This is a genomic window from Sagittula sp., from assembly GCF_052825245.1.
Map to the genome: position 1 here is coordinate 1 of NZ_JBRBWD010000057.1, position 45,780 is coordinate 45,780.

Here is a 45,780-nt window from a genome sequence, read left to right on the forward strand (position 1 = left end):
GGGGGGCTTTGCCCCCCGCACCCCCCAAGGTATTTGCGCCAAGATGAAGGGGAAAGCGCGCCATGTCCTTCATCTTGGTCCAAATACCTGCTTTCCGGCCCCGGGCCGGGTCCGGCAGGCTGAATGACAGGACAGCGGGTATCGACTCCAAAAAGAACAAAACATGAACTAATCTGGCCGGCATGTTCGCCGAGCTCTGCATCACGTCCAACTTCAGCTTCCTCACCGGTGCCTCGCATCCGGAGGAGTACGTGGAACGTGCCGCCTTTCTCGGCATCGAGGCGATTGCCATATGCGACGAGAACTCCGTCGCGGGGATCGTGCGGGCCCACAGCGAGGCGAAGGAGATCGCTTACCAGATCCGCGAGCGGGAGGAGATCGTCGCCCGCGACGGGCTGATCGGTCCGCCCGCGCCGCCGGGGGTCCCAGCGCCGCCCCGGGCGCCGGTCGACACGGTGCCGCGGGTGATTCCCGGCGCGCGGCTGGTGTTCCGCGAGGGGATCGAGATGACGGTGCTGGTCACTTCCCGGCAGGGCTGGGCGGATCTCTGCCGGGTGATCTCCGTCGGGCGGCAGCGGGCCGAAAAGGGCCGTTGCGACCTTTCCCTGGCCGACCTGCCCGAGGACATGGGCGGGTGGGAGGCCATTCTCCATCCGCCACGCGTCCCCGTGGTGACGGGCGGCGCGGGCGGGTGGCAGTCACAAGCGGAACAGCTGTCGCGCCGCCTTGCCCGGGCTTCCTCCGCCCCCTCCGGCGGTATGGACGTGGCCGCCGCGCCGCATGGCCCGGTCGCCCCGCCGGACGGCGCAGCCCTGTCGCCCGGGGGCCTGCACCTCGCGCTGGCGCCCCGCTACGACGGGCAGGATGCCCGGCGGTTCGATGCGCTGGCCCGGCTGGCGGCGCGGCTGGGCATCGACACCGTCGCCACCGCACAGCCGATGATGCACCATGGCCGCCGCCGCCGCCTGGCCGACGTGCTGACCGCCATCCGCACCCGCCAGCGGGTCGACCGGCTGGGCCGTCACGCCCTGGCCAACGCGGAGCAGCGCCTGCGCTCCGGCGAGGAGATGCGCCGCCTGCTCGGCCCCCACGCCGATGCCGTCACCCGCGCGGCAGAGCTGGCGCGGCGCTGCACCTTCGACATCGCCTCCCTGCGCTACGAATACCCCTCCGAGATCACCGGGAGCGAGACCGCCAGCCAGCGGCTCTCCCGCCTCGCGCACGAGGGGCTGGCCTGGCGTTACCCGCAGGGCGCCCCCGACAAGGCCCGCGCCCAGCTCGACCACGAACTCGCCCTCATCGCGAAGCTGAAGTACGAGCCCTATTTCCTCACCGTCCGCGACATCGTGGCCTTCGCCCGCGAGCGCGGCATCCTCTGCCAGGGGCGCGGCTCGGCGGCCAATTCGATCACCTGCTACTGCCTCGGCGTGACCTCCGTCAGCCCCGAGATCGGCACCATGGTCTTCGAGCGATTCGTGTCGGAGGCCCGGGACGAGCCGCCCGACATCGACGTCGACTTCGAGCACGAGCGCCGCGAGGAGGTGATCCAGCACATCTACGAACGCTACGGCCGCCACCGCGCGGGCCTCTGCGCCACGGTCATCCATTACCGCGGCAAGCGCGCCATCCGCGAGGTCGGGCGCGCCATGGGCCTCAGCGAGGACACGCTGGGCGCGCTCTCCTCCCAGCTCTGGGGGTTCTTCTCCACCTCCGGGATGGAGGAGAAGCGGATGCGCGAGATCGGCCTCGATCCGACCGACCGCCGCCTGCAGCTGACGATGGAGCTGATCCACGAGATCATCGGCTTCCCGCGGCACCTCTCCCAGCACGTCGGCGGCTTCATCGTGACGGAGGGGCGGCTGGACGAACTGGTGCCGATCGAGAACGCCACGATGGAGGGGCGCACGGTGATCTGCTGGGACAAGGACGACATCGACGCGCTCGGCATCCTGAAGATCGACGTGCTCAGCCTCGGGATGCTGACCTGCATCCGCAAGGCCTTCGACCTGCTCAAGGCGCACCACGGCACCACGCATACGCTGGCCACCCTGCCGCCCGAGGACCCGGAGGTCTACGACATGCTCTGCAAGGCCGACAGCCTCGGCGTCTTCCAGGTGGAAAGCCGGGCGCAGATGAATTTCCTGCCCCGGATGCGGCCGCGCAACTTCTACGACCTCGTGATCGAGGTGGCGATCATCCGGCCCGGCCCGATACAGGGCGACATGGTCCACCCCTACATCCGCCGCCGCAACGGCGAGGAGCGGGTGAGCTTCCCCTCCGACGCGCTGGGGGAGGTGCTGGGCAAGACGCTGGGGGTGCCGCTGTTCCAGGAACAGGCGATGCAGATCGCGATCACCGGCGCGAACTTCACCCCGACAGAGGCCGACCGCCTGCGCCGGTCCCTCGCCACCTTCAAGAAGCACGGCTCGGTCAGCGAATTCCGCACGCGGTTCCTGAAGGGGATGCGCGACAACGGCTACGACGAGGAATTCGCCGAGCGCTGCTTCTCGCAGATCGAGGGGTTCGGGTCGTACGGCTTCCCCGAAAGCCACGCCGCCAGCTTCGCGCTGCTGGTCTATGCCTCGGCGTGGCTGAAGTGCCACCACCCCGCGGTCTTCGCCTGCGCGCTGCTGAACTCCCAGCCGATGGGCTTCTACGCCCCCGCCCAGATCGTGCGCGACGCCCGCGAACACGGCGTCACCGTGCGGCCCATCGACATCAACGCCAGCTACTGGGACAACGCGCTGGAACCCGACGGGCGCGGCGGGCTGGCGCTGCGGCTGGGCTTCCGCCAGATCAAGGGGCTGGGCGAGGACGACGCCCAGTGGATCGCCCGCGCCCGCGGCAACGGCTACCGCACCGTGCGCGACGTCTGGCGGCGGGCGGGGCTGTCGCCCAAGGTGCTGGGCCGCCTCGCGGAGGCCGACGCCTTTGCCAGCATCGGGCTCAACCGCCGCGAGGCGCTGTGGGAGGCCCAGGCGCTGCACCGCGGCCCCGACCTGCCGCTCTTCGCCCGCGACATGGAGGGCGAGGCGATCCGCGAGGTCATGGCCGACCTGCCCCGCATGACCGAGGGCGAGGAGGTGGTGGAGGATTACGTCGCCATGCGCCTGTCGCTGCGCGCGCATCCCGTGGCGTTGCTCAGGCACATCCTGACGCCGCCCGACGGGCGCCCGCCCGGCCCGATCACCGGCCCCCTTTCCGGCCCCATCACCGGCCCGGCCAAACCCGCTCCCGAACACTCCCGCGACGCGCGGGAACAACTGGCGGCGGCGCGCGGACGGCACCCGCGGGACCTGCCCTCTCCGGTCACGCGCACCTGGGAAAGCCGCAAGGGCCGCACCGAGGACCGCTAGCCCCGTTGACGCCACGGCCCCGGCGCGCTTGGCTGGGCGGGCCCCCGGCAAAGGACGGACCCACGTGACAGATGCCCTGAAGACATTCCTGACCGACCTCGACCTCGACATCCGCGCGCAGGGCGACTGGGGACAGGTGGCCGACTACATCCCGGAGCTCGGGCGCATCGACCCCGCGCAGTTCGGCATCGCCGTGGCGCTCCCGGGGGGCGGGATGGTCTCTGCCGGGCAGGCGCGCCAGCGGTTCTCCATCCAGTCGGTGTCGAAGGTCTTCTCGCTCGCCTGCGTGCTCGGGCGGATCGGCGAACAGATCTGGACGCGGGTCGGGCGCGAACCCTCCGGCCAGCGCTTCGACTCGATCCTCGCGCTCGAGCACGAGAACGGCCGCCCGCGCAATCCCTTCATCAACGCCGGCGCGCTGGTCACCACGGACGAGCTGCTGACCGGCCGCGCGCCGAAAGAGACGCTGGCCGAGATCCTGGGCTTCCTGCGCGCCGCCGCCGAGGACGACGACATCCACATCGACAAGGCCGTCGCCCGGTCCGAGGCCGCCACCGGACACCGCAACGCCGCCCTCGCGCACTACCTGAAATCCTGCGACAACCTGCGCAACCCGCCCGAGATCACGCTGGGCACCTACGTCCACCAGTGCGCGATCGAGATGACCTGCGAACAGCTCGCCCGCGCGGGCCGCGTCATCGCGCAGCTGCCCGGCGCGCCGCGGATGCTGACCCCGCTCAAGGCGCGGCGGATCAGCGCCCTGATGATGATGTGCGGCCACTACGACGGATCGGGCGACTTCGCCTTCCGCGTGGGCCTGCCCGCCAAGTCCGGCGTCGGCGGGGGCATCCTGCTGATCGCACCGGGCCAGGCCTCCATCGCGATCTGGTCGCCCGGCCTCGACGGCTACGGCAATTCGAGGATGGGCAGCCACGCCGCCGAACGGCTGGCGCACCACATGGGCTGGTCGGTCTTCGGCTGACCCTCGGCCCTCCGGGCGGCTGGCCTGTCTTCGGCAGGGCCGCCCGCCCCGCCGTTTCGCACAGCCCCGCAAGTTCACCTTGCGCGCAGAGCGAACCTTCCTGACACTGGGCGCGACATCGCACGGGACAGACCAATGATCGCCATCATCTTCGAAGTGACCCCCGCCGAGGGCAAGAAGGACGCCTACCTCGACATCGCCGCCTCGATGCGGCCGCTCGTCGAACAGGTCGAAGGCTTCATCTCGGTCGAACGCTTCCAGTCACTGACCAACCCCGAAAAGCTCCTGTCGATCAGCTTCTTCGAGGACGAGGCCGCGGTCGAACGCTGGCGCCAGCTGGAAAAGCACCGCGCCGCGCAATCCGCCGGGCGCAAGGGCATCTTTGCCGACTACCGCCTGCGCGTGGCGCATGTGCTGCGCGACTACGGCATGACCGAACGCGCCGAGGCGCCCGTGGACAGCAAGGCCGCGCACGACCACACGGCTGCGTGATCGCGCATGAAATGTGTGGCGGGCGGCAGGGAGCCGTGTGAACTGGAGATGCATTTTCGCATTTCAAAGGACTTTTCACATGACCACGTTTGACCGCCGTGCCGTGCTCCGCATCGGGGCCGGCCTCACCCTTCTACCCGTCTCCGCGCTGACTGCGAGCGCCGCCAGCCACAGCGGCGCCGCCGTCACCATGTCGGGCATGGCCTTCGCGCCCGCCGCCCTGACGGTCAAGGCCGGGACCACCGTCACCTTCATGAACGAGGACGGCGCCCCGCACACCGCCACCGGCGACGGCTGGGACACCGGCCGCCTGAACCGGGGCGACAGCAAGGACGTCACCTTCGACACCGCCGGCACCTTCGCCTACGTCTGCGCGATCCATCCCTCGATGAAGGGCACGATCACCGTCGAATGACGGGCCGGGCCCTGCGCCGAAAACGACACGGGGGGCGCGGCATATGCCGGCCCCCCGCTTTCCTTCGCCAATGAAGGCCCGTCAGACCCCGGCGGCCACCATCGCCTCGGCGAGGACCGGCACGGTCTTTGCGTTCAGGCCCGCCACGTTGATCCGCGAATCGCCGACCATGTAGACGCCGTGCGACTGGCGCATCGCCTCCACCTGCTCCGGCGTGGCGCCGAGCCGCGAGAACATGCCGCGGTGCTGCGCGATGAAGCCGAAGCGGTCCGACCCGGTCAGCCGCTGCAGTTCGGCGGCCAGCTGTTCGCGCAGGCCCAGGACGCCCTCGCGGATCTCGCGCACTTCCTCTTCCCAGTCGGCCCGCAGCGCCGGATCGTCCAGCACCATCGTCACCAGCCGCGCCCCGTGGTCCGGCGGGAACGAGAAGTTCTGCCGGTTGAGGTGGTTCAGCATCCCCTGGTTGGCCTTCTGCCGCACAGGGTCCTGCGCAACGGCCATCAACAGGCCGGTGCGTTCGCGGTACACCCCGAAGTTCTTGGAGCACGAGGCCGCCACCAGCACCTCGGGCATCTGCGACACGACCATGCGCAGACCGGCCGCGTCCTCGTCCAGACCGTCACCGAAGCCCTGGTAGGCGATGTCGATCATCGGGGTCGCGCCGTTCTTCAGCAGCAGGTCGATGACCTCCTGCCACTGGGTCGCGTTCAGGTTCGCGCCGGTCGGGTTGTGGCAGCAGCCATGCAGCAGCACCACGTCGCCCACCCGTGCATCGGCGAGGTCTTCCATCATGCCGGCGAAATCCACCGCCCGGGTCTCGGAATCGAAATACCGGTAGGGCTGCATGTGCATCTCGAGATGCTTCAGCATGGTGATGTGGTTCGGCCAGGACGGATCGCTGACGAACACACGCGCCTCGCGGTCCGCCATGCGGATCATGTCGAAGCCCTGACGCACCGCGCCCGTGCCGCCCGGCGTCGCCGCCGCCGCCACGCAGTTGCGCGGCACCGCGTCGCCCATCAGCAGGCCGAACATCGCGTCGGCAAAGCCCACGTCACCGGCCAGCCCGGTGTAGGACTTCGTGGTCTCGGTCTCCCAAAGCTGCTTCTCGGCGGTCTTGATCGCGCGCATGATCGGCGTGCGGCCCTCGGCGTCCTTGTAGACACCGACGCCCAGGTCGATCTTCTGCTCGCGCGGGTCCTCGCGGAACGCCTGCATCAGCATCAGGATCTTGTCTGCGGGTTGCTCTTTCAGCAGTTCGAACATCACTTCTCTCCGGTCGCGACGGGCAGCGTCGGAAAGGCACCCCATTCCGCCCACGACCCGTCATAAAGCGCATGGTCGCTCTTCCCGAGCACCTCCAGCGCAAGGTTCACAATCGCCGCCGTCACGCCCGATCCGCAGGAGGTGATGACCGGCTTCGACAGGTCGACGCCTGCCGCCTCGAACACCGCGCGCAGCGCGTCGGGGTCCTTCATCGTGCCGTCGGACGTCAGCAGGGTGGCATAATGCACGTTCTTCGAGCCCGGAATATGGCCGGACCGCAGACCGGCGCGCGGCTCTGCCGCCTCGCCGCGGAAACGGGCCGGGCCGCGGGCATCGACGATCTCGTGGTCCTTCAGCTTTGCCGCCGCGCTGACCTGCGTCACGTCGCGCACCAGATGGGCCTGGCGGCGCACCGTCATGTGGCGGTCGCGGATCACCGGCGGCAGGTCCTCGACCTCGCGGCCCTCGGCCTGCCACTTCGGGAAACCGCCGTCCAGCACAGCGATGTCGTCCTTGCCCATCAGCTTGAACAGCCACCAGACCCGCGCCGCGGAAAACAGCCCGGCGCCGTCGTAGACCACCACCTGGTGCCCGTCGCCAACGCCCATGGCCCGCATCCGCGACATGAACTTCTCCGGCTCCGGCGCCATGTGCGGCAGCTCCGAACGCGCATCCGAAACCTCGTCGATGTCGAAGTAGCGCGCGCCGGGGATATGCGCGGCGGCGTATTCGGCCTTACCGTCGCGGCCCATGTCCGGCAGATACCAGCTGGCGTCGAGGACCCTCAGGTCGGGATCGTTCAGATGCCGGGCCAGCCATTCCGTCGACACCAGCACTTTCGGATCGTCCATGGCTTGCGCGCCTCCTCGCCCCGCCGTTTTCGTCCACACGTGCTTAGGCAAGCCCGCGACGTCATGCAAGCGGCTGGGCGCCGCGGCGCGCATTACTTCTGGTTTTCCTTCTTCGCGGCATTGCGCACCGCCCCCGCAACGGCCACCAGCACCGCGCCCCCGGCCAGTCCGCCGGAACTCTGGCCCAGCACCATCGCAAGATCCACGCCGCCGCTGTCCTCCGGCGCGCCGATGCGGTTCAGGACAGAGCTGCCCAGCGCACCGCCGAGCAATCCGAACCATCCGTCCGGCCATCGCCCGAAACTGAGATGCCCGGCCCTGAGGCCAAGCAGAATCCCACCCAGAACCCCCGCAAACAAACCGATCAAGAGCGCCATACGATCCATCCTGACACGTTATGTTCAGGTTTACGTAAAGCGATCCCATGTCAGTTTAAGGAAAAAGCACAAAAGTTGACGCTTGGTCATCCGGCGTCAGGTCAGCCCTGCTTCAGCAGCCGCTGCTTCTGGCGGTTCCAGTCGCGTTTCGCCTCGGTCTCGCGCTTGTCGACGGTCTTCTTGCCCTTTGCGATGCCGATCTTGATCTTCGCGATACCCTTGTGGTTGAAATACAGGACCAGCGGCACAAGCGTCATGCCCTTGCGCTGGGTCTCGTTCCACAGGCGCGCCAGTTCCCGCTTCGACGCCAAGAGCTTGCGCCGCCGCCGCTCCTCGTGCCCGAACATCGCGCGCTCGTAGGGCGCGATGTAGGAGTTCACCAGCCACAGTTCGCCCTCCTCCACCGCGGCATAGCTCTCCGCGATGTTGGAGGTGTTCTCGCGCAGCGACTTCACCTCCGAGCCGGTCAGCATGATGCCGCACTCGAGGTCGTCCTCGATGGCATAATCGTACCGCGCCCGCCGGTTCTCGGCGATCACCTTGTAGTTCGGACTCTGGTCGGGTTTCTTGGCCATGGGCGTTGTAGATAGGCGTCCGCGGCGCCGCTGTCCAGTTGCGTGATGCGCGCCTCGCCATGGCCTCTCTGCCCCGGGCTGGCCGGTGCGCCCATGCGCCGTGGTACGGTCCCTGTCACGGCGTCCCGCGCCAGACCATCGGGCAGGAAAATCCGCGTCGTTAACCACACATCGCCGTGATCCGGGGCAAAAGGTTACCAACCGGCCGGTTCGGCACCCCGAAACGGCCGGTTCGTCGGTAACGGAACTTCATCTTGGTGAAGATCGGGTGAAATCCTTGCGGAACGCCCCCGCCGGGGCCCCAGATGTGGGAAGCGCGCGCTCCGTCAACCCGGGCGCGCGCTGCATGAACCTTAACGGATCTTCACACCCGACTCGGGGCCCTCAGCTCCCCCGGTAGGTCGAGAAGGCGAAGGGCGAGATCAGCAGCGGGACGTGGTAATGCGTGTCCTCCGACATGCCGAAACGGATCGGCACCTCGTCCAGAAACAGCGGTTCCGCCCCTGCCTGCCCGGTGGCGCGCAGATAGGCACCGGCTTCGAAAACCAGTTCGTAGGTGCCGGTGCGGAAATCCTCCTTGGGCAGGATGTGACTGTCGGTGCGCCCGTCGTCATTGGTCACGACACGGCAGATCTCGTGGCGCTCCTTGCCCTCGATACGATATAGGGTGATCGCGACGCCCTTGGCGGGCAGCCCGCGCGCCGTGTCCAGAACGTGGGTTGTCAGGAACCCTTCGGCCATATCTCGGGCCCTCCTCTTGCAAATCCCGCCGGTTTGGCGCTTCTGAGGGGGACTGCAAGACATTCCGAAGGTCCCGTCAAGATGACCCGCTACACCCGAGACATGATCGGTTACGGCCCCGACCGCCCCGACGCCCGCTGGCCGGGCGGTGCGAAGATCGCCGTGCAATTCGTCCTGAACTACGAAGAAGGCGGCGAAAACAACGTCTTGCATGGAGACGGAGGGTCCGAAGGCTTCCTCTCCGACATCCCCGGCGCGCAGCCCTGGCCGGGCATGCGGCACTGGAACATGGAGTCGATCTACGAATACGGAGCGCGCGCCGGCTTCTGGCGGCTGCACCGGCTTTTTACCCAGCGAAATCTGCCGCTTACCATCTACGGCGTGGCCTCTGCCCTCGCCCGCTCGCCCGAGCAGGTGGAGGCGATGAAGGACGCCGGATGGGAGATCGCCTCGCACGGGCTGAAGTGGATCGAACACCGCGACATGCCCCCCGAGGAAGAGCGCGCCCAGATCGCCGAGGCCATCCGCCTGCACACCGAAGTCACCGGCGAGGCGCCGCAGGGCTGGTACACCGGGCGCTGCTCCATGAACACCGTCGAGCTTGTCGCGGAGACCGGGCAATTCGCCTATATTTCAGACACCTACGATGACGATCTGCCCTACTGGAAACAGGTCCACGGGCGCGATCAGCTGATCATTCCCTACACGCTCGAAGCCAATGACATGCGGTTCGCGGGCGCGCCGGGCTGGGTCACCGGCCACGATTTCGAGGAATACCTGACCGACGCCTTCAACGTGCTGCGCGCCGAGGGCCACGCCGGCAAGCCCGCGATGATGAGCATCGGCCTGCACTGCCGCCTGATCGGGCGCCCGGGCAAGATCGCCGGTCTGATGCGCTTCCTCGACCACATCCAGCAGTTCGACGACGTTTGGGTCCCCCGCCGCATCGACATCGCGCGCCACTGGGCCGAGACCCATCCGCCGGTCCACCGTCCGCGCCCATCACAGATGGACCGCGCGACCTTCGTCGGCACCTTCGGTGGAATTTACGAGCATTCCCCGTGGGTTGCCGAACGCGCCTTCGACATGGAGCTGGGGGCCGCCCACGACCGTCCGGCGGGCCTGGCGAACGCGCTGGCCCGGGCCTTCCGCCGCGCCACGCCCGAGGAACGCCTGCAGGTGCTGCGCGCCCACCCCGACCTTGCGGGCAAGCTGGCACAGGCCCGCCGCCTGACCGCCGAAAGCTCGGAGGAGCAGGCCTCGGCCGGGCTCGACGCGCTGACCGACGAAGAGCGCAGCACCTTCGAGGCGCTGAACACCGCGTATACGGAAAAACAAGGGTTTCCGTTCATCATCGCGGTCAAGGACAACAGCAAGCAAAGCATCCTCGCCGCCTTCCAGCGCCGCATCGACAACACTCATGAACAGGAGTTTGACGAAGCGTGCCGCCAGGTCGAACGCATTGCCCGCCTCCGGCTGGAGAGCCTGATTTGACCACCTACGCCTTCCCTCCCGGCGGGTTGCCGGGGCAGAACATCAACCCGCAGGGCACCGCCGTCTTCACCGAAGCCTACGCGGTGATCCCCGCCGTCACGCAACGCGACATCACCACCAGCTTCCTGCCGGACTGGCTTCTGGCGAAGGTCTGGATCCTTGCCCGCCCGCTGACCGGCTTCGCCGAAACCTTCGCGCAGTATGCCGTGGAACTGGCGCCCGGCGGCGGCTCTGCCGATCCCGAACCCGACAGGGAGGCGCAGGCCGCGATCTTCGTCGCCTTCGGGACGCTGCGCATCTCCATCGGAGGGGCGCGGGAGGACCTGCAACCGGGTCACTTCGCCTACATTCCCGCAGGCGCGCATTGGGAGATCTGGAACACCTCGGACGCACCGGCGGGCTTCCACTGGATCCGCAAGCGCCACCAGAACGTGCCGAGTCTCAACCCGCTGACCCCCTTCGTCGTCCACGAGACGGAGATCAGCAAGGCGGCGATGCCCGATGCCGTGGGCGTGTGGGAAACGCAGCGCTTCTTCGATCCTTTCGACCTGCGCTACGACTTCCACGTCAACATCGTGAACTTCTGTCCCGGCGGGCGCATTCCCTTTGCCGAGACCCACGTGATGGAACACGGGCTTTACGTCCTTCAGGGCACCGCCCGCTACCTGCTGAACCGCGACTGGGTGGAGGTCGGGCCGGGCGATTTCATGTGGCTGCGCGCCTTCTGCCCGCAGGCCTGCGTCGCCACCGGGAAGGAGCCGTTCCGCTACCTGCTCTACAAGGACGTGAACCGCCACGTCAGCCTCACCCTGCCCGGAGCCCGGCCATGACCCTGCCGACCATCCACGCACACCCGCTGACCTCTCAGGCCTTCGCCCCTTTCGGCGACGTGCTGGAGGCGCAGGGCGCGCCGGACAAGGTCATCAATCAGGGCAAATGCGGCCGCTTCCACGACCGCGCCGCGCTGGACTTCGGCCCCGGGGGACGGGCGGGCGTCTCGGTCTTCGACGCCGAACCGCGCACCCTGCCCTACAAACTGGAGATGGTGGAACGTCACCCGGAAGGTTCGCAGGCCTTCCTGCCGATGCACAGCCATCCCTGGCTGGTGATCGTGGCAGAGGCCGGGGATGTGCCGGGACCGATCCACGCCTTCCTCGCCTCTGCCGGGCAGGGCGTGAACTTTCACCGCGGCACGTGGCATGGCGTCCTGACGCCGCTGCACGCGCCCGGCCTCTTCGCCGTGGTGGACCGCATCGGCGAGACGCCGAACCTTCAGGAACACTGGCTGGACCAGCCCGTCCTGATTGCTCCCGCCCCCATGTAACACCACGCGAAAAGGGCCCCGCCAAGGGCCCTTTTCCAGGGGGTGCGACCTGCGCGCCCCATGCCCCCCGGGACAGGATGGGGGGACTGCCCGACAACGGAGCCTCGCGGTCGAGAGGGGATCGCGCCCCGCGCGAAGCTCCGGCCATTCAGGATCAGTGACGGTGGTGGCGGCGGTCCCAGTACTGGCGACCACCGTTGCGTTGCTGGTAATAACGGTGATGGCGGCTCGGCCCACGGTCGTAGCGGCCGTCGCGATGTCCGCGATCGTAGCGCGGCGAGCGGTCGGTCTGGATGTAGGCGCGCGGCTTGTGGCCCTTGTTGTTCTGCTTGGCCAACTCGTTGAGGAGGAGCAGCGTCGCCGCCGTTCCGAACAGCACTTTGGCGCCGTCGTTGTTGCGCGCGGCAGCGGGGGTGGCGGTGGAGAGGGCGGCGATCAGCGCACCGACGGCGACGATGGAGGTCACGAATTTCAGACGCATTGGAAAATTCCTTTCTTCGCATGGCAAGGTGGGTGTGGCGCCCCCGGGGCGGGGAAACCTCGTACAGCCACGCTGCCCGCCCCCTGCCGGGCCGCGCAATAACGCCGCGCCGCTATCGGATAACCGCCCGCCCAGACCCTTGTGGTTATTGAATTTCCCCGGGACCGGGCGCAGGGTGACAGGCATGAAACGCATCCTCGCCCCGGCCCTTGCGGCCATAGCCCTCCTCACGCCCGCTCTGGCCTCTGCCGCCTGTTCGGTGGAATACAAGGCAAAGCAGGACGACCCCCTGCGGCTTGACCATGGTACGATCGTCATTGACGCCTGCGAGTCTGACGCGCAGGTCGAACGCGAGGTCCGCACCCGGCTTGCCGCACAGGGGTGGATCCTGCTCAAGATCCTTGGAACCACCTCCGGATAAAGCCACGATGCCGCCTCTTGCCGTCTCCGTTTCCGAAAGCCTGCGTTCCGGCAGCCGCCTCGTCTCACTCGGCATCGCGGCCATCGTCGCGATCCTGGCCGTGACGGGGGCGCTGCTGATCCTCACCCTGCCCGACGCCAACGCCTTCAACGCGCGGGTGGAGCGGATCTTCGTCGAGAACGACGCACTGACCGGCGAGGGCGAGATCAAGCTGCTGGAGATCCTGGCACAGTCGGGCACGGCCTTTTCCGACGTGCTGGCCAGCTACCGCACGATCATCTTCGTCCTCTTGATCTTCGCCACGGCGCTTCTGGTGGCGGCGCTCGTGTTCCTCGTGATGCTGGTCACGCTCAACCGCCGCATGGCCCAGATCGAACGGTCGGGGATCGAGGTCTCGTCGCTCATCATCTCGCGCGAGGAGCGGACGGTCTACCTCAACACCATGGGCTTCAAGCTGACCGACGCGATGATGGAGACGCTCGCTGTCCTGGCGGAGGCGCGGCTCGACGACGAGATGCTGACCGGCGCGCAGATCGAGGCGGTGATCTCCGGCAAGTCGGAGGCCGACTGCGAGGAAGCCGCCGGCGCCACCCGCATCAAGCGGCTGCGCGACGGGCTGGGCAACCAGATCGTGTCGGAACTGCTGGTCAAGAACATCGCACGCCGCGGTTACGTCCTCGCCATCGACAAGGGCGTGATCGAGATGGTCTGACCGGGCGCAACCCGATGTAGGGCGGGGCTTTGCGCCGCCCCCTTCGGGACAGTCAGAACAGCACGGCCTCGTCGGCCACCACCCCCAGCGTCTGCCGCGTCACCGCGCCGTCCTTAGCCTCTCCGCGCAGCACCCGCAGCGCGCGGCGGTGATCGGCCTTCACCTTCACGACCGCCATGTTCCGCGCCGCACTGTCGCGCAGGAACCCTTTCCAGCGTTTCTCGGACAGGGCGAAGGAACGGTTCAAGCGCGCCGCGCCCCAGCCGTTCTCGTAGACCCGCTTGCCCAGAAGCACCGCCTGGAAGGTGTTGTGATCGAAGAGGTTCGCCCGGCCGATATCCATCTCCACCGGCAGTTGCCGCTGCCAGAGGTCCAGCCAGCCCTCCAGCCGGTCCGAGATCTTCAGCCCGCGCGCATCGCGCCAGTAGTCCGTGTCCGTCCGGTTGCCGAGCCGGTAGTGCAGGCAGATGAAATCGCGCACCTCGTTGTACATCTCGTCAGCGCAGCGGTTGTAGGCGGCGCGCGTCGATTCCTCGTAATCCTGGCTGGGGAAGTACTGCAGCAGCCAGCGGATCCCCATGTCGATCATGTGGATCGCGGTCGATTCCAGCGGCTCGATAAAGCCGCCGGACAGACCGAGCGCGATGCAGTTCTTCACCCAGGCCCGCCGCATCCGCCCGATGCGCATGGGGATCACCCGCGGCTCCGACCCCTTCGGCGCGCGGTCGCCCAGGTGCGCCAGGAACTCGTCCCGTGCGGCATCGTCGGTCCGGTGCGCACTGGAATAGACATAGCCCGTCCCGATCCGGTGGTAGAGCGGCACGGCCCAGCTCCACCCGGCGCCAAGCGCGGTGGAGGACGTGGCCGCGGGCAGCCTTTCCGGATCCGGATGCGGGATCGGCAGCGCCATGGCCCGGTCGTTGGCGAGGTAATCGGAGTAGTTCTCGAACGGTTCCCCCAGCGCCTCGCGGATCACCAGCCCCTTGAAGCCGGTGCAGTCGATGACAAGCTGCACGGGCCGCCGCCCCGTTTCCCGCAGCTTCAGCGCCGCGACATGGCCCGTGTCATCCAGTTCGACCCCGTCCACGTCGTCCAGCACATGCTCCACCCCGCGCGCCACGCCGACCTCCGCCAGCATCTTCGCAAAGGCGCCCGCGTCGAGGTGATAGGCGTAGCCCGCCCGGGGCATCGGGTCGTTCGCCGCGTTGAAGGACAGCGGGCCCTTGCCCGCGTCGAGCAGGTCCATCAGCGGCGAAAACGACTGGATGTAATCCCGCCGGCCCGCGCCGAACGCCTGGAAGTAATGCCCGACCTCGACCCCATCGATCTTCGGCGGCGGCGCGAAGGGGTTCATGTAGTCGAAGGGCCGCCCCTTGTGATCGACGTTCCAGCCGCGGAACATCACGCCCATCTTGAAGGACGTGTTGCAGCACCGGAAGAACTCCTGGTCGTCGATCCCCATCTCGCGCAGCGTCACCGGCATGTGCGGCACCGTCGCCTCGCCCACGCCGACGGTCGGCACGTTGGGCGATTCGATCAGCGTGATCGCGATCTTCGGAGCGCACTTGCTGCGCAGGTAGGTTGCTGCCAGCCAACCGGCCGTGCCGCCCCCGACAACAGTGATCGATGTGACCGGCTCCGCCATGCTGTGCATCCCGCAGATGTTATGTGGAGCGACAGAATACAGCCGCCGGGGCCCCGCGCCAGCACGAGGGGGCACATCCGCAGCGCGCGTATCCCAAAGGCCACAAGACCTGATGCCGGGACCCGCGCCGCGCCCGTAGCCGATCACCCCTGTCGAAGGCCGTCCGGCAGCGGCAGCGTATCCGGCGCGGGGAGGCCCGCCAGTTTCAGCATGTGCCACGCAAGCACCTGGTTGGAGGCGAGTACCGGCAGACCCAGTTCCGCCGTCAACGGCCCCAGGAGGTCGGCCGTACGCAGGTTCGTGCAGGACAGGAAAAGCCCGTCGATGCCGCCGCCCCGCGCCACCTCGCGCGCCGCCGCCGCGATCGAGGCAGGCGCAATCCGCGCCACCCGCGCCTCCTCCTCTTCGCCGAAGGACAAGGTCCGCGTCACCGCCACGCCGCCCACGTCGAAGGCGGCGCATAGCGGCTCCGACACGTCCGCCACGTAGGGTGAGACCACGCCGATCCGCTTCAGCCCCAGCGCATGCATGGCCGCCAGCCCCGCCGTCAGCGGGTCGGTCACCGCGGCGGTCGTGGCGCCAGCCGCGACCTGTCCGTGCACCTCCTCCGCCCCCAACAGCGCCGTGCCGGAGGTGCAGGCATAGGCGATCACGTCGAAGTGCGCCGCGGGGGGCAGAAGCTGCGCCGCGGCGGTCAGCCCCACCTTCATGCCTGCGATGCTGCCCGGTGTCAGCGTGTCGCCGGATCGCAGCCGCGTGACGTGCAGCTTGGCCCCCGTCGCGGGCAGGTAGCAGCGCAGATCGGCCTCCACCGTCTCATCCACGTGCAGCGAGATCAGGCCCAGCACACCGCGCGGCGGCTCGTCCAGATCGTAGGGAAAGCCCCTCATGTCAGCACCGGCAGCTCTTCGGGCGCGCGAGGTGACAGCAGCTCCGGCCCGTCCGCGCGCAGCACGATGTTCTCCTCGTGCACCAGCATCCGACCCGGCGCGACCCATGCGCCCGGTTCCAGCGTCAGGACCATGTCTTCGCGCAATGGGGTGTCGTCCAGCGGCGTGAACGAAGGCCACTCCGTCAGCGTCACGCCCAGTCCGTGACCCAGACGCCCACCGCCCGGTGCCACCCCGCGCGCCGTCAGCCCGTCCGACAGGATCCGGTGCGCGTCGCTTGCCAGCATCCCCGGCCGCAGCCGGTCCAGCGCATCCTCCGTCGCCTGCCACAGCGCCTCATGCACCCGCCGCACTGCATCGGAGGGCGCGCCCACCGCATAATTCCTGTCGAAATCGCAGAAGTAGCCGTCACGCACCGCGCCCGTGTCCAGCATCAGCACGTCGCCCTGCACCATCGGCTCGGGCCCGGCAGGCGAGATCACGTCGGCATACCCGTCCGGCCCCGCCGCGCCCGCGACATAGCTCACCCAGTCGGCGCCCTCCTCCAGCAGCAGCCGCTGGAAGTCGCGGAACACCGCGTCGAGCGGCCGCCCCTGTCCGGAAATCTCCGGCACCCGGTCGAAGGCGCGTCCGGCAATGGCACAACTGGCACGGATCTTCTCGACCTCCGCCGCGCTCTTGACCTCCCGCACCCGCTGCACGACCTCCGTCCCGTCGACGAAGCGGCGCGGTGCGATGGCCGCCGACACCCGCGCGTAATCCGTGAGCGGCATCCGCAGGTGCGTTTCCAGCCCCATGGGCACGCCGATCCGTCCGGTTTCCGGCAGGAGGTCACACAGGGTCGCCGTCAAAAGCGAAACCCCGTCGTCTCCGGGACAGGGCGCGTCCCACGTCCGGATGTCCTCCATCCACGTGCGCGCCATCAGGTCCGCCCCGATGGAGGGGATCACCGCCACCGGATTGCCATCCGCGGGCACCACGACGAACCATGGCCGCGCCGGGCTCTCCCAGAAGCGGGTCAGGAAACCGGTGACATAGAAGATGTCCGCCTCAGCGGTCAGCAGCAGCGCGTCGATCCCCTGCGCGGCCATCGCCGTCTGCAAACGCGCAACGCGGCCCCGGTACTCCGCCGCGTCGAAGACCAGCGACCTGTCAGCCATCCTCCGGCCCTTCGCTGAGGATGGTCAGCACGCGCGCATCGGGTCCCAGGTCCAGCCCCGCGATCAGCGCCGCCAGCCCCGCACCGCCCGACGGCGTCGTCGCCAGGCCGAGGTCCGCCAGCACCGTGACTCCGGCATCCGCCTCCTCCTCGGTGATCGTCACGAAAGCGTCCGCATCGCGCGACAACCCGGCCAGCGCAATCATCGACGGTGTCTTGCAGTCGAGCCGCCCCATGGCAGAGACAGGCCCGTTCGCGGTGACCAATTTGCCTGCCCGGATGCTCTCCGTCAGGGCCGGGGCATAGGCCGGTTCCACGACGATGATCTGCGGTCCGTCGCCCCAGGCGTTGCGCGCATGGGCCGCCACGGCCGCCGCCAACCCGCCCACACCGGCCTGCAAGAGGATATGGGTCGGCGGCTCCGGCATCTGCGCCACGGCCTCCGCCGCAAGCTGGAGGTAGCCTTCCATGACCCGCAGCGGCAGCCCGGTGTAGCCTTCCCACGAACTGTCCGACAGCAGCGTCCAGCCCTTTTCCGCCGCGCTCTGCTCTGCCGCCATCATGCTGGCCTCGTAATCGATCCCGGCGCGCAGGACCTCGGCGCCGCGGTCACGCAGCCGTTCGGCAAAGGCCTCCGGCACGGTCTCGGCCAGCACGATCACCGCCCGCGCCCCGAACACCCTTGCACCGGCCGCGACAGAGAGACCATGATTCCCCGCGCTCGCCGCCACGTAGGTCCGGCCCATCAGCGCCTTCTGCAGATCCTCGGAGCCCGCGGTCACCGCCTCCCGCGCGATGGCATGGGCTGCCCCCAGCGCCTTGAAGCTGCCCAGCCCCATGCGCCCCCGCTCATCCTTGACCCAGACCCGCGCCACTCCGACACGGGCGGCCAGCTCGGTCACGTCGTGCAAGGGCGTCTCCGCATGCCGGGGACAGGAGGTCAGAAGCTGCGCAACACCGGCGGCATCGGCCAGCGGCAGGACATCCGCCGGGCCGAACCCGCTGCCGCGCCACGGGTTTGTCAGAACTTCAGGCAAAGGCAGGTCCCTTCCACGGTGACTTGCCCCCGATCATGGGCACCCCGCGCCAACAGCGCAACCGCAGCGATGGACAATGGCGAGTTCCTGACTTCAGCAAATCCGGCATACGGACCTTTCGGAGATGCCGGGTTCCGCTGCGATCTTCCGCTAGCTCAGGCCTTCCTTCAGGAGCTCCTGTGCACGCCCTGAGAGGCGCCGGGCGTTAGGCTGACGACCCTTGTATCGTCCGGCAGACCTGACCTTCCGGATGCCCTCACGCTGCCTCTCAAGCATCATTTTCCGTTCGAACTGGGCCACTGACCCAAGGACATTCAGCATGAGCTTCCCGGTGGCTGTGGTGGTGTCCAGTCCGAGGCTCAATATGCCGAACCCATCGCGGCTTACCCGAAGCCCAACAGACCAAGCCTACCGCATCGCCGCTCAGAAGATCCGCATTTGACGTGACAATCGCTTCCAGTCGCCCATGCGGCGGGCCAGATCGGTGCCCGACCCGCTGGCGGTGGCATGGATCAGAAGGCTTGTCGCGGCGGTGATGCCAAGTGTCGATTCGAGGAACAGCCCGGTCTTCGACGGCGTGTTGATCACCGCGTCGGTCACATCGTGCGCCCAGTGGCAATATTCGTCCGTTACCACTACCACGTCGCGGCCCTGATCGCGGGCAATGCGTGCCAGCGTCTCGCATTCGGAAGCATAGGGGATCACGTCGATGATCAGCAAACAGCTGCCCCCCTCAGGCAGCGGATCGAGCCATTCCGAAAGCATGCTGTCATGCCCCGACAGGAACCGCACCCGCGGCCGCGCCAGCGCCAAGCGGCGGGCAACGTCCTCGGCCAGCCCACGCACGGTCTGAAAGCCCGTCACGTGCACCTCGGCCGACTGGCGCAGATACCGCTCCGCCGCCGCGAATCCGGGGCTGTCGATCTTTCCGTAAACCGTGCTGACGGCCAGCAGTTCGGCATCCCTCTGGGCCTGCCAGTCGCTTGACAGTTCTGTGTCCCGAGGCAGGCTCTCGCCGATGATAGAGTAGCGGTGCCGCAGCATCGCCTTGAACTCCTTGAGCCCCGCGCAGCCGAAGCGGCGCAGCATCCGGCCCACGGTGATCTCGGCCACTCCGGCCTTCTGCGCGATCCCCTTGCCCGACTCGAAAGAGATCGATGCACGGTTAAGCAGAAAATACTGCGCCACCTTCGCCTCTTGCTTGGGCAGATCAGACAGGCCGGCCTCCATCTTGCTCATTAGTTCATCAATTGAGGCCTCGGCATACGAGGAAAAGCCGTTGGGCATGAGCATTCTCCACATGACAGAAAAATAACATTTGACGGAAATGACAGTAGCCAACCATTTTTCGACTGCAACAAGAATACTGCGAAAACTGCACAGGGAGCCTGAACATGAAACCGATCCACCTTGCCACGACTGCGCTGATACTGTCCCCGATGGCGGCGATGGCACAGGAGACTCTGTCGCTTTACAATTGGGGCGACTACATCAACCCGGCAGTGCTCGAAGCATTTACCGAGGAGACCGGCATCGAGGTGACGCTCGACACCTACGGCTCCAACGAGGAGATGCTGGCCAAGATCCAGGCCGGTGCAACGGGCTACGACATCGTTTTTCCGTCGGTGCATATGCACGACATCATGTTCCAGCTCGGGCTGCTGGCGAAGACCGACATCGGCGAAGCCCCCGGTTTCGAGAACATCGACCCGCAGTTTGTCCGCGCCGAGACCGATCCCGACGCGGAATACTGCCTGCCCTACGCTTGGGGCAACGTCGGCATCGTCTACAACAAGGAATTGGCCGGCGACATCAAAGGCTGGGAAGACTTCTTTGCCCTCGGTGCCGAAGGCAAGAAAATCACCCTGCTTGACGATCTGCGCGAAACCATCGGCATCGGCCTCATCATGACAGGCAATTCGGTCAACGCGACCGAACCGGACAAGATTGCCGGCGCCGCTGACTACATCATCGACAACATCGAGGGCGTTACCGCGTTCACTTATGACAGCGTGCCGCAGGTCATCTCCGGCGATGTAGCGGCGGCGCATTGGTATGTCGGCGCCAACATCTTTGTCGCCGAGAACCCCGATACCATCGACTACATCATCCCCGAGGAAGGCGCGACGCTCTATCAGGAAGACATGTGTCTGCTCGCCTCGGCACCGAACCCCGAGAACGCGAAAAAATTCATGGAGTTTTACCTGCGTCCGGAGATCGCCGCAATGAACGTGGAGCAGCAGATGAACGGCACGCCGAACATGCCCGCGCAAGAGCTCATCCCCGCCGAGATCGGTGCGAACGAGACGATCTATCCCCCGCAGGACGTGTTGGAAAAGCTGGAAATCTTCAAGGATCTCGGTCGCGATCTGCAACTCTACAATGCCGAGTGGACGCGGATCAAAACCTCCCAGTGACCCATTGTCCGGCGGGCAACGCCCGCCGGCGAACCTGATTGGACGACCATGCCCTCTGCCCTAGACATCATCGACGCCCGCAAGGCGTTCCGTACTCCGGAAGGCAGCACGCTGACCGCTCTCGACGGAATTTCACTGCGGCTTGCAAGCTCCGAGTTCGTCACGCTGCTCGGCCCCTCGGGCTGCGGCAAGACCACGCTACTGCGCACCATCAATGGCTTCGAGAGCCTCGACGCCGGCGATGTCGTGATCGACGGACAGGCGGTCACGCAGAAACCTGCGCACCGCCGGCCCGTGAACACCGTGTTTCAGCGCTATGCGCTCTTCGGCCATATGAGCGTCGGGCGCAACGTCGGCTACGCGCTCGAGATCGCCGGGAAGGACAAGCGCGAGATCCGGACCCGGGTCGGCGAGATGCTCGACCTCGTGGGTCTATCGGGACTGGACAAGCGGAGCATCTCGCAGCTGTCCGGCGGCCAGCAACAACGCGTCGCGCTGGCCCGGGCGTTGGCGGCAAAGCCGAAGCTGCTGCTGCTCGACGAGCCGCTTTCGGCGCTCGACAAGAACCTGCGCCAGAAGATGCAGCAGGAGCTGAAGGCGCTGCAGCGTGAACTGGGCATCGGCTTCATCTTCGTGACCCATGATCAGGAGGAAGCGCTGACCATGTCCGACCGCATTGCGGTTCTTGCGCATGGCCGCATTCAGCAGATCGGTGCACCGACCGAGCTTTACCAGCGCCCGGCGAACCTTTTCACCGCCGATTTCGTCGGCGAAAGCAATCTTTTGCCTGTACGATGTGACGGGCGGACCGCGCAACTTGCCGACGGCCAGACCTTCTCCGCTTCCAGCCCCCCGGGTTCGGCCACATTGCTGCTGCGTCCTGAGGCGCTGTCGCTGACCGCCCCCGCCGGGCCATCGCTTAGCCTGACCGGCACCCTGCGCGAGACCTTCTACACCGGCACCGACCATCAGGTAGTGCTGCACGCCCCCGCCTTCGGCGAGATCCGCGCCCTGCTGCGTACCGGCCAGAGCCTGCCCGCACCTGGCGCGCAGATGACGCTTTACGCCGCCGCCGAGGGTCTGCACATCATCGACGAGGTCGCACCATGACCCTCGCACGACGCAAACTGATGCAGCTCATTGGCCTGCTGGGTCTGCCGACGCTGTTCCTGCTCGTCTTCTTCATGTGTCCGCTGCTGATCATGCTGATTTACAGTTTCCTGACCCCCGGTCTTTACGGTGGGGTCGACTGGACCTTCAGCCATCTCAATTTCGGGCGCATTCTCGGCTGGGCTGACACCCGCTACGACCGCTTCGACCCGGTGTACATCGCGATCTTCCTGCGCTCGCTGAAACTCGCGGCGCTGACCGTGCTGGCGAGCCTTGTCATCAGCTATCCCGCCGCCTTCTGGATCAGCCGGATGCGCCCGGGTCTGCGCGATTTCGCGATCTTCCTCGTCACCCTGCCCTTCTTCGTCAGCCTCATCGTGCGGCTCTTTGCATGGGTGCTGATCCTGAGACCCACCGGATTCCTGAACCAGGGGCTGATGGGTGCAGGACTGACGTCCGAGCCGGTCGAGTTTCTCTATACCGATTTCGCGGTGATCCTCGGCATGACCTACGTCTTTATCCCCTTCATGTTCCTCCCGCTCTACGGCTCCATCGAAAAGCTCGACATGGCGCAGATCGAGGCGTCGGCAGATCTTGGGGCCACGCGGCTTCAAACCTTCTTCAAGGTGGTCTTGCCCGCGACCCTGCCCGGCATCGTGGGCGGATCGATCATCACCTTCATCCCGGCGCTCGGCAATTTCATCGTGCCTTCCGTGCTGGGCGGAGCAAAGGTGTTGATGATCGGCAACCTGATCGAGCAGCAGTTCCTGTCGGCCCGCAACTGGCCCTTCGGCTCGGCACTGGCGATGATGGTGATGGCGGCGGTGCTCTGCCTGCTGGTCGTCCAGCTGCGCCTGGCCCGCAACGGGGAGGCCGCACAATGAGCCTGCGCCGACTGCTCTCCCTCTACGGGATGTTGTTCTTTGCCTTCGTCTACGCACCGATCCTGCTGGTGGTGATCTACTCGTTCAATGCCAACACCGTGAACATGCTCATCTGGGACGGCTTCACCCTCGACTGGTATCGCCAGATCTTCGGGATGGAGACCACCGTCACCGATAGCGCCAGCTACATCGACAGCACCGCACAGCTCTACGCGTCGGTGAAGACCAGCCTCATCGTCGCGCTCTCGACCTCGGCGCTTTCGACGGTGTTCGGCACGGCGCTTGCCCTCGGCGTGGCGCGCTACCGCTTTCGGCTGGCGCGGTTCTACCGCACGCTGATGATGGTGCCGATGATTATGCCGGACATCGTGCTGGGCATTGCGCTGCTGATCTTCTTCATCACCATCGGCATGAACCTGTCGATGATGACGATCATCATCGGGCAGTCCACCTTCCTCATCTCCTATGTCTTCGTCACCGTCTCGGCCCGGCTCGCGGCATTCGACACCTCGGTCGAGGAAGCCTCGGCGGACCTCGGCGCCACCCCGGCGCAGACCTTCCGCAAGGTGACGCTGCCGGGCATCGCTCCCGGCATCCTCGGGGGGTGGCTGCTGGCCTTCATCATCTCGATGGATGATCTGGTGATCACCTATTTCATCGCCGGCACCGGCAACACCACGCTGCCGATCCACATCTGGGGGATGCTCCGCCGCGGCATCAAGCCAGAGATCAACGCCATTGCCACGCTGATGCTGCTGTTCACGCTCGCGATCGCGGCGGCGGGCCTCTACTTCCGATCGAGACGCCAGAAATGACCTGCAAGACCAAACCCCGCGCCCGCGCGCTGGGAGTGCCGCTGCCCGGAACGCCCGGGCCGCTCAACGCCATCACCGACGTGCCGGGGATCGAAGTCGGCGCGGCAGAGCTGCTCTCGTCGCGCGATCCAAGCTTGGCGACACGGGGCATTCAGGTGCAGACCGGCGTCACCGCGATCCTGCCGCGCGGACGCGATGCCGAGCCCAAACCCGTCTGGGCCGGGCAGTTCAGCCTCAACGGCAACGGCGAGATGACCGGGGCGCACTGGGTGCGTGACGGCGGCTGGCTGGCCGGGCCGATCTTGATCTCGAATTCCCATGCCATCGGGCCATGCCACACAGCGGCAGTCCGCTGGATGATCGAGACTTACGGCGCAACCTGGGAAGCGAACCACATCTGGGCAATGCCCGTCGTGGCCGAGACCTACGACGGCGTTCTGAACGACATCAACGGGCTGCACGTCACCGAAGCTCTCGCGCGGCAGGCCATAGACGCCGCCGCCACCGGCCCTGTGCGCGAGGGCAACTCGGGCGGCGGCGCGGGCATGATCTGCTACGAGTTCAAGGGCGGCACCGGCACGTCCTCGCGCCGGCTCGACATCGACGGCGCGGGTTTCACGGTCGGCGCGCTGGTCCAGGCGAACCACGGGATGCGCCCGTGGCTGACCGTTGCCGGCCATCGGATCGGCCCCGAGATGCCTGAAGACCGCATTCCCGGCATGATCACCGAACGCGGGTCGATCATCGTCGTGCTGGCGACCGACCTGCCGCTGTCTCCAGGGCAGCTAGAGCGGCTGTCGCGCCGGGCTGCCATCGGGATCGGGCGCGCTGGCACACCTGGAGGCAACAACTCGGGCGACATATTTCTCGCCTTCTCGACGGCCAACGAGATGCCCTTGCCGCAGCTTTCCGGCGCGTGGCGGCAGATGACCACGCTCAACGACGAGCGGCTCGACCCGGTCTACATGGCAGCGGTCGAGGCAGTGGACGAGGCCGTCCTCAATGCGCTCTGCGCCGCGGAAGACGTTCCCCTCGCCCGCCCTGCGAAGGGCATTTGCCGCGCCATCGATACCGCGCGGATGATGAAACTGATGCGCCAGCCCGCCTGACCCCGGGCCCGGCGCGCCGGTGGGTCAGATCATCTCTATCCCAAGGGGGGCGGTGTCCCTGGCCCTAAGGAATGAACTCGGAACATTTACGGCGATGGTCGCCGCGATATCCCATGCGCTTTTCTCAGGGGCTTCCCGGCGTGCAGCTCTGTTGTGCAAATCGAGGCGAGGAGTCATGTCGTGAAATCAGCATGGTAGCCGGGACTGCATGAGCGGACCTAGACCGCCGAGCTACAAGATCAGGAACTGGCCGGCCTGCAACGATGCGCTGAAGCAGCGTGGCTTCCTGACGATCTGGTTCGGCCCGGGCATGGTCTGGAAGCCGCCACCAACCGGCAAGCGGGGTCGGCAATCGTGCTACAGCGACGCTGCGCTGCGATCCAGACCTGCCTGACGGTGACCTTCCCTGCGAACTGCAGGCTGCGCGGACACTCAGCGCAGGCCGACAAGGATCAGGGTCCCTCCGGCGCCGATCATCACCCACGCGATCAGGCGGCCGAGGGCGGGCCGGGGCGATGCTAGCTTTTCGAAGAGGACAAATCCCGCCAAGGCGGCGATCCAGGCGATGTTCATGATGCCGCCCCAGAACAGCAAGAGCATGATCGCCCAGCAACAGCCCACGCAGTAGAGACCGTGGCGAAGTCCCATTTGCCATGCGCCGCCGGGGCCGGGGCGCCAGCCTTGGGTCAGGACCTGCGCAGGGGACCGGCATTTTTTCAAACAGACCGACTTGGCGGGCGTGAGTTGGTAGACTCCGGCCATCAAAAGAAGCCCGCCGGAGAGCGATACCGAGGTGCTGCGCATCTCCGCCAGCAGACCCTGCCGGACGAGGATCCACTGGATCAAAACTGCCATCAGGCTGAACCCGCACCAGACGAGCACATAGCCCGAGGCCAGCAGAAGCGTCGATCCTCGCCCGCCGGACCGGCGCGCAAGCGCGGCGTAGAGCAGGATCACCGGGGCTGCGCTCGGCAGCATCATGGCGGCCATCATGACGCACCACATCACGAACATGGTCGCCGCGAGGCCCGGCGTCCATGTCGCGGGTGACACGGGCATGGCCATGTCGGACATCGACGCCGGCATCTCCATGCCGGCGTCGATCAGGAGGTAGCCCCAGCTCGCAAGGATGACGGCTGTCAGTGCGGCGCTCACGACGAATTTGTCGCGCGCAACCAGCCGCTCAACCGGAGTCACGGCCTCGGTCATGTCAGGCAGCCGCCCTGATGTAACCGTGGTTGTTGAAGTGCAGCTCGTTGAACTGCGCGTAGGTGTTGGTGTTGTTGGGCAGGTCGATCAGCCCGTGAGTCCGCGTCGTGGCACTGCCCATCTCGGCGATTTCGTATCCGAACCCGCCGACCATATCGATGCGGACCCGGTGCGGCTGACCCGTGACGGGATTGATGATCGGGCCGGCGTCCAGATCGAGGACCCCGTCGATCCGCACCGCGCCGGTCCGGGCTTCGACGTCGCAGGAATACTCGAACTTCCGGAAGAGGGTCTCTTCCTTGTGGGGCGACATCATTGAATAGACCCACCACATCGTGGCCATCTCATCGGTATCCTCACCCCGCATGATCCGTTCCAGGGCCTTGCGCTGGTCCGGGGATGCCGCGTCGTCGATGACGATCTGCATGCGGCCCTCGCCGAGGTGGATCGCCCCGGGCCATTTGACGACGGCCGCGAAGTTCAGCCCGTCCAGGGACACCTCTCCGTGGTGGCCCTTGTCAACATGGAAGCAGATCGCCGCCTCGCATGTGCCGTGGGTGGGCAGCGCGTTGAACTGGCAGGGGCAGCCATAGGCGCAGTTGCAGTTGGTGAGTTCGGTTCCGTGGATTTCCCAGGGGGTCATCGGTTTTCTCCGGTCAGGGGTGAGAGGCGTGCAGCAGGATCCTTCGCTTGTGAAATTCCGGGGGCTAGAGAAGGTCGGACAGCATGTGTGCGGCCCGGCGGGCACCGTCGGCTTCGACCGGGCGCATGGCCCGCGGAGCGGCCAGTTCCTCGACCATCGCCTGCGCGATCCGCTCCGGGTCGCTCTGGTCGTAGATCATCCGCCGCCCAGCGTTGTAGCGATCAAGCCGCTGGGCGACATGGAAGTTCTGTTCGAAATGGTTCTTCAGCGGAAAGTAGAGGAAGGGCGTACCCGCAGCCGTCAGTTCCATCGTGGTGGTCAGCCCGCCCTGCACCAGCGCGAGATCGCAGGCGGCCAGATGCCGGTCGAGGTCGGGGACGAAGGCGCGCGCCTCGACCCCTTTCGGAAGCGCGAAGGCCGCGGGGTTCAGGCGCGGTCCGGTGACCAAGATCATCCGAAGCTCGGGAATGCGCGACCGGGCGATCGGATAGGCGTTCAGGATCCGGCGGATCAGGCTGGCCCCGACACCCGAGCCGCCAACGGTCACGATGCAGACCTTCTCACCCTCGCGATACCCGAACCTCTCGCGCAGCTCTGCGCGGCTGCCGAAGGACGTGGGATGCTGGCCGATGATGTACCCGGAGAAGTCGTAATGCGCGGGCACCCAGTCGCGCATCTGCGGCAGGCCCGGGCCGAAACTCATCGGAATGATATCCTCGGGTCCTCCGACGAAAATGGCGCGGTCGCGGATACCGGGGTTGGCTTCGACATGGCCGATCATCTCGGCATTGTAGTCGGCGGTCAGGAAGGCCTCGCGCGCGCCATTCTCCGGGATGGGCACCCAGCCGACGAAGTCGGTGAACCATGCGACCGGGGCGCGCTTCAGATCGGGATGTTCGTGCCAGTAGTGATCGACGTCCCAGGCCTCGTCCGCGATGACAAGATCATAGTCGCCGTCCTCGACCACCTCCTGAAAGACCATGAAGTTCTTGATCAGGATCTCGTCCATGTTGCGGATCGCCTGAAAGGCGTTCAGGTCGTGTTCGCCCGCTTCCGCCTCGATATGGGCGGATTCATTGGCCAGTCGCGCGCTGGCCGGGTGCAGGACCTCGTCATGGGCGGACAGGAAGCGGGTCACCGGATCCTGCGCCAGCCAATGCACCTCGAGGTCGGGATGCAGGACGCGCAGCTCTCGGGTGACGGCAAGGTCGCGGCGGGCGTGGCCCAGTCCGATCGGCGACGACAGGTAGAGCGCGCGCTTGGGGCGCTGGCTGCGCGTCCGTTTCACCGGCGGCGGCGTGCCCGTATGACGGTCGAGGAAGGCGCGCACCAGCGTGTTGAACCGCGCCGGATACCGCGCGTTCGCGCCATGCCCGACACCGGCCCAGAGCTGGAATTCACCCCCCGTGGCTTGTGCGGCGGCCTCGGACATCTGCCACGGGGTCACCTCATCCCTCTCGCCATGAACCCAGAGCGAGGGGCATCGGATCCTGCCATAGGCCTCTTCGGACGCGGGATAGGGGCCGCGGTCCTCGGCCAGCGACATGCGGGCCAGAACCTCGCCGCTGCCGTCGGCGGCCCAGCTCAACGCATCCTCGATCTGCTTGGTGGAATGCGGCTCGCAGAACATCCGGCTGAAGAAGAACGCGCAGAAGTCGGCATAGTCGGTCTGCCAGTAGTGGGCATTGAACTTGTCCCAACCCTCCGGGCCTCAGGCGTCGCGCGAACGACGTCGACGCTCTTGTGGGGGTGCGGGGGCACGAAGGGCACGACAGCGCCGCAGCCGACCAGCGCCTCGGCGCGTTCGGGCGCATGGGCCGCGATCAGGGCCGCGTAGAGACCGCCCAGCGACAGCCCGATCAGGCTGGCTTTCGCGGTGTCGGTCGCATCGAGGATGGCAAGGGCATCGGCCACGTTCTGCGAGGGCGCATAGGCGTCGGGATCCTCGGGCCGGTCCGACAGGCCGTTGCCGCGCGGATCGAACGAGATCACCCGGAAGTGGTCGGCGAAGTAAGGGATCTGCGCCTTGTAGACGCGCGAATGGACAATCGGCCACGCGGGCAGGAACATCAGCGTGCGCGGACCGTTGCCGTGGATGGCATAGTGCACCGTCACCCCGTCCCGAACGATCGTGCCTTCGCTGGTCGGGGTGGCGGCGCGCATGACCTATTCCTTCGCTGTATCTGGGGGTTCGTGCTGCGCGATCAGGTCACCGACCCGCCGCAAGGCCCGGCGCAGGGGAAGGGCATCGCTTTCCAGCCCCAGCAAGAGGTACGCCTCGGCGCCGATGAACGCGCTGCCCACGAGCGCCGCGACATCCTCGGGTTCGAAGGGACCAAGCCCGCCGATCCGGTCGGCAAGGTCCTTCGCAAGGGCGACATGCATATCCCGCAACTGGCCGAAGGAGGTGCGCACCGCGTCACCGACCATAGAATTCGACCATCCGACCGCGATCAGCTCCTGCAGCACCCTGACGTAGCCGCTGTCGAGATCCTGGTCGAGGAAGTCGCAGGACAGGGCCCATTTGCGTGACAGCGGGATCTCCGGATCCTCGAAGACCGTGCTCTGCCGGGAGATCAGGCGTTCCGTCATGTCGTCGAAAAGCGCGAGGATCAATCCGTCCTTCGACCCGAAGTGATAGCGGATCTGACTCATCTGCGTGTTTGCGGCCACTGCGACCGCCCGCGTCGAAAGGCCGGAATAGCCGTCGCTCATCAACACATTGCGTGCCGCGTCGATGATCGACTGTCGTGTGCTCGAGGTTTCGCGTGCTGAGAGGGTCATTCGACATCATTAGTTCGTTCGAACGAATTAGTCAATGGTTGGCTGGTGCGGACAGGGCCGGCATGACCGTGGTGCGATAACCGGCCGAGTCCCAGCGCGTGAACGGCGACGAACTTCAAGAGACCGTCGGGAGCGGCAGATTGAGACACACAGCCATTCTGCCGCAAGACCATCGTTCAGCGCCCGAAGGCTCAACGGAAACCAGCGCTTGAACGCGCGAACATGCTCTTGCTCGTCGCCAATCGGGGTCTGGCTGAGCAGACCGGGCAAGACCGGTGCATCACCAATGTGGCCCCCGGTGATCTCCCCTCTCGGCAGATTTGCTACCTAAGGCCGGAATTGCGTATCTCGTGCGTGCAGCAGTTTCATGCGGACTTGCCAAAGGTTTTTCCAATCCTCATACAGCCCAGATCCTTGTCGAAGCGAGCTGTGAACAGAAAACCAACCGACGCCATGCAGCCGCGAGTCAGTCTCCGATCTTACGTGCCCAACGAGCCGGACCACAGGCACGAGTTTCATCAGATTGTCCTGCCGTTCAGCGGCAAGATGGAGTTGCGCGCCTCCCGAAGGGGGCATGTTCACGACTCGTCGGCCGCCTTCGTGCGGGCGGGCGAGGTCCATTCCTTCTCTGCTGCGACGAAAAGCAGGTTCATCGTGCTGGACCTTCCACCCGATGAGCAAAGGCTCCATCCGTACAACATCCCGCCGTTTTTCCACATCGACCCGGTTCTGCGCAGCCTGCTGGACTATCTTCGCGCCATCGGCGACCACGGCGCAGACCGAGCATCCGCGTGGATGACGCTTCTGCTCGATCAGATGACCCGCGTGACTGCCCCGGTGGATATGCGAGACATGATACTCGACCGGGCCTGCAGCTACATGCGTATGCGCCTTGCGGACCCGACCACCGTCGCAGACGTCGCCCGGGAGGCAGGGACCAGTGTCAGCGGTCTCAAGCGGCTTCTGCGCGCGAAGCTGGACACGACTCCGGCAGCGTATCTCTCGACGCTGAGGATCGATGAAGCAGAACGTTTGCTGGCGGAAGGAAGACTGCCGATTGCCGAAATCGCGATGGTCACAGGCTACTCCGACCAGAGCGCGCTCAATCGTGCGGTTCGGCGCGAACGTGGCACGACACCGGCCAGAATCCGCAAGACGCCGATCGCCAAAGACTGATCGCCTCGGTCAATTCACTGACCGCCTCGGCCAAGAATATCCCCATGAAACCGTGTCTCTGAGGGCAAAAACCCCGGAGGTCCCATGGCGCACCATTCTCAAACAGCGGCGACACTTGTCGGCCTTGTCGCCATAGGCTTTTCCGCGTCGCTGGCCTTGCTCTCGACACTGGCCGCAGGCATTCCGCCGTTCCAGTTGCTTGCGACGAACGCGGCCATAGCCTTTCTTGCCGGTCTCCTTTTCCTGGGAGCGCGGGGAAAAGGTGCATGGCGCGTCCTGAAACAACCGTTGCGCCCCTGGATCATGGCTGTGCTGGCGATCTTCACCTATCATGCCGCCTATTTCTACGCCGTGGCGAGCATACCACCCGCGCGCGCCAGCCTGATCGCCTACCTCTGGCCGCTGCTGATCGTGGTCTTTGCCTCTCTTGCCTCGGGCGGCGGCGGGGTGCGGTGGGGCCACGGTCTCGGTGCGTTGCTGGGCCTTGCGGGTGTCGTCGTCATGTTCGCAGATAAATCCGCGACGGTGGAGGCCGTCGGCCCAGCCTCTGGATACGTGGCGGCGTTCGCCTGCGCCCTGATCTGGTCCGGCTACTCGGTGCTCAATCGCAGATATTCCGGGGTGCCCAGCGAGATGCTGATCGGCGTTTGCGGGGCCGTTGCGGTACTGTCCGCCCTGTCTCACCTGGTTTTCGAAACCAGCGTCAGCCCAACTCCCGGGCAATGGTGGGCAATTGTTCTCCTCGGTATTGGCCCCATCGGCTTGACCTTCCTGTCATGGGACCACGCGACCAAACATGGAAACATCGCCCTGCTCGGCGTGATTTCCTTCTCGACCCCAATTCTTTCGACCGCCCTTCTGGTCCTGGCGGGAGAAGCATCTGCCTCCATTTACCTGGGTCTTGCCGCCACGCTTGTCGTCACCGGTGCGATGGCCGCGAGCCGAGCGGGAAGAGACCGGCATTCACAAGGAAGGGCCAATTCTCGATATTCTTGATACGTGAGGTCTCGGTCGCTCCTGAACCTCGCCACTGCACTGTGAAGTTCGGAAAGCTACGGGTCTCAGCTGCTGGGCTGCAACATGATCATCTCAACTTCGCTGATGGAAAGTCCGGCCGCGTACTCCGCTTCGCCACCGAAGGACGGCAAGCGGCGGCATAAGGGTATGTCTTTCCAGCCCCTCATCTCTTCGCACGCAGATGCGAAGGCTGCAACGTTCAGCACGGAAGGGCTGGAAGGCGCGGAGCGTCGCTATCAATCCAAGCGGCAGCTTTCGGCTGCATGAGCCGAGTGGAGATAGGTTCGGTCACTGCGTTTAACCTATGTGAAAACCGCACAGCGCAAGAAGCTGTCGGCGGGTGGCATATCAAATATCCGCGCTGCGAAAGTGTCCAAGCTTTCAGACTGGCTGGACAAAATTCCCGCACAAGAGGTTGAAAATAAGAGGAGATAACGGAGTTTTGGCGATCCCGGCAGGATTCGAACCTGCAACCTGCCCCTTAGGAGGGGGCTGCTCTATCCAGTTGAGCCACGGGACCGCACGCCCCGCCTCTTAGCCTGTCCGGTACGCGTTGTCATGACCCTTTCCGCCCGCGAAAGGACAGGTTCCGCGCGCGGGTGTGCCGCACCGCAGCCCTCTCTTGCGCATGGCGGCGGGCGCGGCGTATCGTGAAGCAACTCGAAGAAAAGGAATTTCCCAAGTGCCAGCAGACGATCACCGCCCGCTTACCCTGCGCGACGTTTCCGAAGCCTCCGGCGTCTCCGAGATGACGGTCAGCCGCGTGCTCAGGAACCGGGGCGATGTCAGCCAGGCCACGCGGGAAAAGGTGCTCGAAGCGGCCAAGGCGCTGGGGTACGTGCCCAACAAAATCGCCGGGGCGCTGGCCTCCCAGCGGGTGAACCTCGTTGCGGTCATCATCCCCTCGTTGCGCAACATGGTCTTCCCCGAGGTGATGTCGGGCATCTCCCGCGTGCTGGAGAACACTGAACTTCAACCGGTGGTCGGCGTGACCGACTACCTGCCGGAAAAGGAAGAGCGCGTCCTCTACGAGATGCTCTCCTGGCGGCCCTCCGGCGTCATCATCGCGGGCCTCGAACATTCCGAGGCCTCCGAGGCCATGCTCAAGGCCTCCGGCATCCCGGTGGTCGAGATCATGGACACCGACGGCGACCCGATCGACTGCGCCGTGGGCATCAGCCACCGCCGCGCCGGTCGCGAGATGGCCCGCGCCATCCTCAAGCAAGGCTACCAGAAGATCGGGTTCATGGGCACGAAGATGCCGCTCGACCACCGCGCCCGGAAACGGTTCGAGGGCTTCACCACCGCGCTCGCCAAGGAAGGCGTGGAAATCGCGGAACACGAATTCTACTCGGGTGGCTCCGCGCTGAAGAAGGGCCGCGAAATGACCAAGGCCATGCTTGAGCGTGAGCCCGAACTCGATTTCCTCTACTACTCCAACGACATGATCGCGGCCGGCGGGCTGATGCACCTGCTCGACGCCGGGATCGACATTCCCGGCCGCGTGGGCCTTGCCGGCTTCAACGGGGTGGAACTGCTCGACGGGCTGCCGCGCCAGCTTGCCACGATGGACGCCTGCCGGACAGAGATCGGCACCCGCGCCGCCGAGATCATCGCCGAACGCGTCTCCAACCCCTCGGCCGAGGTGGAGCGTCTGATCGAACTGACGCCCACGATCAACTACGGCGACACGCTCAAACGGCGCTGACCGGCAGGGGCCTGAAACGGCCTCCTTCCTTCATCTTGGAAAAAATACCTGGAAAACCCGATCCGCGCCGACGCGCGGTCGGGCAAGGGCTCAGCGGCGGGCCTCGACCGCCGCGATGGCCGCCGCAACCGCATCCGCGATCGCCATTTCCGAGGTGTCGACCACCGTCGCATCTCCCGCCGCCACCAGCGGCGCCTCGGCGCGGCTCATGTCTCGCGCATCGCGCGCACGCACGTCCGCCAGCACCGTGTCGTAGTCCACCTCCAGCCCCTTCTCCGCAAGCTCGCGGAAACGGCGCTGCGCCCGGACCTCGGCGCTGGCGGTGACGAACAGCTTGGCCTCCGCCGCCGGGCAGATCACCGTACCGATGTCGCGCCCGTCAAGGACCGCGCCGCCCTCGCGCCGGGCAAAGCCGCGCTGGAAATCGACCAGCGCCGCGCGCACCTCCGGCAGCACCGCCACCTGGGAGGCCGCCTGCGCCACCTCCGGCGTGCGCAACGCGCCCTCGTCCAGCTCTGCTGGGTCCAGTGCCCGGGCCGCGGCGACCGGGTCCTCGCCGTTCAGCAGGTGCCGTCCGACCGCGCGATACAGCAGCCCGGTGTCGAGATGCGCAAAGCCGAAGTGCGCCGCCACCGCCCGCGCGATGGTGCCCTTGCCCGCCGCAGCAGGCCCGTCGATGGCGATGGTAAAGATCATGGCAGCCTCCGTGTCGCGCCCGGCGCATACCAACGTGCAACCCGAAAGGAAAGGCTCAGCGCCCGAGATCGCGCAGCAGCAGACCCCCGGTCACCAGCGGGTAGAGCAACAGCTTGGCCCGGGTGAAGGGCACGGCCTGCGCATCTTCGATCAGCGGCGGGTACAGCACCCAGCCGGTCGGCAGGCTCCGCCCCATGGCCCAGTCGAGCGCCTGTTGCAGCAGGACGTTCTCCGCAAGGTCGCAGACCAGCACCACACCCGCCAGCGCCATGCCGACCGCGCGCCGGTCGGGAAAGGCCAGGACCACCCAAAGGCCCCAGAGCCCCATGAACAGGAGGTCGAGCCGCAGGATGTTCCGGTAAAGCCCGCCTTCGCCGGAGCGCAGCAGTTCGGTTCCGAACGCCTGCAGGTCCAGGGACGAGTAGCCGCGGAAGGCCAGTTGCGGAAGAAAACCGCTGTCGGTGAGCGGCGCGATCTTCCAGTGCAGCAGCGCCGCCATCAGCGCCAGAACCGCCAGCGCGCCCAGTCCGGCGGTCGGACGCGGGTGGAGGCGCAGGTTCACGTGCGCTCGATCCGCGCGCCGAGCCCGGCCATCAGCCCCTCGAAGATCGGGAAGGACGTGGCGATCGGCTGGCCGTCGTCGACCGACATCGGCGCGTTGGTCGCGAGACCCATCACCAGGAAGGACATGGCGACGCGGTGGTCGAGGAAGGTCTCTGCCGTCACGCCGCCCGCGACGTCGCCGAAGCCGCGCCCGTGCACCGTCCACCAGTCGTCGCCTTCGTCGACCTGCACACCAGCGGCGCGCAGCCCGCGTGCCATGGCGTCGATCCGGTCGCTCTCCTTGACCCGCAGCTCCTTCACCCCCGGCATGTGGGTCCTGCCCTGCGCAAAGGCCGCCACGACCGACAGCACCGGGTATTCGTCGATCATCGAGGCCGCGCGCTCGGCCGGAACCTCGATCCCCTTCATGTCCGGAGAGAACTTCGCCCGCAGGTCCGCGACGGGTTCGCCGCCCTCCTCGCGCATGTTCTCGAAGGTCAGGTCCGCGCCCATCTCCTGCAGGGTGAAGAACAGCCCGGCGCGCGTCGGGTTCAGGCCGATGTTGGGCACCAGCACGTCCGAGCCTTCGGCGATCAGCGCCGCGCAGACCGGGAAGGCGGCCGAGGACGGATCGCGCGGCACGACTATGTCCTGCGGCACGAACTCCGGACGGCCCTGCAGCGTGATGACCCGGCCCTCGTCGGTGTCCTCGGTCGAGATCGTGGCGCCGAAGCCCGCCAGCATCCGCTCCGAATGGTCTCGGGTGGCTTCGCGCTCGATCACCACCGTCTCGCCCGGAGCATTCAGCCCGGCCAGCAGCACCGCCGACTTCACCTGCGCCGAGGGCACGGGCGTGGCATAGCGCACCGGCATGGGTTCCTTTGCGCCGACGATGGTCATCGGCAGCCGCCCGCCGGACCGTCCGTAGGACCGCGCCCCGAACAGCGCCAGCGGATCGGTCACCCGCGCCATCGGCCGCTTGTTCAGCGAGGCGTCGCCGGTGAAGGTCGCAACGATGGGCAAGGTCGCCATCGCCCCCATGATCAGCCGCACGCCGGTGCCGGAGTTGCCGCAGTCGATCACGTTCTCAGGCTCGAGAAAGCCACCCACGCCGACGCCATGCACATGCCAGGTCTCGCCGATCTTCTCGATCTGCGCGCCGAAGGCCTGCATCGCCTTGGCCGTGTCCAGCACGTCCTGCCCTTCCAGGAGCCCCGTGACCTTCGTCTCGCCCACCGTCATCGCGCCCAGGATCAGCGAGCGGTGAGAGATCGACTTGTCCCCCGGCACATGCGCCTCTCCGGTCAGCGGACCGGCGCGGCGGGAAGTCATCGGAATGGGCTCACCATGGGCGGACATGCAGCGTCTCCTGTCAAGATCGCGGCACTGTTAGCGCGGCACAGGTACGGGCGCAACGGCCCGTAGGGCGGGGCTGTGCGCCGCCTCCCCCCTTACAGCTTGCGGAACGTCAGGTAGTGCGGCACCCGGCCCTCACGCAGGGCCTTCTGCTCGTACCGGGTGGAATGCCAGTCGGACCACGGACGGCGCCAGTCCTCCGGCGCCTCGGCTTCCCACGCGAACCCGGCCTTCGGAACTTCGACCAGAGACTGCCGGACGTAATCGGGGATGTCGGTCGCCACGCGGAACTCCGCGCCCGGCTTCAGGGCGCGGTGCAGGGGCGCCAGGTGCTCCTGCGTCACGAAGCGCCGGCGGTGGTGCTTCTTCTTCGGCCATGGATCGGGGTACAGCAGGAACGCCTTGTCCAGCGAGGCCTCCGGCAGCACGTCGAAAAGGTTGCGCACGTCGCCCGGGTGGACCGAAACGTTCTCGCAACCCGCCTCCCGCAGCTTGCCCAGCAGCATCGCGACGGCGTTCATGAACGGCTCGCAGCCGATGATCGCCACGTCCGGGTAGGTCACCGCCTGATGGACGAGGTGCTCGCCGCCGCCAAAGCCGATCTCCAGCCAGACGGTCCGGTCGCCAAACCGCGCCTTCAGATCCAGCGGCGTGCGCTCCGGGTTCACGTCCCAGTCGACCGGTCCCGGCGACAGGGCGCCCAGGTCTTCCTCGATGTATTCCAACTGGCTCGGGCGCAGGGTCTTGCCCCGCACACGGCCATAGAAGTTGCGCCAGGGCGCATCGGGATGTTTGTTCGACGTGGTCATGGCCGGGGCGTGTAGCCCCGCCCCGCGCAAAAGAAAAGGGGCGCCCCGCCGGGAACGCCCCTGTTTGCTCTCCGCCGCGCGGAGGTGGCCGGGTTACACGGCCTTTGCCAGCGCCTCCGCCAGGTCGGTCCGCTCCCACGAGAAGCCGCCGTCCGGTTCCGGAGCGCGGCCGAAGTGGCCGTAGGCCGCGGTGCGCGCGTAGATCGGCTTGTTCAGGTCCAGGTGCGTGCGGATGCCGCGCGGGGTCAGGTCCATCACCTTGGGGATCGCCCGCTCGATCGCGGCGGCGTCGATTTCGCCGGTGCCATGGGCGTCCACGTAGATCGACAGCGGCCGGGCCACGCCGATGGCATAGGACAACTGCACGGTGCAGCGTTCCGCCATGCCCGCGGCCACCACGTTCTTGGCAAGGTAGCGCGCGGCATAGGCCGCCGAGCGGTCCACCTTGGTCGGGTCCTTGCCGGAGAACGCGCCACCGCCGTGCGGGGCCGCCCCGCCGTAGGTGTCGACGATGATCTTGCGGCCGGTCAGGCCCGCATCGCCGTCCGGCCCGCCGATCACGAAGGTGCCGGTCGGGTTCACCCACCATTCGGTGTCTTCGGAAATCCAGCCGTCGGGCAGGATCTCGCGGATGTAGGGCTCCACGATGGCGCGGATGTCGTCGGAGGTCTGGCTCTCGCTCTCGTGCTGGGTCGACAGCACGATGGAGCTCACGCCCACCGGCTTGCCGCCCTCGTAGCGCACCGTTAGCTGGGACTTCGCGTCGGGGCGCAGGGTTGGTTCCGTGCCGTCCTTGCGGACCTCGGCCAGCCGCTTGAGGATCGCGTGGCTGTAGAGGATCGGCGCCGGCATCAGCGCATCGGTCTCGTTGGTGGCGTAGCCGAACATGATGCCCTGGTCGCCGGCCCCCTCGTCGCGGTTGCCGCCACCGGTCACACCCTGCGCGATATGCGCGGACTGTTCATGCAGGACGTTGGTGATCTCCACCGTCTCGTGGTGGAACTTCTCCTGCTCGTAGCCGATGTCCTTGATGCAGGCGCGGGCGATCTCGTCGATGCGGCCCATGTACTCCGCCAGCTTGGCCTGATCGGTCAGGCCGACCTCTCCGCCGATGACGACACGGTTTGTGGTGGCGAAGGTCTCGCAGGCGACACGCGCCAGCGGATCCTCGGCGATGAAGGCGTCGAGGACGGCGTCCGAGATCCGGTCGCAGACCTTGTCGGGATGCCCTTCCGAGACGGACTCGGAGGTGAAAACGTAACTCTGTCGGGACATGGGGGGTGCTCCATTCGGGTTTCTCCGTCACGCCAGGAAGCCGTTGTGACGGGATTTGTTGGGCCATTTCTCAGGCCTTCGTTCGGGGTACGCCCGCCGGGGGAACGGGTCAATCGTTTTCTCTGTGCAATGCGATGCGATGGTGTCGCAGCAGGAGGCCCGCGAAGAGGAACAGCATTATCAGCACTGGCAGGTCTCCCGTCCGGCTGTAAAGCGTGACGCGCAGCGGCGGCGGCAGCGGCGTGTCGATGTAGCCCGCCTCGTTCAGCGGCAGCGCGGCCAGCACGCGGCCCGCACCATCGATCACCGCCGAGACACCGGTGTTCGCCGCCCGCAGCATCGGCAGACCCTGCTCGATTGCCCGGATGCGCGCCTGTTCGAGATGCTGGTAAGGACCGGAGAAGGCACCGAACCACGCGTCGTTGGTGATCTGCATCAGCATGTCGGGCCGCGCCGGCGCGCGGTGCACGTCCTGCGGAAAGACCGCCTCGTAGCAGATCAGCGGCAGCGCGACGCCAAGCGGCCCGAGGTCCAGAAGCTCCGGCCCCGGTCCGGCGCTGTAGCCGCCCTCTGCCCGCGCCGCCAGTCCGGCGATGTTCCAGCGGGCAAAGACCGCCTTGGCGGGCATGTACTCTCCGAACGGCACGAGGTGATACTTGTCGTAGACCTGCCGCACGTCGCCCTCCGGCCCCATCAGGACAAGCGAGTTGTACCAGTTGCCGAGGTTCTCGCGCTGCAGCCCCACGACCACCTGCGCCGCACCCGCCGCATGGCTGATCTCGCCCAGTTCGTTGGCGGAGCGGTGCAGCAGCGTGGGCAGCGCCGTCTCCGGCCAGATCACAAGGTCGGGCCTGCTGTCGCCGTCCTTCATCGGGGCGGCGGTAAAGTCGACCTGGCGGCGATAATAGACCGGCACCATGTCGCGCTGCCACTTCAGGTGCTGCGGCGCGTTTGGCTGGACAAGGCGCACGATGGGACGGCCGTCGAGGTCCTGCAGCGGCGGGATCAGCGCCTGCCCCCCGCCGAAGAGCGCCAGAAGCGCCGTCACCCCGAGCACGGGCGGCAACAGCCGCATGTCACGCCTTGGTGCCTCTGCCGCGAAAAGGGCTGCGGTGGCGAAGGTCAGGAAGGTCAGCCCGTGCGGCCCGACCAGCGACACCCACTGGACCGGCGGCACCGGCAGCCAGAGATAGCCCACCAGTCCCCAGGGAAAGCCGGTCAGGACGTAGGCCCGCGCCAGCTCCGCCGCTGTCCAGGTGACCACCAGTGCCGGCAGGGCCCGGTGTTTCGCATGGCCCGCGCCCCAGAACGCCAGCGCCCAGAACAGGGCCAGTCCGCCCGCAAGGCCCAGCAGCCCGAAAGGCGCCATCCAGCCGGTCGTGGCGGCATCGACCATGAAGGGCTCGACGATCCAGCTCATCGAGAGGCCGAAGTAGCCCAGCCCGACCATCCAGCCGGTGCCCACGGCCCGCAGGCCGCGCGGCGCCACGCGGAACAGCGCAAACGCCCCCACGAGCCCGAGAAAACCCACGTACCAGAGATCGTAGGGTGCAGCCGACAGGCCCATGAGCGCGCCGCAGGCCAGGGCCAGCGGCAGACGCGCCCACCCGCGCAGCACAAATGCCCGCGCGGGCGCCGTCAGTTCAGGCATGGCCCGCCTTCGATGCACCCGCCGGGGTGGCGGGGACCTGTGTCTGGCTGGCGGCGCGTTGCGCGCCCGGCAGGCGCACCCGGAGCCGCTTGATGCGGCGCGGATCGGCATCCACCACCTCGAGGTCGAGACCGGCGGGATGGCGCACCACCTCACCACGGGCCGGCACACGGCCGGCCAGCATGAACACGAGGCCACCCAGCGTGTCGATTTCTTCCTCGTCGATGTCTTCGTGTTCGGTCAGGTCGAAGCCCAGTTCCGCCTCGAATTCCTCCAGCGGGGTCTTGGCCAACGCAAGGTAGCAGCCCGGACGCTCCTTCACCCACGACTGGTCGTCGTCGGTGTCGTGCTCGTCCTCGATCTCGCCGATGACCTGTTCGATCAGGTCCTCGATCGTCACCAGCCCGTCGACGCCGCCGTATTCGTCGATCACCAGCGCCATGTGCCGCCGTTCCGTCTGCATCTTCGTCAGAAGCACGCCGATCGGCATCGACGGCGGCACGAAGAGCAGCGGCCGCAACATGCGTTTCAGGTTGAAGCGGGCGCCCGCGCCGTTGAACCCGTAGGCCAGCGCAAAGTCCTTCAGGTGCGCCATGCCCACCGGGGTGTCGAGCGTGCCCTCGTAGACCGGCACCCGGGTCATCCCGCTTTCGCGGAAGACCTTCACCAGGTCGTCCCGGGTGATGGTGTTCGGCACCGCCACGATGTCGGCCTTGGGAATGGCCACATCCTCGACCCGCATGCGCCGCAGGTTGATCATGCCGTGCACGGGTGCTTCGCGCGGGCCGACGGTGTCGTCGCCCTTGAAGTCGTCTTCCATGTCGGTTTCCGTGGTCCGACCGAAGAGGCGTCTCAGGAATCCCGGCCTCGCCGCATCCTGTCCCTCTTCATCCTCAAATTGTCTCAGCGCGCCATGCGCCGCCTTAGACGAGTCGTCGTTGTCGCCCATTTCTCCGGTCCAGTCACGAGCCATTGGGCCCATTAATCTCCCTATATGGGTCAGCGATACCGAGATTGCCAAGTATCTCGCGCTCCAACCCTTCCATCAACGTGGCATCCGCATCACGGATATGGTCGTAGCCCACAAGATGTAACACCCCGTGAACAAGCAAATGCGTCACGTGGTCCGCCATGGACTTGCCCTGCTCGGCAGCTTCCCGCTCACAGGTCTCCCAGGCGAGCGCCAGATCGCCCAGATGATGCGGTTCGCCCATCTCCTCGAAGTCGTCGTCGAGGTGCGGCAGGAAAGGCTCACCGCCCACTTCGGGCGAGCCGAGTTCCTGCGTCGGCCAGCTCAGCACGTTGGTGGGCGCCGGGCGGCCGCGGAAATCGGCGTTGAGGATGGCGATGCGGCCGTCGCTGCAGCCCATCACCGCGATCTCGTAGTCGTCGGCCACGAGGCCGAGCAGTGCGAGGGTCGCCTGCGCGGCCTCCTCTGCCAGCGCCCCGAGCCCCGCCGCTTCCCAGCGGTCGTCCTCGATGATCGTATCGGTCAGCATATGGCCGACCGGCCGGGGGCCAGCCCCCGGACCCCCGAGGTATTTCTGCCAAGATGAAGGTGAGGCGAAGGGCGGAGGCGGCAGGGGGATCTCACCCCTCCGCGTCCTTCTCGTAGGCCTCGATGATGGCGGCGACAAGCGGGTGGCGCACCACGTCCTTGCCGGTGAAGTAGTTGAAGGAGATGCCCTTCACGTCCTTCAGCAGGCGCTCCGCGTCCTGCAGGCCCGAGGGCACGCCGCGCGGCAGGTCGATCTGGGTGCGGTCGCCGGTGATCACCATGCGCGACCCCTCGCCCAGTCGGGTGAGGAACATCTTCATCTGCATGGTCGTGGCGTTCTGCGCCTCGTCCAGCACCACGAAGGCATTGGACAGCGTGCGCCCGCGCATGAAGGCCAGCGGCGCGATCTCGACCGTCTTTTCCTCGCGCATCTTGGCGAGCTGCTTGCCCGGCAGGAAGTCGTTCAGCGCGTCGTAGAGCGGCTGCATGTAGGGATCGACCTTCTCCTCCTGCGTGCCGGGGAGGAAACCGAGCCGTTCGCCCGCCTCCACCGCGGGGCGGCAGAGGATGATCTTGTCGACGGCGCCGGTGATCAGCATGTTCACCCCCACCGCCACGGCGATGTAGGTCTTGCCGGTGCCCGCGGGGCCGATGCCGAAGGCCAGCTCGTTCTCGAACAGCGACCGGACGTAGGCCTTCTGCGCGTCGGTGCGCGGTTCCACCAGCTTCTTGCGGGTCTTGATCTCGACCTTGCCGCCGCCGAACATCTCGAGCTGCTGGTCGGGCTCCGGTTCGTGTTCCATGCGGAACTCCCGGTCGATGTCGCCCTTGCCGACCTCGCGCCCGGCCTCCAGCCGCTGGTAGAGCGCCTGCAGCACCTCCGTGGCGCCCTTGATAGCGTCCTCCGGCCCGTGCACGGCAAGCTGGTTGCCGCGTCTGAGGATCTGCACGCCCGTGCGCGCCTCTATGTCTGTGAGGTTGCGGTCGAACTCTCCGCAGAGGTCGATCAGCAGCCGGTTGTCTGGAAACTCGAGGATGGCTTCGTTCAGTACGCCAGTGTTCAAGCCTCTCTCCTGCTCCGTGTTCGGCCCGGGCTGTGGATTCGGCGGGGGCCCTTGTCTAGATATGGTGCCAAGCCACACCCGCCTGCGCAAGTCTCGCGGGACGAATGTCACGCAAATGAAACACTGTCCGCAGCGTGTGCCTGCGTCCGAGGCGCCGGAACGCACGGCGCGGGACCAGACGGGAAAAGGGCCGCCCCCGGTGGGAGACGGCCCTTTTCCAATGGCTGAGGTGACGGTGGCGTCAGAGCGGGTCGCCGATGATGCTGGTCGAGCCGCCCTTGAACTGGCCGGTGACGACGGTCGGCGGGGCGACGCCCGAGCAGACCGGCTTGCCGTACTTGTCGAGACGCAGCGAGAGGTAGCCCTCGACGCCGTCGTCGATGATCCAGTGGTCGCACCCGTTGGGATCGACCCAGATGCCCGCCTGCATGGAGGACAGGTCATCCCGGTCGAAGAAGTTGCGGTCCTGGCTCTTGTCCGGGCCGATCGGAACGTCGACGCCACAGGCCGAGACGAGTCCCGCCACGGTCAGGGCAAGGAGCGGTTTTGCGAAGTTCATGTCCAAGGTCCCCCGGGCTTTACTGGAAGCAGAGAATTTCGACGCGGCGGTTCTTGGCCATGCCGGCAGCGGTGGCGTTGGACGCCACGGGCATGCGTTCGCCATATCCGCGCACGTCGGTGATGTTCGCTCCCACGGCCCGTGCAATGCGGGCCACGGCCAGCGCACGGTTGTACGACAGCTTCATGTTGTAGGAGTCCGAGGCCCGGCTGTCGGTATGCCCGGCGATCACGTAACCCACCGCGGTCGAAGACCGGAAGAAGTTGGCGATCTGCGCCTGGCCGTGCTTCGAGATCTTGTAGCTGTCGGTGGCAAAGAACTGGTCGGTGTTCATCACGCCGCAGGTGTTGGACCGGCGGCAGACCGGGATCCCCTTGCGGTCGAGGTGGGGGTCCATGTAGCCCTCCACGCCGTCGTCCATGACCCAGTGCTCGCAGCCATCGGGGTCGACCCAGATGCCCGGAATGTATTGCTCGCCCACAATGGTGCGCGTGGTTTGCGTAGAAATGATAGGTGTTTGCCCAGCATCTTCCGCGACCGCCGGTGCAGCAACCGACAGGCACAGGGATGCAGTCAGCGCAAGCGCGCTGAGGGCCTTGGAGATGCGTGTCACCACAGCCTCTGTCCCTTAACTGATGTTTCCCCCATGCGCGGCTGTCCGATGGCAGCGGGCCGCGCAAATTAACTGTAAAGTCAGTGTAAGGATTCCATTAGGTAAGGGAAGAAGAAATCCACAAGGACTGTACCGCTTTCGGAAACAGTTCCCACTATATCTTGTGTTTTGTGTGGATAATTCGGTGTTGTTTTTTGATTCAATAGGTTCTGTGGCGACATTACATCGCCATCATGGCGCCTTTAAGGCTGTTTGGACCGCTGGATTCGATTCGGACAGGGGCAATATCGCCCACGTCGATTCCCTTTGCCTCCACATGCACGGCATGCAGGTATTCCGATTTTCCGACCATTTGCCCCGGCAGGCGGCCCGGCTTTTCGAAAAGCACCCGGACCTCGCGCCCGACCATCGCGTCCTGCAACGCGCGCTGCTGTTTCGTCAGCAGGGCCTGCAGGCGCTGAAGGCGGTCGTCCTTCTCGTCCTCGGGCACCTGCGCGCGCTCGGCGGCGGGTGTGCCCGGACGCTCCGAATACTTGAAGGAAAAGGCCGATCCGTATTCCACCGCCTCGATCAGCGCGAGCGTGTCGCGGAAATCCTGCTCCGTTTCTTCGGGGAAGCCGACGATGAAATCGCCCGACAGGTGCAAGTCGGGCCGTGCGGCGCGCAGCCGCTCGATCAGGCGCAGGTACTGCTCGGCCGTGTGCTGGCGGTTCATCCGCTTGAGGATCCTGTCCGACCCGGCCTGCACGGGCAGGTGCAGGTACGGCATCAGCTTCTCGCATTCGCCATGCGCCGCGATCAGCGCGTCATCCATGTCGTTGGGATGCGAGGTGGTGAAACGGATACGCGCCAGGCCGTCGATTGTTTCCAGTTCCCGGATCAAACCGGCCAGCCCGCCGTCGTGCCCGTGGTAGGCGTTCACATTCTGGCCCAGCAGGGTAATCTCCCGCACGCCGCGCTCCACGAGGTCGCGCGCCTCGCGCATCACCCGCTCCGCCGGGCGGCTCACTTCGGCGCCGCGTGTGTAGGGCACCACGCAGAAGGCACAGAACTTGTCGCAGCCCTCCTGCACCGTCAGAAAGGCCGTCGGGCCGCGCTTCGCCTTCGGGCGCTGCGCCAGCCGCTCGAACTTGTCTTCCTCCGGGAAATCGGTGTCGAGCGCCTTCGCCCCGGTGCGCGTCTTCGCCTCCAGCTCCGGCAGGCGGTGATAGCTCTGCGGGCCGACAACAAGGTCCACCATCGGCTGACGGCGCATGATCTCCTCGCCCTCCGCCTGCGCGACACAGCCCGCCACGCCGATCTTCAGGTCGGGCTTCGCCGCCTTCAGACCCTTGTAGCGGCCCAGCTCGGAATAGACCTTCTCGGCGGCCTTCTCCCGGATGTGGCAGGTGTTCAGCAGGATCATGTCGGCGTCGTCGGGCGTGTCGGTCACGACATAGCCCTGCCCGCCCATGGCCTCCGCCATGCGCTCGCTGTCGTAGACGTTCATCTGGCAACCGTAGGTCTTGATGAAGAGCTTCCGGGTCATGCTGCACCATTGCGTAGGGGATCAGGGGCGGGGGATACCCCGAAACCGCCCCGTCTTGCAATGGGGCCGAAATTCACCGATTCTCGATGCAAAGCGCTTGAGGGCAGGCCGATGCAGTACGACTCCCTACAGGATTTCCTCAACCGGGGCCGCGACGCGCTGGCCAGCGGGCCGGTTGCGATGATCTTTGCCGAGGACGAGACGGAACTCGCGACCACCCTGCGCCACCACCGCCACTGCGGCTTCCGCACCGTCCTGTGCTTCGTCTCGCCGCTGTGGGAGACGCCGCCAGACCTCGTGGGCAAGATCCGCCGCATCGACTACGACCCGATGGCCGACGGCGCGGTCCAGGCGGCGGTGGACCAGGTCAACGCCGCCGCCGGGGGCAGCTGGCTCTACTACTGTTACAACGCGGAATACCTGTTCTACCCGTTCTGCGAGACACGCACCATCGGCGAGATGCTCGCCTACCACACCGAAGAGCGGCGCGATGCCATGCTGACCTACGTGGTGGACCTCTACGCCAGCGATCTCCGCCGCCACCCGAACGCCGTCTCGCTCGACGAGGCCTGCCTCGACCGCTCCGGCTACTACGCGCTCGCCCGGCTCGACCCGGACAACAAGAACTACCCTAAGGAACGGCAACTCGACTTCTTCGGCGGCCTGCGCTGGCGGTACGAGGAACACATCCCCCCCGAACGCCGCAAGATCGACCGCATCGCCATCTTCCGCGCAAAGCCCGGCCTGCACCTGCGCGAGGATCACACCTTCGACGACGAGGAATACAACACCTACGCCTGCCCGTGGCACAACAACCTGACGGCCGCCATCGCGTCCTTCCGCACCGCAAAGGCGCTGAAGCGCAACCCGGGCTCGACCTTCGACATCCAGAACTTCCACTGGCACAACTCCGTGCCCTTCGAATGGCACTCGCGCCAGCTCCTCGACCTCGGCCTGATGGAGCCCGGCCAGTGGTTCTGACCGCCTCCTGACAACACCCATACCAAACGGAAGGACAGGGAACCGCCCCTGCCCTTCATCTTGGTCCAAATACCTTGGGGGGTCCGGGGGGCCAGCCCCCCGGCCTTCGCGGGCCAC

49 protein-coding genes, 1 tRNA gene, 2 pseudogenes and 1 riboswitch are annotated in these 45,780 nt (G+C 66.5%); of the genes and pseudogenes, 20 read left to right on the plus strand and 32 right to left on the minus strand.

The features are described from left to right. On the minus strand, window positions 1–211 hold a 211-nt coding region (locus ACU0DV_RS23035; RefSeq protein ID WP_446273609.1), incomplete at its 3' end, for a hypothetical protein. Here ACU0DV_RS23035 and ACU0DV_RS23040 point away from each other — a divergent pair. The 4 genes from ACU0DV_RS23040 to ACU0DV_RS23055 all read left to right on the plus strand — a co-directional run bounded on the left by ACU0DV_RS23040 (window position 183) and on the right by ACU0DV_RS23055 (window position 5,245). Continuing rightward, complete coding sequence (locus tag ACU0DV_RS23040; protein WP_446240999.1) at window positions 183–3,356, plus strand: error-prone DNA polymerase; 3,174 nt, start codon at window positions 183–185, stop codon at window positions 3,354–3,356. The two genes, ACU0DV_RS23035 and ACU0DV_RS23040, sit on opposite strands and share 29 nt — an antisense overlap. A gap of 64 nt (window positions 3,357–3,420) precedes the next feature. Further along, window positions 3,421–4,338: a glutaminase gene (locus tag ACU0DV_RS23045; RefSeq protein ID WP_283982166.1), complete on the plus strand. Its 918-nt coding sequence runs from the start codon at window positions 3,421–3,423 to the stop codon at window positions 4,336–4,338. A gap of 135 nt (window positions 4,339–4,473) precedes the next feature. Next, a complete protein-coding gene (locus ACU0DV_RS23050) occupies window positions 4,474–4,830 on the plus strand; it encodes an antibiotic biosynthesis monooxygenase family protein (protein ID WP_100928094.1) in 357 nt (118 codons plus the stop codon). 79 nt (window positions 4,831–4,909) lie between these two features. Then, entirely contained in the window at window positions 4,910–5,245 is a 336-nt protein-coding gene (locus ACU0DV_RS23055) for a cupredoxin domain-containing protein (protein ID WP_283982165.1), read from the plus strand. Window positions 5,246–5,326: 81 nt separating this feature from the next. Here ACU0DV_RS23055 and ACU0DV_RS23060 read toward each other — a convergent pair whose 3' ends face one another. From ACU0DV_RS23060 to uraH, 5 genes are all read right to left on the minus strand, one after another. After that, window positions 5,327–6,511, minus strand: a complete 1,185-nt coding sequence (locus ACU0DV_RS23060) for an amino acid aminotransferase (protein WP_370312159.1) — start codon at window positions 6,509–6,511, stop codon at window positions 5,327–5,329. Further along, window positions 6,511–7,362 (minus strand): 3-mercaptopyruvate sulfurtransferase, encoded by an 852-nt coding sequence (sseA, locus tag ACU0DV_RS23065; RefSeq protein ID WP_100928097.1) that lies wholly within the window; start codon window positions 7,360–7,362, stop codon window positions 6,511–6,513. The genes ACU0DV_RS23060 and sseA overlap by 1 nt, the downstream gene beginning before the upstream one ends. A 92-nt stretch (window positions 7,363–7,454) precedes the next feature. Beyond that, window positions 7,455–7,739: a hypothetical protein gene (locus ACU0DV_RS23070; protein ID WP_100928098.1), complete on the minus strand. Its 285-nt coding sequence runs from the start codon at window positions 7,737–7,739 to the stop codon at window positions 7,455–7,457. A gap of 101 nt (window positions 7,740–7,840) precedes the next feature. Then, a complete protein-coding gene (gene smpB / locus ACU0DV_RS23075; protein ID WP_100928099.1) occupies window positions 7,841–8,314 on the minus strand; it encodes an SsrA-binding protein SmpB in 474 nt (157 codons plus the stop codon). Window positions 8,315–8,698: 384 nt separating this feature from the next. After that, window positions 8,699–9,055 (minus strand): hydroxyisourate hydrolase, encoded by a 357-nt coding sequence (gene uraH, locus ACU0DV_RS23080; RefSeq protein WP_100928100.1) that lies wholly within the window; start codon window positions 9,053–9,055, stop codon window positions 8,699–8,701. 81 nt (window positions 9,056–9,136) lie between these two features. Here uraH and puuE point away from each other — a divergent pair, with 81 nt between their 5' ends. Genes puuE through ACU0DV_RS23095 form a run of 3 tightly spaced genes read left to right on the plus strand, consistent with a single transcriptional unit; the run spans window position 9,137 to window position 11,873 of the window. Further along, window positions 9,137–10,549 (plus strand): allantoinase PuuE, encoded by a 1,413-nt coding sequence (gene puuE / locus ACU0DV_RS23085; protein ID WP_446241000.1) that lies wholly within the window; start codon window positions 9,137–9,139, stop codon window positions 10,547–10,549. Next, on the plus strand, window positions 10,546–11,379 hold the full coding sequence (locus tag ACU0DV_RS23090) for a bifunctional allantoicase/(S)-ureidoglycine aminohydrolase (RefSeq protein ID WP_283982162.1): 834 nt from the start codon (window positions 10,546–10,548) through the stop codon (window positions 11,377–11,379). The genes puuE and ACU0DV_RS23090 overlap by 4 nt, the downstream gene beginning before the upstream one ends. After that, window positions 11,376–11,873 (plus strand): ureidoglycolate lyase, encoded by a 498-nt coding sequence (locus ACU0DV_RS23095; protein ID WP_446241001.1) that lies wholly within the window; start codon window positions 11,376–11,378, stop codon window positions 11,871–11,873. Before ACU0DV_RS23090 ends, ACU0DV_RS23095 begins: the two co-directional genes overlap by 4 nt. A 154-nt stretch (window positions 11,874–12,027) precedes the next feature. On the opposite strand, the gene ACU0DV_RS23100 is transcribed toward ACU0DV_RS23095, so the two are convergent. After that, the gene (locus tag ACU0DV_RS23100) at window positions 12,028–12,354 is read right to left on the minus strand and encodes a hypothetical protein (protein ID WP_446241002.1); all 327 of its coding nucleotides are present in this window, start codon (window positions 12,352–12,354) and stop codon (window positions 12,028–12,030) included. Window positions 12,355–12,538: 184 nt separating this feature from the next. Here ACU0DV_RS23100 and ACU0DV_RS23105 point away from each other — a divergent pair, with 184 nt between their 5' ends. Further along, window positions 12,539–12,775 carry a hypothetical protein gene (locus ACU0DV_RS23105; protein ID WP_100928105.1) on the plus strand — a complete coding sequence of 79 codons (237 nt, stop codon included), beginning with the start codon at window positions 12,539–12,541 and terminating at the stop codon, window positions 12,773–12,775. 7 nt (window positions 12,776–12,782) lie between these two features. Next, window positions 12,783–13,487: a hypothetical protein gene (locus ACU0DV_RS23110; protein WP_446241003.1), complete on the plus strand. Its 705-nt coding sequence runs from the start codon at window positions 12,783–12,785 to the stop codon at window positions 13,485–13,487. Between the two features lie 52 nt (window positions 13,488–13,539). Here ACU0DV_RS23110 and ACU0DV_RS23115 read toward each other — a convergent pair whose 3' ends face one another. From ACU0DV_RS23115 to ACU0DV_RS23140, 6 genes are all read right to left on the minus strand, one after another. Then, window positions 13,540–15,132 (minus strand): tryptophan halogenase family protein, encoded by a 1,593-nt coding sequence (locus tag ACU0DV_RS23115; RefSeq protein WP_446241004.1) that lies wholly within the window; start codon window positions 15,130–15,132, stop codon window positions 13,540–13,542. Between the two features lie 143 nt (window positions 15,133–15,275). Beyond that, complete coding sequence (locus ACU0DV_RS23120) at window positions 15,276–16,022, minus strand: maleate cis-trans isomerase family protein (RefSeq protein WP_446241005.1); 747 nt, start codon at window positions 16,020–16,022, stop codon at window positions 15,276–15,278. Continuing rightward, a complete protein-coding gene (locus ACU0DV_RS23125) occupies window positions 16,019–17,182 on the minus strand; it encodes a M24 family metallopeptidase (protein WP_446241006.1) in 1,164 nt (387 codons plus the stop codon). The genes ACU0DV_RS23120 and ACU0DV_RS23125 overlap by 4 nt, the downstream gene beginning before the upstream one ends. After that, window positions 17,175–18,218 (minus strand): pyridoxal-phosphate dependent enzyme, encoded by a 1,044-nt coding sequence (locus tag ACU0DV_RS23130; protein WP_446241007.1) that lies wholly within the window; start codon window positions 18,216–18,218, stop codon window positions 17,175–17,177. The genes ACU0DV_RS23125 and ACU0DV_RS23130 overlap by 8 nt, the downstream gene beginning before the upstream one ends. Before the next feature lie 150 nt (window positions 18,219–18,368). Continuing rightward, window positions 18,369–18,581 carry a recombinase family protein gene (locus tag ACU0DV_RS23135; RefSeq protein WP_446241008.1) on the minus strand — a complete coding sequence of 71 codons (213 nt, stop codon included), beginning with the start codon at window positions 18,579–18,581 and terminating at the stop codon, window positions 18,369–18,371. A 60-nt stretch (window positions 18,582–18,641) separates the two neighbouring features. Next, entirely contained in the window at window positions 18,642–19,505 is an 864-nt protein-coding gene (locus tag ACU0DV_RS23140; protein WP_370312148.1) for a MurR/RpiR family transcriptional regulator, read from the minus strand. Window positions 19,506–19,612: 107 nt separating this feature from the next. On the opposite strand from ACU0DV_RS23140, the gene ACU0DV_RS23145 reads away from it, so the two are divergent. The 6 genes and pseudogenes from ACU0DV_RS23145 to ACU0DV_RS23170 form a co-directional block, all read left to right on the plus strand. Next, a complete protein-coding gene (locus tag ACU0DV_RS23145; protein WP_370316283.1) occupies window positions 19,613–20,635 on the plus strand; it encodes an ABC transporter substrate-binding protein in 1,023 nt (340 codons plus the stop codon). A 48-nt stretch (window positions 20,636–20,683) separates the two neighbouring features. Next, on the plus strand, window positions 20,684–21,745 hold the full coding sequence (locus ACU0DV_RS23150; protein ID WP_446241009.1) for an ABC transporter ATP-binding protein: 1,062 nt from the start codon (window positions 20,684–20,686) through the stop codon (window positions 21,743–21,745). Beyond that, window positions 21,742–22,629, plus strand: a complete 888-nt coding sequence (locus ACU0DV_RS23155; protein WP_446241010.1) for an ABC transporter permease — start codon at window positions 21,742–21,744, stop codon at window positions 22,627–22,629. Before ACU0DV_RS23150 ends, ACU0DV_RS23155 begins: the two co-directional genes overlap by 4 nt. Further along, entirely contained in the window at window positions 22,626–23,444 is an 819-nt protein-coding gene (locus tag ACU0DV_RS23160) for an ABC transporter permease (RefSeq protein WP_446241011.1), read from the plus strand. Before ACU0DV_RS23155 ends, ACU0DV_RS23160 begins: the two co-directional genes overlap by 4 nt. Then, window positions 23,441–24,553, plus strand: coding sequence for a DmpA family aminopeptidase (locus ACU0DV_RS23165; RefSeq protein WP_446241012.1), 1,113 nt, complete (start codon window positions 23,441–23,443; stop codon window positions 24,551–24,553). The genes ACU0DV_RS23160 and ACU0DV_RS23165 overlap by 4 nt, the downstream gene beginning before the upstream one ends. Before the next feature lie 208 nt (window positions 24,554–24,761). After that, a pseudogene (locus ACU0DV_RS23170) lies at window positions 24,762–24,935 on the plus strand (IS5/IS1182 family transposase); the annotation flags it as partial. A gap of 50 nt (window positions 24,936–24,985) precedes the next feature. Here ACU0DV_RS23170 and ACU0DV_RS23175 read toward each other — a convergent pair. The 6 genes and pseudogenes from ACU0DV_RS23175 to ACU0DV_RS23200 form a co-directional block, all read right to left on the minus strand. After that, window positions 24,986–25,762: a DUF2182 domain-containing protein gene (locus ACU0DV_RS23175; RefSeq protein WP_446241013.1), complete on the minus strand. Its 777-nt coding sequence runs from the start codon at window positions 25,760–25,762 to the stop codon at window positions 24,986–24,988. A 1-nt stretch (window position 25,763) separates the two neighbouring features. Next, window positions 25,764–26,405, minus strand: coding sequence for a DUF1326 domain-containing protein (locus ACU0DV_RS23180; RefSeq protein WP_446241014.1), 642 nt, complete (start codon window positions 26,403–26,405; stop codon window positions 25,764–25,766). Between the two features lie 64 nt (window positions 26,406–26,469). Next, window positions 26,470–27,993, minus strand: a complete 1,524-nt coding sequence (locus ACU0DV_RS23185; RefSeq protein WP_446241015.1) for a glycosyltransferase — start codon at window positions 27,991–27,993, stop codon at window positions 26,470–26,472. Continuing rightward, entirely contained in the window at window positions 27,990–28,568 is a 579-nt protein-coding gene (locus tag ACU0DV_RS23190; protein ID WP_446241016.1) for an alpha/beta fold hydrolase, read from the minus strand. Before ACU0DV_RS23190 ends, ACU0DV_RS23185 begins: the two co-directional genes overlap by 4 nt. Window positions 28,569–28,571: 3 nt before the next feature. Next, window positions 28,572–29,189, minus strand: a complete 618-nt coding sequence (locus tag ACU0DV_RS23195) for a TetR/AcrR family transcriptional regulator (protein ID WP_446241017.1) — start codon at window positions 29,187–29,189, stop codon at window positions 28,572–28,574. A 213-nt stretch (window positions 29,190–29,402) separates the two neighbouring features. Next, window positions 29,403–29,495 (minus strand): annotated as a pseudogene (locus ACU0DV_RS23200) (IS5/IS1182 family transposase); the annotation flags it as partial. A 177-nt stretch (window positions 29,496–29,672) separates the two neighbouring features. Here ACU0DV_RS23200 and ACU0DV_RS23205 point away from each other — a divergent pair. The 3 genes from ACU0DV_RS23205 to ACU0DV_RS23215 all read left to right on the plus strand — a co-directional run bounded on the left by ACU0DV_RS23205 (window position 29,673) and on the right by ACU0DV_RS23215 (window position 31,649). After that, window positions 29,673–30,365: a helix-turn-helix domain-containing protein gene (locus tag ACU0DV_RS23205; protein WP_446273610.1), complete on the plus strand. Its 693-nt coding sequence runs from the start codon at window positions 29,673–29,675 to the stop codon at window positions 30,363–30,365. Between the two features lie 84 nt (window positions 30,366–30,449). Further along, the gene (locus tag ACU0DV_RS23210; RefSeq protein ID WP_446241018.1) at window positions 30,450–31,361 is read left to right on the plus strand and encodes a DMT family transporter; all 912 of its coding nucleotides are present in this window, start codon (window positions 30,450–30,452) and stop codon (window positions 31,359–31,361) included. Window positions 31,362–31,445: 84 nt separating this feature from the next. After that, window positions 31,446–31,649, plus strand: a complete 204-nt coding sequence (locus ACU0DV_RS23215) for a hypothetical protein (RefSeq protein WP_446273611.1) — start codon at window positions 31,446–31,448, stop codon at window positions 31,647–31,649. A gap of 176 nt (window positions 31,650–31,825) precedes the next feature. Here ACU0DV_RS23215 and ACU0DV_RS23220 read toward each other — a convergent pair. After that, window positions 31,826–31,902, minus strand: a tRNA-Arg gene (locus ACU0DV_RS23220). Between the two features lie 162 nt (window positions 31,903–32,064). Between ACU0DV_RS23220 and ACU0DV_RS23225 the strand changes: the two genes are divergently transcribed. Further along, entirely contained in the window at window positions 32,065–33,090 is a 1,026-nt protein-coding gene (locus ACU0DV_RS23225; protein ID WP_370313231.1) for a LacI family DNA-binding transcriptional regulator, read from the plus strand. Window positions 33,091–33,180: 90 nt separating this feature from the next. Here the strand turns inward: ACU0DV_RS23225 and ACU0DV_RS23230 are convergent, their stop codons facing one another. The 12 genes from ACU0DV_RS23230 to miaB form a co-directional block, all read right to left on the minus strand. Next, window positions 33,181–33,786, minus strand: coding sequence for a (d)CMP kinase (locus ACU0DV_RS23230; RefSeq protein WP_446241019.1), 606 nt, complete (start codon window positions 33,784–33,786; stop codon window positions 33,181–33,183). Window positions 33,787–33,841: 55 nt separating this feature from the next. Further along, the gene (locus ACU0DV_RS23235; RefSeq protein ID WP_446241020.1) at window positions 33,842–34,348 is read right to left on the minus strand and encodes a hypothetical protein; all 507 of its coding nucleotides are present in this window, start codon (window positions 34,346–34,348) and stop codon (window positions 33,842–33,844) included. Continuing rightward, window positions 34,345–35,688 (minus strand): 3-phosphoshikimate 1-carboxyvinyltransferase, encoded by a 1,344-nt coding sequence (gene aroA, locus ACU0DV_RS23240; protein WP_446241021.1) that lies wholly within the window; start codon window positions 35,686–35,688, stop codon window positions 34,345–34,347. Before aroA ends, ACU0DV_RS23235 begins: the two co-directional genes overlap by 4 nt. A gap of 92 nt (window positions 35,689–35,780) precedes the next feature. Next, a complete protein-coding gene (gene trmB, locus ACU0DV_RS23245) occupies window positions 35,781–36,494 on the minus strand; it encodes a tRNA (guanine(46)-N(7))-methyltransferase TrmB (RefSeq protein ID WP_446241022.1) in 714 nt (237 codons plus the stop codon). Window positions 36,495–36,587: 93 nt separating this feature from the next. Continuing rightward, window positions 36,588–37,769, minus strand: coding sequence for a methionine adenosyltransferase (metK, locus tag ACU0DV_RS23250; protein WP_100928127.1), 1,182 nt, complete (start codon window positions 37,767–37,769; stop codon window positions 36,588–36,590). A gap of 6 nt (window positions 37,770–37,775) precedes the next feature. Next, a riboswitch (SAM-SAH riboswitch) is annotated at window positions 37,776–37,824 on the minus strand. Window positions 37,825–37,878: 54 nt separating this feature from the next. Beyond that, a complete protein-coding gene (lnt, locus tag ACU0DV_RS23255) occupies window positions 37,879–39,420 on the minus strand; it encodes an apolipoprotein N-acyltransferase (protein WP_446241023.1) in 1,542 nt (513 codons plus the stop codon). Beyond that, a complete protein-coding gene (locus tag ACU0DV_RS23260; RefSeq protein WP_283983473.1) occupies window positions 39,413–40,369 on the minus strand; it encodes a hemolysin family protein in 957 nt (318 codons plus the stop codon). The genes lnt and ACU0DV_RS23260 overlap by 8 nt, the downstream gene beginning before the upstream one ends. A 13-nt stretch (window positions 40,370–40,382) precedes the next feature. Next, window positions 40,383–40,919 (minus strand): rRNA maturation RNase YbeY, encoded by a 537-nt coding sequence (gene ybeY, locus ACU0DV_RS23265; RefSeq protein ID WP_100928130.1) that lies wholly within the window; start codon window positions 40,917–40,919, stop codon window positions 40,383–40,385. Window positions 40,920–41,010: 91 nt separating this feature from the next. Beyond that, window positions 41,011–41,982 carry a PhoH family protein gene (locus tag ACU0DV_RS23270; protein WP_100928131.1) on the minus strand — a complete coding sequence of 324 codons (972 nt, stop codon included), beginning with the start codon at window positions 41,980–41,982 and terminating at the stop codon, window positions 41,011–41,013. A gap of 241 nt (window positions 41,983–42,223) precedes the next feature. After that, window positions 42,224–42,541 carry a hypothetical protein gene (locus ACU0DV_RS23275; RefSeq protein WP_100928132.1) on the minus strand — a complete coding sequence of 106 codons (318 nt, stop codon included), beginning with the start codon at window positions 42,539–42,541 and terminating at the stop codon, window positions 42,224–42,226. A gap of 19 nt (window positions 42,542–42,560) precedes the next feature. Beyond that, complete coding sequence (locus ACU0DV_RS23280; RefSeq protein WP_100928133.1) at window positions 42,561–43,157, minus strand: OmpA family protein; 597 nt, start codon at window positions 43,155–43,157, stop codon at window positions 42,561–42,563. Window positions 43,158–43,374: 217 nt separating this feature from the next. After that, window positions 43,375–44,682, minus strand: coding sequence for a tRNA (N6-isopentenyl adenosine(37)-C2)-methylthiotransferase MiaB (gene miaB, locus ACU0DV_RS23285; RefSeq protein WP_100928134.1), 1,308 nt, complete (start codon window positions 44,680–44,682; stop codon window positions 43,375–43,377). A gap of 111 nt (window positions 44,683–44,793) precedes the next feature. On the opposite strand from miaB, the gene ACU0DV_RS23290 reads away from it, so the two are divergent. Continuing rightward, window positions 44,794–45,663: a hypothetical protein gene (locus ACU0DV_RS23290; protein WP_283982072.1), complete on the plus strand. Its 870-nt coding sequence runs from the start codon at window positions 44,794–44,796 to the stop codon at window positions 45,661–45,663. Window positions 45,664–45,780: the final 117 nt, after the last annotated feature.

Coding starts and splice junctions, on each gene's coding strand:
- trmB (WP_446241022.1), bottom strand. CDS start 36,494: ATGACCACGTCGAACAAACATCCCGATGCGCCCTGGCGCAACTTCTAT.
- uraH (WP_100928100.1), bottom strand. CDS start 9,055: ATGGCCGAAGGGTTCCTGACAACCCACGTTCTGGACACGGCGCGCGGG.
- sseA (WP_100928097.1), bottom strand. CDS start 7,362: ATGGACGATCCGAAAGTGCTGGTGTCGACGGAATGGCTGGCCCGGCAT.
- ACU0DV_RS23120 (WP_446241005.1), bottom strand. CDS start 16,022: ATGAGGGGCTTTCCCTACGATCTGGACGAGCCGCCGCGCGGTGTGCTG.
- ACU0DV_RS23070 (WP_100928098.1), bottom strand. CDS start 7,739: ATGGCGCTCTTGATCGGTTTGTTTGCGGGGGTTCTGGGTGGGATTCTG.
- ACU0DV_RS23110 (WP_446241003.1), top strand. CDS start 12,783: ATGCCGCCTCTTGCCGTCTCCGTTTCCGAAAGCCTGCGTTCCGGCAGC.
- ACU0DV_RS23050 (WP_100928094.1), top strand. CDS start 4,474: ATGATCGCCATCATCTTCGAAGTGACCCCCGCCGAGGGCAAGAAGGAC.
- ACU0DV_RS23230 (WP_446241019.1), bottom strand. CDS start 33,786: ATGATCTTTACCATCGCCATCGACGGGCCTGCTGCGGCGGGCAAGGGC.
- ybeY (WP_100928130.1), bottom strand. CDS start 40,919: ATGCTGACCGATACGATCATCGAGGACGACCGCTGGGAAGCGGCGGGG.
- ACU0DV_RS23155 (WP_446241010.1), top strand. CDS start 21,742: ATGACCCTCGCACGACGCAAACTGATGCAGCTCATTGGCCTGCTGGGT.
- ACU0DV_RS23290 (WP_283982072.1), top strand. CDS start 44,794: ATGCAGTACGACTCCCTACAGGATTTCCTCAACCGGGGCCGCGACGCG.
- ACU0DV_RS23125 (WP_446241006.1), bottom strand. CDS start 17,182: ATGGCTGACAGGTCGCTGGTCTTCGACGCGGCGGAGTACCGGGGCCGC.
- ACU0DV_RS23190 (WP_446241016.1), bottom strand. CDS start 28,568: ATGCGCGCCGCCACCCCGACCAGCGAAGGCACGATCGTTCGGGACGGG.
- ACU0DV_RS23095 (WP_446241001.1), top strand. CDS start 11,376: ATGACCCTGCCGACCATCCACGCACACCCGCTGACCTCTCAGGCCTTC.
- ACU0DV_RS23055 (WP_283982165.1), top strand. CDS start 4,910: ATGACCACGTTTGACCGCCGTGCCGTGCTCCGCATCGGGGCCGGCCTC.
- lnt (WP_446241023.1), bottom strand. CDS start 39,420: ATGCCTGAACTGACGGCGCCCGCGCGGGCATTTGTGCTGCGCGGGTGG.
- metK (WP_100928127.1), bottom strand. CDS start 37,769: ATGTCCCGACAGAGTTACGTTTTCACCTCCGAGTCCGTCTCGGAAGGG.
- puuE (WP_446241000.1), top strand. CDS start 9,137: ATGACCCGCTACACCCGAGACATGATCGGTTACGGCCCCGACCGCCCC.
- ACU0DV_RS23260 (WP_283983473.1), bottom strand. CDS start 40,369: ATGGGCGACAACGACGACTCGTCTAAGGCGGCGCATGGCGCGCTGAGA.
- ACU0DV_RS23165 (WP_446241012.1), top strand. CDS start 23,441: ATGACCTGCAAGACCAAACCCCGCGCCCGCGCGCTGGGAGTGCCGCTG.
- ACU0DV_RS23040 (WP_446240999.1), top strand. CDS start 183: ATGTTCGCCGAGCTCTGCATCACGTCCAACTTCAGCTTCCTCACCGGT.
- smpB (WP_100928099.1), bottom strand. CDS start 8,314: ATGGCCAAGAAACCCGACCAGAGTCCGAACTACAAGGTGATCGCCGAG.
- ACU0DV_RS23145 (WP_370316283.1), top strand. CDS start 19,613: ATGAAACCGATCCACCTTGCCACGACTGCGCTGATACTGTCCCCGATG.
- ACU0DV_RS23215 (WP_446273611.1), top strand. CDS start 31,446: ATGATCATCTCAACTTCGCTGATGGAAAGTCCGGCCGCGTACTCCGCT.
- ACU0DV_RS23195 (WP_446241017.1), bottom strand. CDS start 29,189: ATGACCCTCTCAGCACGCGAAACCTCGAGCACACGACAGTCGATCATC.
- ACU0DV_RS23275 (WP_100928132.1), bottom strand. CDS start 42,541: ATGAACTTCGCAAAACCGCTCCTTGCCCTGACCGTGGCGGGACTCGTC.
- ACU0DV_RS23105 (WP_100928105.1), top strand. CDS start 12,539: ATGAAACGCATCCTCGCCCCGGCCCTTGCGGCCATAGCCCTCCTCACG.
- ACU0DV_RS23060 (WP_370312159.1), bottom strand. CDS start 6,511: ATGTTCGAACTGCTGAAAGAGCAACCCGCAGACAAGATCCTGATGCTG.
- ACU0DV_RS23150 (WP_446241009.1), top strand. CDS start 20,684: ATGCCCTCTGCCCTAGACATCATCGACGCCCGCAAGGCGTTCCGTACT.
- ACU0DV_RS23175 (WP_446241013.1), bottom strand. CDS start 25,762: ATGACCGAGGCCGTGACTCCGGTTGAGCGGCTGGTTGCGCGCGACAAA.
- ACU0DV_RS23180 (WP_446241014.1), bottom strand. CDS start 26,405: ATGACCCCCTGGGAAATCCACGGAACCGAACTCACCAACTGCAACTGC.
- ACU0DV_RS23115 (WP_446241004.1), bottom strand. CDS start 15,132: ATGGCGGAGCCGGTCACATCGATCACTGTTGTCGGGGGCGGCACGGCC.
- aroA (WP_446241021.1), bottom strand. CDS start 35,688: ATGTCCGCCCATGGTGAGCCCATTCCGATGACTTCCCGCCGCGCCGGT.
- ACU0DV_RS23210 (WP_446241018.1), top strand. CDS start 30,450: ATGGCGCACCATTCTCAAACAGCGGCGACACTTGTCGGCCTTGTCGCC.
- miaB (WP_100928134.1), bottom strand. CDS start 44,682: ATGACCCGGAAGCTCTTCATCAAGACCTACGGTTGCCAGATGAACGTC.
- ACU0DV_RS23100 (WP_446241002.1), bottom strand. CDS start 12,354: ATGCGTCTGAAATTCGTGACCTCCATCGTCGCCGTCGGTGCGCTGATC.
- ACU0DV_RS23140 (WP_370312148.1), bottom strand. CDS start 19,505: ATGCCCAACGGCTTTTCCTCGTATGCCGAGGCCTCAATTGATGAACTA.
- ACU0DV_RS23160 (WP_446241011.1), top strand. CDS start 22,626: ATGAGCCTGCGCCGACTGCTCTCCCTCTACGGGATGTTGTTCTTTGCC.